Origin of the sequence: Acidaminococcus fermentans, assembly GCF_009696675.1 — a bacterium.
Lineage (GTDB): Bacteria > Bacillota > Negativicutes > Acidaminococcales > Acidaminococcaceae > Acidaminococcus.
Window position 1 is genome coordinate 114,349 of sequence record NZ_VULN01000004.1, and the last position, 57,035, is coordinate 171,383.

At 57.2% G+C, this 57,035-nt stretch carries 52 protein-coding genes, 4 tRNA genes and 1 pseudogene (2 of these 57 only partly in view); 6 read left to right on the forward strand and 51 right to left on the reverse strand.

All coding sequences use genetic code 11. From position 1 onward, the window contains the following. From glyQ to FX155_RS03975, 20 genes and pseudogenes are all read right to left on the reverse strand, one after another. A protein-coding gene (gene glyQ / locus FX155_RS03885) for a glycine--tRNA ligase subunit alpha (protein ID WP_022487639.1) crosses the window boundary here: on the reverse strand, window positions 1–728 show its 5' portion. 145 nt of this gene lie to the left of the window's left edge; the window shows 728 of its 873 coding nt (coding positions 1–728); the start codon lies at window positions 726–728; the stop codon falls past the left edge of the window. A gap of 221 nt (window positions 729–949) precedes the next feature. Further along, window positions 950–1,024, reverse strand: a tRNA-Ile gene (locus FX155_RS03890). A gap of 39 nt (window positions 1,025–1,063) precedes the next feature. Continuing rightward, on the reverse strand, window positions 1,064–2,260 hold the full coding sequence (gene rpoD, locus FX155_RS11680) for an RNA polymerase sigma factor RpoD (RefSeq protein ID WP_374047541.1): 1,197 nt from the start codon (window positions 2,258–2,260) through the stop codon (window positions 1,064–1,066). A gap of 54 nt (window positions 2,261–2,314) precedes the next feature. Then, window positions 2,315–2,839 (reverse strand): annotated as a pseudogene (locus FX155_RS11725) (RNA polymerase sigma factor region1.1 domain-containing protein); the annotation flags it as partial. Window positions 2,840–2,890: 51 nt separating this feature from the next. Then, complete coding sequence (gene dnaG / locus FX155_RS03900) at window positions 2,891–4,702, reverse strand: DNA primase (RefSeq protein WP_022487641.1); 1,812 nt, start codon at window positions 4,700–4,702, stop codon at window positions 2,891–2,893. Between the two features lie 98 nt (window positions 4,703–4,800). Next, a complete protein-coding gene (locus FX155_RS03905; protein WP_347567405.1) occupies window positions 4,801–5,622 on the reverse strand; it encodes a pyruvate, water dikinase regulatory protein in 822 nt (273 codons plus the stop codon). Further along, entirely contained in the window at window positions 5,615–6,280 is a 666-nt protein-coding gene (locus FX155_RS03910) for a helix-turn-helix transcriptional regulator (RefSeq protein ID WP_154487829.1), read from the reverse strand. Before FX155_RS03910 ends, FX155_RS03905 begins: the two co-directional genes overlap by 8 nt. Before the next feature lie 89 nt (window positions 6,281–6,369). Further along, complete coding sequence (gene ppsA, locus FX155_RS03915; protein WP_022487644.1) at window positions 6,370–8,760, reverse strand: phosphoenolpyruvate synthase; 2,391 nt, start codon at window positions 8,758–8,760, stop codon at window positions 6,370–6,372. Window positions 8,761–8,946: 186 nt separating this feature from the next. Next, window positions 8,947–9,513 carry a flavin reductase family protein gene (locus FX155_RS03920; protein ID WP_154487830.1) on the reverse strand — a complete coding sequence of 189 codons (567 nt, stop codon included), beginning with the start codon at window positions 9,511–9,513 and terminating at the stop codon, window positions 8,947–8,949. 38 nt (window positions 9,514–9,551) lie between these two features. Further along, entirely contained in the window at window positions 9,552–10,517 is a 966-nt protein-coding gene (locus tag FX155_RS03925) for a FecCD family ABC transporter permease (protein ID WP_154487831.1), read from the reverse strand. Between the two features lie 118 nt (window positions 10,518–10,635). Continuing rightward, a tRNA-Glu gene (locus FX155_RS03930) sits at window positions 10,636–10,710 on the reverse strand. 12 nt (window positions 10,711–10,722) lie between these two features. Continuing rightward, a tRNA-Gln gene (locus FX155_RS03935) sits at window positions 10,723–10,796 on the reverse strand. A gap of 112 nt (window positions 10,797–10,908) precedes the next feature. Then, window positions 10,909–10,982 (reverse strand) — tRNA-Gln (locus tag FX155_RS03940). A 174-nt stretch (window positions 10,983–11,156) separates the two neighbouring features. After that, entirely contained in the window at window positions 11,157–11,903 is a 747-nt protein-coding gene (locus tag FX155_RS03945; protein ID WP_022487648.1) for a metallophosphoesterase, read from the reverse strand. A gap of 98 nt (window positions 11,904–12,001) precedes the next feature. Continuing rightward, window positions 12,002–13,126, reverse strand: a complete 1,125-nt coding sequence (locus tag FX155_RS03950) for a DUF362 domain-containing protein (protein WP_022487649.1) — start codon at window positions 13,124–13,126, stop codon at window positions 12,002–12,004. Window positions 13,127–13,242: 116 nt separating this feature from the next. Continuing rightward, window positions 13,243–13,725, reverse strand: coding sequence for a 23S rRNA (pseudouridine(1915)-N(3))-methyltransferase RlmH (gene rlmH / locus FX155_RS03955; protein WP_022487650.1), 483 nt, complete (start codon window positions 13,723–13,725; stop codon window positions 13,243–13,245). Further along, a complete protein-coding gene (locus tag FX155_RS03960; RefSeq protein ID WP_195839606.1) occupies window positions 13,722–14,852 on the reverse strand; it encodes a S1C family serine protease in 1,131 nt (376 codons plus the stop codon). Before FX155_RS03960 ends, rlmH begins: the two co-directional genes overlap by 4 nt. Before the next feature lie 14 nt (window positions 14,853–14,866). After that, window positions 14,867–15,652 carry an MBL fold metallo-hydrolase gene (locus tag FX155_RS03965; RefSeq protein ID WP_154487833.1) on the reverse strand — a complete coding sequence of 262 codons (786 nt, stop codon included), beginning with the start codon at window positions 15,650–15,652 and terminating at the stop codon, window positions 14,867–14,869. A 136-nt stretch (window positions 15,653–15,788) separates the two neighbouring features. Then, window positions 15,789–16,232 (reverse strand): Fur family transcriptional regulator, encoded by a 444-nt coding sequence (locus tag FX155_RS03970; RefSeq protein ID WP_154487834.1) that lies wholly within the window; start codon window positions 16,230–16,232, stop codon window positions 15,789–15,791. 264 nt (window positions 16,233–16,496) lie between these two features. After that, window positions 16,497–17,222: a L,D-transpeptidase gene (locus tag FX155_RS03975; RefSeq protein ID WP_022487654.1), complete on the reverse strand. Its 726-nt coding sequence runs from the start codon at window positions 17,220–17,222 to the stop codon at window positions 16,497–16,499. Window positions 17,223–17,619: 397 nt separating this feature from the next. Between FX155_RS03975 and cysE the strand changes: the two genes are divergently transcribed. Both cysE and cysK read left to right on the forward strand, forming a co-directional pair. Further along, window positions 17,620–18,318 carry a serine O-acetyltransferase gene (gene cysE / locus FX155_RS03980; protein WP_154487835.1) on the forward strand — a complete coding sequence of 233 codons (699 nt, stop codon included), beginning with the start codon at window positions 17,620–17,622 and terminating at the stop codon, window positions 18,316–18,318. 211 nt (window positions 18,319–18,529) lie between these two features. Next, a complete protein-coding gene (gene cysK / locus FX155_RS03985; protein ID WP_154487836.1) occupies window positions 18,530–19,471 on the forward strand; it encodes a cysteine synthase A in 942 nt (313 codons plus the stop codon). A 46-nt stretch (window positions 19,472–19,517) separates the two neighbouring features. Here cysK and FX155_RS03990 read toward each other — a convergent pair whose 3' ends face one another. Together FX155_RS03990 and FX155_RS03995 are read right to left on the reverse strand one after the other, a co-directional pair. Then, window positions 19,518–20,426: a hypothetical protein gene (locus tag FX155_RS03990; protein ID WP_154487837.1), complete on the reverse strand. Its 909-nt coding sequence runs from the start codon at window positions 20,424–20,426 to the stop codon at window positions 19,518–19,520. A 35-nt stretch (window positions 20,427–20,461) separates the two neighbouring features. Beyond that, entirely contained in the window at window positions 20,462–21,229 is a 768-nt protein-coding gene (locus tag FX155_RS03995; protein WP_154487838.1) for an HAD family hydrolase, read from the reverse strand. Window positions 21,230–21,376: 147 nt separating this feature from the next. Between FX155_RS03995 and FX155_RS04000 the strand changes: the two genes are divergently transcribed. From FX155_RS04000 to FX155_RS04010, 3 genes are all read left to right on the forward strand, one after another. After that, window positions 21,377–21,784, forward strand: a complete 408-nt coding sequence (locus FX155_RS04000; RefSeq protein WP_154487839.1) for a hypothetical protein — start codon at window positions 21,377–21,379, stop codon at window positions 21,782–21,784. A 151-nt stretch (window positions 21,785–21,935) separates the two neighbouring features. Then, window positions 21,936–23,408, forward strand: a complete 1,473-nt coding sequence (locus FX155_RS04005) for a sodium-dependent transporter (RefSeq protein WP_154487840.1) — start codon at window positions 21,936–21,938, stop codon at window positions 23,406–23,408. 111 nt (window positions 23,409–23,519) lie between these two features. After that, window positions 23,520–25,001 (forward strand): sodium-dependent transporter, encoded by a 1,482-nt coding sequence (locus FX155_RS04010; protein WP_154487841.1) that lies wholly within the window; start codon window positions 23,520–23,522, stop codon window positions 24,999–25,001. A 43-nt stretch (window positions 25,002–25,044) separates the two neighbouring features. On the opposite strand, the gene FX155_RS04015 is transcribed toward FX155_RS04010, so the two are convergent. The 8 genes from FX155_RS04015 to FX155_RS04050 all read right to left on the reverse strand — a co-directional run bounded on the left by FX155_RS04015 (window position 25,045) and on the right by FX155_RS04050 (window position 34,027). Further along, a complete protein-coding gene (locus FX155_RS04015) occupies window positions 25,045–25,797 on the reverse strand; it encodes an EFR1 family ferrodoxin (RefSeq protein WP_195839607.1) in 753 nt (250 codons plus the stop codon). A 37-nt stretch (window positions 25,798–25,834) separates the two neighbouring features. Then, the gene (locus tag FX155_RS04020) at window positions 25,835–26,221 is read right to left on the reverse strand and encodes an acyl-CoA thioesterase (protein WP_154487843.1); all 387 of its coding nucleotides are present in this window, start codon (window positions 26,219–26,221) and stop codon (window positions 25,835–25,837) included. After that, window positions 26,218–26,811, reverse strand: a complete 594-nt coding sequence (locus FX155_RS04025) for an SGNH/GDSL hydrolase family protein (RefSeq protein ID WP_022487664.1) — start codon at window positions 26,809–26,811, stop codon at window positions 26,218–26,220. Before FX155_RS04025 ends, FX155_RS04020 begins: the two co-directional genes overlap by 4 nt. Before the next feature lie 13 nt (window positions 26,812–26,824). After that, the gene (locus FX155_RS04030) at window positions 26,825–28,033 is read right to left on the reverse strand and encodes a M20 metallopeptidase family protein (protein ID WP_022487665.1); all 1,209 of its coding nucleotides are present in this window, start codon (window positions 28,031–28,033) and stop codon (window positions 26,825–26,827) included. 265 nt (window positions 28,034–28,298) lie between these two features. Beyond that, window positions 28,299–28,832, reverse strand: coding sequence for an anaerobic ribonucleoside-triphosphate reductase activating protein (nrdG, locus tag FX155_RS04035; RefSeq protein ID WP_012939145.1), 534 nt, complete (start codon window positions 28,830–28,832; stop codon window positions 28,299–28,301). A gap of 12 nt (window positions 28,833–28,844) precedes the next feature. After that, window positions 28,845–30,971 carry an anaerobic ribonucleoside-triphosphate reductase gene (nrdD, locus tag FX155_RS04040; protein WP_154487844.1) on the reverse strand — a complete coding sequence of 709 codons (2,127 nt, stop codon included), beginning with the start codon at window positions 30,969–30,971 and terminating at the stop codon, window positions 28,845–28,847. A 369-nt stretch (window positions 30,972–31,340) separates the two neighbouring features. Continuing rightward, entirely contained in the window at window positions 31,341–32,531 is a 1,191-nt protein-coding gene (locus tag FX155_RS04045) for a M20 family metallopeptidase (protein ID WP_154487845.1), read from the reverse strand. 86 nt (window positions 32,532–32,617) lie between these two features. Continuing rightward, window positions 32,618–34,027 carry a YfcC family protein gene (locus tag FX155_RS04050; protein WP_154487846.1) on the reverse strand — a complete coding sequence of 470 codons (1,410 nt, stop codon included), beginning with the start codon at window positions 34,025–34,027 and terminating at the stop codon, window positions 32,618–32,620. Window positions 34,028–34,186: 159 nt separating this feature from the next. On the opposite strand from FX155_RS04050, the gene FX155_RS04055 reads away from it, so the two are divergent. Beyond that, entirely contained in the window at window positions 34,187–35,110 is a 924-nt protein-coding gene (locus tag FX155_RS04055) for a LysR family transcriptional regulator (RefSeq protein WP_154487847.1), read from the forward strand. Window positions 35,111–35,159: 49 nt separating this feature from the next. On the opposite strand, the gene FX155_RS04060 is transcribed toward FX155_RS04055, so the two are convergent. From FX155_RS04060 to FX155_RS04160, 21 genes are all read right to left on the reverse strand, one after another. Further along, window positions 35,160–36,494 (reverse strand): acetyl-CoA hydrolase/transferase family protein, encoded by a 1,335-nt coding sequence (locus tag FX155_RS04060; protein WP_154487848.1) that lies wholly within the window; start codon window positions 36,492–36,494, stop codon window positions 35,160–35,162. An 81-nt stretch (window positions 36,495–36,575) separates the two neighbouring features. After that, window positions 36,576–37,715 (reverse strand): (R)-2-hydroxyglutaryl-CoA dehydratase subunit beta, encoded by a 1,140-nt coding sequence (gene hgdB / locus FX155_RS04065; protein WP_022487672.1) that lies wholly within the window; start codon window positions 37,713–37,715, stop codon window positions 36,576–36,578. A gap of 2 nt (window positions 37,716–37,717) precedes the next feature. Further along, window positions 37,718–39,151, reverse strand: a complete 1,434-nt coding sequence (gene hgdA / locus FX155_RS04070; RefSeq protein WP_022487673.1) for a (R)-2-hydroxyglutaryl-CoA dehydratase subunit alpha — start codon at window positions 39,149–39,151, stop codon at window positions 37,718–37,720. Window positions 39,152–39,183: 32 nt separating this feature from the next. After that, complete coding sequence (hgdC, locus tag FX155_RS04075) at window positions 39,184–39,966, reverse strand: (R)-2-hydroxyglutaryl-CoA dehydratase activase HgdC (protein ID WP_022487674.1); 783 nt, start codon at window positions 39,964–39,966, stop codon at window positions 39,184–39,186. Window positions 39,967–39,988: 22 nt separating this feature from the next. Further along, a complete protein-coding gene (gene gcdA, locus FX155_RS04080) occupies window positions 39,989–41,752 on the reverse strand; it encodes a sodium ion-translocating glutaconyl-CoA decarboxylase subunit alpha (protein ID WP_022487675.1) in 1,764 nt (587 codons plus the stop codon). Between the two features lie 23 nt (window positions 41,753–41,775). Next, on the reverse strand, window positions 41,776–42,579 hold the full coding sequence (gene gctB, locus FX155_RS04085; RefSeq protein WP_022487676.1) for a glutaconate CoA-transferase subunit B: 804 nt from the start codon (window positions 42,577–42,579) through the stop codon (window positions 41,776–41,778). 2 nt (window positions 42,580–42,581) lie between these two features. Further along, window positions 42,582–43,544, reverse strand: coding sequence for a glutaconate CoA-transferase subunit A (gene gctA / locus FX155_RS04090; protein WP_022487677.1), 963 nt, complete (start codon window positions 43,542–43,544; stop codon window positions 42,582–42,584). Between the two features lie 321 nt (window positions 43,545–43,865). Continuing rightward, entirely contained in the window at window positions 43,866–45,314 is a 1,449-nt protein-coding gene (locus tag FX155_RS04095; RefSeq protein WP_154487849.1) for a CCA tRNA nucleotidyltransferase, read from the reverse strand. Next, on the reverse strand, window positions 45,311–46,741 hold the full coding sequence (locus FX155_RS04100; protein ID WP_022487679.1) for an Rne/Rng family ribonuclease: 1,431 nt from the start codon (window positions 46,739–46,741) through the stop codon (window positions 45,311–45,313). The genes FX155_RS04095 and FX155_RS04100 overlap by 4 nt, the downstream gene beginning before the upstream one ends. Window positions 46,742–46,749: 8 nt before the next feature. Further along, a complete protein-coding gene (locus tag FX155_RS04105) occupies window positions 46,750–47,442 on the reverse strand; it encodes a TIGR03936 family radical SAM-associated protein (protein WP_022487680.1) in 693 nt (230 codons plus the stop codon). After that, window positions 47,439–49,301: a TIGR03960 family B12-binding radical SAM protein gene (locus FX155_RS04110; protein WP_022487681.1), complete on the reverse strand. Its 1,863-nt coding sequence runs from the start codon at window positions 49,299–49,301 to the stop codon at window positions 47,439–47,441. Before FX155_RS04110 ends, FX155_RS04105 begins: the two co-directional genes overlap by 4 nt. 9 nt (window positions 49,302–49,310) lie before the next feature. After that, window positions 49,311–50,432 (reverse strand): rod shape-determining protein RodA, encoded by a 1,122-nt coding sequence (gene rodA, locus FX155_RS04115; RefSeq protein WP_022487682.1) that lies wholly within the window; start codon window positions 50,430–50,432, stop codon window positions 49,311–49,313. A gap of 9 nt (window positions 50,433–50,441) precedes the next feature. Then, on the reverse strand, window positions 50,442–52,229 hold the full coding sequence (mrdA, locus tag FX155_RS04120; RefSeq protein ID WP_279127964.1) for a penicillin-binding protein 2: 1,788 nt from the start codon (window positions 52,227–52,229) through the stop codon (window positions 50,442–50,444). Window positions 52,230–52,238: 9 nt separating this feature from the next. Further along, window positions 52,239–52,751: a rod shape-determining protein MreD gene (mreD, locus tag FX155_RS04125; RefSeq protein WP_022487684.1), complete on the reverse strand. Its 513-nt coding sequence runs from the start codon at window positions 52,749–52,751 to the stop codon at window positions 52,239–52,241. Next, window positions 52,751–53,635: a rod shape-determining protein MreC gene (gene mreC / locus FX155_RS04130; RefSeq protein WP_154487850.1), complete on the reverse strand. Its 885-nt coding sequence runs from the start codon at window positions 53,633–53,635 to the stop codon at window positions 52,751–52,753. The genes mreD and mreC overlap by 1 nt, the downstream gene beginning before the upstream one ends. 19 nt (window positions 53,636–53,654) lie before the next feature. After that, complete coding sequence (locus FX155_RS04135; RefSeq protein WP_022487686.1) at window positions 53,655–54,686, reverse strand: rod shape-determining protein; 1,032 nt, start codon at window positions 54,684–54,686, stop codon at window positions 53,655–53,657. Window positions 54,687–54,701: 15 nt separating this feature from the next. Continuing rightward, entirely contained in the window at window positions 54,702–55,388 is a 687-nt protein-coding gene (gene radC, locus FX155_RS04140; RefSeq protein WP_154487851.1) for a RadC family protein, read from the reverse strand. Continuing rightward, a complete protein-coding gene (locus FX155_RS04145; RefSeq protein WP_022487688.1) occupies window positions 55,315–55,950 on the reverse strand; it encodes a Maf family protein in 636 nt (211 codons plus the stop codon). The genes radC and FX155_RS04145 overlap by 74 nt, the downstream gene beginning before the upstream one ends. 13 nt (window positions 55,951–55,963) lie before the next feature. After that, window positions 55,964–56,227 carry a DUF4321 domain-containing protein gene (locus tag FX155_RS04150; protein WP_022487689.1) on the reverse strand — a complete coding sequence of 88 codons (264 nt, stop codon included), beginning with the start codon at window positions 56,225–56,227 and terminating at the stop codon, window positions 55,964–55,966. Between the two features lie 3 nt (window positions 56,228–56,230). Further along, entirely contained in the window at window positions 56,231–56,668 is a 438-nt protein-coding gene (locus tag FX155_RS04155; RefSeq protein WP_022487690.1) for a SoxR reducing system RseC family protein, read from the reverse strand. Window positions 56,669–56,683: 15 nt separating this feature from the next. Then, window positions 56,684–57,035: the 3' portion of a hypothetical protein gene (locus tag FX155_RS04160; protein ID WP_022487691.1), read on the reverse strand. Its footprint extends 146 nt past the window's final position; only the last 352 of its 498 coding nucleotides appear in the window; the start codon falls outside the window, past its right edge; it ends in the stop codon at window positions 56,684–56,686.

Below are 57,035 nucleotides of genomic sequence, written 5' to 3' on the forward strand. Positions count from 1 at the left end.
AAGGTGTGGGAGCATTTCAGCACATAGTCATAAGCCGGACGGATGTTGCCGGTGAGGATGACCCGTTTGGCTTCCTTTTCGTACTTGTCGAACAGGTCGAACAGCAGGTCGATGTCGGCGATGTCAAAGCTGTACCGGGACTGTTCCACTTCGTTGGTGTGGAACACATCCCCGTAGGTCACATCCCCCACCCACTGGAGGTCGTAGACGTTTTCCACCCCCTGGATGTACATGGCCAGCCGTTCCAGGCCATACGTGATTTCCACAGCCACCGGTTTGATGTCGATGGAACCCACCTGCTGGAAATAGGTGAACTGGGTGATTTCCATCCCGTCCAGCCAAACTTCCCAGCCCATACCCCAGGCCCCCAGGGTGGGAGATTCCCAGTTGTCTTCCACGAACCGGATATCATGTTCTTCCGGATGGATGCCCAGTTCCCGCAGGCTTTCCAAGTACAGTTCTTGGATGTTGCTGGGGGACGGCTGCATGATCACCTGGAACTGGTGATGCTGATACAGACGGTTGGGGTTGTCCCCGTACCGGCCGTCAGCAGGACGGCGGGAAGGTTCCACATAGCACACGTTCCAGGGTTCCGGCCCCAGTACCCGCAGGAAGGTGGACGGGTTCATGGTCCCGGCGCCCTTTTCCACGTCATAAGGCTGAGCCATGATGCAGCCCTGGTTGGCCCAGTACTTCTGCAGGTTCAAAATGATGGTCTGAAAATCCATTTTCTCTCCTCCTATACAAAAACTCCCGTCTCTGTAATATAGACAGGATACTCTACATTACAGGGACGGGAGGTTGTTCCGCGGTTCCACCCTGTTTGCCGCCCGAAAGCGGCCTCTCTTGTGAAGCGAACGCTCAGGGATGCCAACCCCCTCATTGCGTATTACAGAGGAACTATAACAAATCAGGCGGAACTTGTCAAGTTCCGCCTGGATTTTTCAGTTGGTGGGCCCACAAGGATTCGAACCTTGGACCAACCGGTTATGAGCCGGGGGCTCTACCGCTGAGCTATAGGCCCAATGCTAAAATTATAAACCAGAAAAGGAAATTCTGTCAATTATTCCAGGAATTCCTTCAGGGGTTTGCTCCGTTTGGGGCTCCGGAGTTTCCGCAGGGCCTTGGCTTCAATCTGCCGGATCCGTTCCCGGGTGACCCCGAAATACTGGCCCACTTCTTCCAGGGTACGGGTACGGCCGTCCATAAGGCCAAACCGCAGTTCCAGCACTCTCCGTTCCCGGGCGCTCAGGTGTTCCTGGAGCACCTTGCCCAGCTGTTCCTGGAGCAGGGTGTAGGAGGCGGCATCCGCCGGAGACGGAGCCTCCTGGTCTTCGATGAAGTCTCCCAAGTGAGAGTCTTCTTCTTCCCCGATAGGGGTTTCCAGGGAAACCGGTTCCTGGGCGATTTTCTGGATCTCCCGGACCCGTTCCACAGGCACGTCCATTTCCTTGGCGATTTCTTCCGGGGTCGGTTCCCGTCCCAGTTCCTGCAGCAGCTGCCGGGATACCCGGACCAGCTTGTTGATGGTTTCCACCATGTGCACCGGGATCCGGATGGTCCGGGCCTGGTCGGCAATGGCACGGGTAATGGCCTGCCGGATCCACCAGGTGGCGTAGGTACTGAACTTGAATCCCTTGTTGTAATCGAACTTTTCCACAGCCTTGATCAGCCCCAGGTTCCCTTCCTGGATCAGATCCAGGAACAGCATCCCACGGCCCACATACCGTTTGGCAATGCTGACCACCAGCCGGAGGTTGGCTTCGGACAGGCATTTCTTGGCGTTGTCCCCGCAGAATTCCATCCGGTGGAGGAGACGGCTGAAGCGTTTTTTGGCTTCTTCGATCTTGCTCTTGGTTTCCTCATCCACTTTCTGGTGGAGGGCTTTGTCGTCGATCACGGCAAACAGTTCCTGGAGAGTCCCCAGGGTGCTTTCCTCGGCTTCTTCCGCCGGATCGTCCGGGTGGACGGACTTCACCGTATGGGCCACCTTGTATTTGTTTTCCTGGAGCAGCCGGTTCAGCCGCTTCTTTTCGTCCATGGTGAAAGCCTTCACCAGGTTCTGGTAGTCTTCCGTATCCAGGATGTGATCCGTATTGGACAGAAGCTGGGCCTTCCGGTAGGTCAGGGAAACGCTCCGGTTGTCCACCCAGATGCCTTCTCTGGTGAGCAGTTCATTGGCCTCGTCCAGCAGCTTGCCGATGGACAGCCGTTTGTTCACCGGCGGGAATTCCCCGTCCGGCTTGTCCCCTTTCAGGATGACTTTGGCCTGGTTGCCTTTGTCGGCCCGTTTGGCCAGTTTGATTTCATCATCCCCGGCCAAAAGAGGCACCCGGCCGATTTCCTTCAGATACATGCGGACCGGGTCATCCACAATGACCCCTTCTGGAACGGACAGGTTGGCCAGTTCCGATTCGTCCACTTTCAGTTCGTCTTCATCGATGGTTTCCGGTTCCTCATCTTCGGCTCCGTCATCCACCACTTCAATGTTCTTTTCAGCCAGTTTGGAATAGATGGCATCCATCTCATCTACAGAGACGGTGTCTTCGTTCTGCAGCCGGTCCTGGATTTCCTTGTAGGTGAGAACGCCGTGATTCTTTTTGGCCAGCGCTTCGAATTCCGCCAGGTATTCCGCCGCGGTTTTGGGTTTGTCTTTCTTGCCTGCCTTGCTTCTGGTTTTCGTTCCTGAACCCGCCTTTCCCGTGGTTTTTGCCGCCTTCTTCTTTCTGGGAGCAGCCTTGGCTTTCCCCACTGCCGTGGGCTGGGCCTCACTCTGTCCTTTCTCTGCTGCCGTGGCAGTCAGCTGCGGCTCCAATTCTTTCTTTTCTTTTTCAGTCATTGGGGCGTTCCCTCCTTTCTTTCAAATGAGAAAAATCTGCATTTCCCGGCTTCATACCGGTTTTGTCAATTTTCCTATCTCCAATTTTATTCGCCGACATTCTTCTAATTCCTGCAAAAATTTTTCATTTCCCTCTTTTTCATATTTTTCCGCCAGTTGGCTGTGTTTTTCATATTCCCGGTCCAGGGCTGCAATCTGCAGCCGCCGGAGGCAGTCCTCCAGGATGGAGGGCAGGGTGCCCTTTTCCACATTGAGGCTCAGGATCCCCGTCAGTTCTGCCGCTCCCTCTTCTTCCAGATGGGGGAACAGGTCCCGGGGATCCCGGTAGGTCCCTTCCTGGACCATCCGGAGGAAGGTGGTGAAAATGGCCTGCCGGGCCGGGGTGGTGAAGGATTCCAGATGGGCGATGCCCTCCTGGCCCGGACGGGGCGGGATTCCTTCCAGGAAAGCCCGGAGCACCAGCCGTTCCGCCTGTTCCGTAGGGCTGGTCACCTTCACCTGCCGCTGGGTGAGCCATTCCGGATTGTAGCTCCGGCCCCCGAACTGACCCTGGGTCAGCTTCCGGTATTCGCTCTGGATCAGCCCTTCGTCAATGGCCAGCCGCCGGGACAGATCCCGTATCCGTTCCCCCACTTCCACGTCGCTCTGGCAGTCCCGGAACAGGGGCAGCACTTTGGCCACCGCTTCCACTTTGCCTCCCAGAGTCTCCAGATCACATTCTCCCAGCACCGTATCCATCTGGTAGTCCATGCCCGGTTTAGCATTCTTCAGCAGTTCCTCGAAGGCTTCCCTGCCTTCCTTTCGGATGAATTCGTCCGGATCCTTCCCGTCGGTCACATGCATCACCCGGCATTTGAGCCCGGCCTGGAGGGCCAGGGGAATGGCCCGCATGGCCGCCGCCCGTCCGGCCCGGTCGCTGTCGAAACAGAAGACCACTTCCGGGGTGAGCCGCTTCAACAGGGCCGCCTGATGGTCCGTAAAAGCCGTACCCATGGAGGCCACCGCCCAGTCGATGCCGGCGGCATGGAGGCTGATGGCGTCCATGTGTCCTTCCACGATCAGGGCCTGCTGCCGTTTCCGGATGGGGCCGGAAGCCCGATCCAGGCCGAACAGCAGATTTCCCTTGTGGAACCAGGGGGTTTCCGGGGTGTTCATGTACTTGGCCGGGGAGGCGTCCTTGTCCAGGATCCGGCCGGTAAAGCCTACCACCCGGCCCCGGGGATCCCGGATGGGAATCATTACCCGGGCCCGGAATTTATCGTAGACTCCGGTGCCCCGCTGCCTGGGACTGACCAGCCCCGCCTTCAGCAGCACGGCTTCCGTCACCCCCCGTTTTTCCAGGGCGGTGGAAAGAGTCTGGAAATCCGGCGGGGCCAGCCCCAGGCCGAAGGACTCGATAATGTCCTTCCCGATGCCCCGGCCGGCCAGGTACTGGATCCCCCGCTCCCCGTACCGGGTGTTCACCAGACAGGAGTGGAAGAACCGGGAAGCCAGGTCGTTGGCGGCCAGCACTTCTTTCGTTTCCTTTTCCCGGGCGATTTCCCGGGCGGATTTGGCCCGTTCCGGCACCGGGATCCCGTACTTCTCCGCCAGCTGCTTCAGGGCTTCCGGGAAGGTCAGATTGTCCCGCTTCATCACATAGGAGAACACATCTCCCCCGGCCCCGCAGCCGAAGCAGTGGAACAGCCCCCGGGCCGGATCCACCTTGAAGGAAGGAGTCTTTTCCCCATGGAAGGGACAGCAGCCCCAGTACTGGGTGCCACGGCGCTTCAGGTTCACCGTTTCGGAAACGATGGCCAGGATATCCGCGGCCTGCCGCACCTGCTCTTTGAAATTGGTCATTTTTTCTTTCAGTTCATCCATGGGATCCTTCCTTCTTCACTCCTGCAGTACTGTATGTATTCGACAAAAAAGAGGAAATTCCTGCTAATACAGAAATTTCCTCTTGACAAAATCCCTTTTCAGGATTCGTAGTCAAAACGTTTCCGGAGATATTCCAGGATCAGGCTGGCGGTTTCCTCAATGGCCCGGTTGGACACGTTGATGATCATGCAGTGGAGCTGCTGCATAATGGCCCGGGCGTATTCCAGTTCCTCCTGGATCCGGTGGATGTCCGCATAGTTGGCCCCGTCAGTGAGCCCCATGGCCTTGAGCCGGGCACAGCGGATCTCGTTGAGCTTGTAGGGGTCGATCAAAAGACCGATGATCCGGCTGGAAGGCACCTTGAACAGTTCCTCAGGAGGCGGGATCTCCGGCACCAGAGGCACGTTGGCCACCTTCAGCTGCTTGTTGGCCAGGTACATGGAAAGAGGGGTCTTGGAAGTCCGGGACACCCCGATGATCACCAGGTCCGCCTTGGCCAGTCCCCAGGGGTTCTTCCCGTCATCGTACTTGATGGCAAATTCCACCGCCGCCACCCGTTTGAAGTATTCATGGTCCAGGGCATGGATCAGGCCGGGCTGGTTCTTGGGCAGGAGCCCGGAGGTCTTCTCGATGGCCTTCAGCACAGGACCCAGGATGTCCACCACTTCCACATCCAGTTCAATGGCCTTCTGGGCCACTGCCTTCCGCATTTCCGGGGACACGATGGTGTAGCACACAATGGCATTCTGTTCCTTGGCTTCCGTGAGGATCTTGTCGATCTGCTCCACGCTCTTTACGTAGGGCACCCGGATGATATCGAATTTCTCCTGGACAAACTGGCTGGTGGTGGCTTTCACCACGGATTCCGAAGTTTCTCCGATGGAGTCAGAGATGGCATAGATGATCGGTGCTTTAGCTATGATAATTCCCTCCCTTTCCTTCCGCCAGCTCCACCAGGAGCCGGGTAAAGTTGGTCTTGGTCACCCGTCCCAGGACTTTCAGCCGCCGGGGATCCTCATCCAGAGGCCGGACCACCGGCAGGCAGTCGATTTCGTGGTCCATAAGCCGCCGGGCTGCCGAAGCCGCCGGTTCCTCCGGCTTGGCCGTGACGATTTTGCTCAGCGGTGTCATCACCATGGCCACCGGCAGCTGGTGCAGGTCGGACCCGGGGTTGAGGGCCGCCTTCAGCAGGTCCTTCCGGGACACCACCCCGTGGAGCAGTCCTTCCGGCCCTTCTACCACGAATACGGTGCCCACGTCTTCCAGGAACATGGTGATGGCGGCATCATAGGCACTTTTTTCGCTGCTCACCACAATGGGAACGGATTTGATGTCTTCCACGGTAACGGAAGACAGTTCCTCCTGGAGGAGCCCCAGGGTGTTCTTGCCAGTGTAGTAGTACCCCACCCGGGGCCGGGCATCCAGGATGCCGCTCATGGTCAGGATGGCCAGGTCGGACCGGAGGGCCGCCCGGCTGAGCCCCAGTTCCCGGGCAATGGTTTCCCCGGCCACCGGGCCCTCCTGCCGTACGATTTCCGCAATTTTCCGCTGTCTAGCACTGAGAGGAATGGGACTCATCTCCTTTCCCTTGGATTCAGTCTCATTATAGAAGAAAAAGCAACAGGGTGCAAGAAGAGGGTGTGAAAGAATTCACACCCCTCTTTTTATTACCAGGCCAGTTCTTCCTCGTGGAGGTTCCGGCCCCGTCCGGTGAGTTTGTCCAGGATCAGCCGCTGTTCCACCTGGGCCACCATCTTTTTGGTGAATTTCACCGCATCCGGGTTTACGGACATACTGTCGATGCCGCTCTGGACCAGGAAGGCGGCGAATTCCGGATAGACGCTGGCAGCCTGGCCGCACAGGGACACGGTCTTCCCATCCCGGTGGGCCACATCGATGAGATGGCGGATGGCCCGTTTCACCGCCAGATTCCGTTCATCGAACAGGTGGGAGATCACATCGTTGTCCCGGTCGCAGCCCAGGGTCAGCATGGTCAGGTCGTTGGACCCGATGGAATAGCCGTCCACGAACTGGTTGAACTGATCCGCCAGGATGATGTTGGCCGGGATCTCCGCCATGAGCCATACCTTGAAGTCCGGCCCTCTGTGGAGTCCTTCTTCCGCCATGATTTCCACCACTTTCCGGGCTTCGTCCACGGTGCGGCAGAAGGGGATCATCACGTTCAGGTTCTTCAGCCCGTATTCTTCCCGGACTTTCCGGACTGCGGCGATTTCCAGCCGGAAGGCGGCGGTGTATTTGGGATCATAGTACCGGGAGGCTCCTCTCCAGCCCAGAAGAGCGCTGGGTTCGTGGGGTTCGAAGGCTTCCCCGCCTTTCAGATCCCGGTATTCGCTGGATTTGAAATCACTGAACCGGAGAGTCACCGGCCGGGGTGCCATGGCGGCGCAGACTTTCCGGAACCCGTCAGCCAGGGCATCCACCACTTTTTCCGGATGGCCGGACTGGATCAGATACAGGGGATGTTCATGGATGTAGGTGGTCCAGATGAATTCTTCCCGCATGAGGCCGATGCCGTCACAGGGCAGGCTGCTGTATTTTTCCGCCAGGGCCGGGTCACCCAGGTTCATGTAAATCTTGGTGCCGGTGACCGGGAAGGTTTCCTGGGCCACGATCTGGGTCTGGGGTGCTGCGGCAGCTGCCGCTTTCTTCACCTGGAGGTTGCCGGCGAACACCACCCCGTTGGAGGCGTCCACGGTAATCTCATCTCCGGTGTGGAGCAGGCTGGTGGCTGCGGTGCCCCGGCTCTTGGTGCCCACGATGCAGGGGATGCCCAGTTCCCGGGAAACGATGGAAGCATGACAGGTCATGCCGCCGCTGTCGGTGACAATGGCCTGGGCCTTCTTCATGGCCGGCACCCAGTCCGGCGCGGTCATTTCCGTGACCAGGATCTCCCCGTCCTTGAATTCATCGATATCGGAGGGGTCCTTGATTACATGGACTTTGCCGTAGCCCATGCCCGGGCTGGCCGGCAGGCCTTTCACCAGTACCTTGGCGCTCTTGGTATCCTGTTCTTCCATTTTTTCCGCCGCCTTCTTTTCCTTGTTTCTCCGGGACCATACGGTTTCCGGACGGGCCTGGAGGATCCAGATCTTCCCGTCCCGTTCGTCGATGCCCCATTCCATATCCATGTAGCAGCCGTAATGGGCTTCGATTTTCTTGGCGTATCCGGCCAGTTCCAGGATCTGCTGGTTGGTCAGGGTCTGGCGTTTCCGGTCGGCTTCCGGCACCGGCACTTCTTCCGTATCCCCGCCCTTCTTCCGGACCAGCATCACATCCTGTTCGTTGACGGTAGCGGACAGGATCTTCATGTCATCCTTGGATACGATGTAGGTATCCGGGGTGACGATGCCCCCTACCACATATTCGCCCAGGCCCCAGGCTCCTTCGATCATGATGTTTTTGTCGTCCCCGTTGGCCACGTTCACCGTGAACATGACCCCGGCGGCCTTGGAGAACACCATCATCTGGATTACGGCAGAAAGGGCCAGAGACAGATGGTCATAACCCTGTTTTTCCCGGTAGTACACCGCCCGGTCCGTAAAGCAGGAAGCGTAACATTCCTTCACCTTGGCGATGACGCTGTCGGCTCCCTGGACGTTCAGATAGGTATCCTGCTGGCCGGCGAAACTGGCGTCGGGCAAGTCTTCTGCAGTGGCACTGGAGCGGACGGCCACATAGGGCTGGGCTTCCCCCACCTTGGCCGCCAGTTCCCCGTAGGCTTCCCGGATGGCATCCTGGAGATCCTGGGGCATTTCCTGTTCCATGATGGCGGCCCGGAGCTGACCGCACACGGTGCTCAGCTGTTCATTGTCCTCCACATCGGTGAGGCTGGCCAGCAGGCTGCGCATTTTTTCTTCCAGGCCGGTTGCTTTGATGAAGTACCGGTAGGCGTAGGCGGTTGTGGCAAATCCGTAGGGAACCGGCACATCAGTCTTGGAGGTCATTTCCCCCAGAGACGAAGATTTGCCCCCTACAATGTCCACATCTTTCCGTTCCAGCTGTTCGAACCACAACAGGTATGCTTTGGATTTATCCATAATATCGCTCCTTTACTCTACGCTATTGGCGGTTATATCCTCGATATAGTGTATACTATATCACTATGATGCGGCATAATCAAGAGAAAAAATAGGAGGCCTGCTGCCAATGCAGCAGACCCCGGTCAGCGGTCAGCCGTCAACAGTCAACGGCCCAAGGAAGCCAGCACCGCTGGCTTTGAAATGTTATTTTGTTTCTCCCGGCGCTTCCGTGTGGGCGAAAGCCTTGCCCACTGCGCGCTCCGCCACCAGATAGGTGTGGTTCACCGGATCCAGCACCAGGGGACGGAGTTTGGCCGGGTCGATTTTCCCGTCGGTGAGGATGCTTTCGTCAGCGCTTACGTTGAGGATCTCGCCTACCAGCCGCTCGTTTTCCTCATCAAAGCTCTTTACCCGGCATTCCAGTACCATGGGCAGTTCCGCAATGATGGGGGCATTCACCCGGCTGGATTTCTCCACATGGAATCCGGCCCGGGCCACTTTGTCCGGTACCTTGTTCCCGGAAACCAGTCCCAGGTAATCGCAGGCCGCCAGCTGGTCTTCCGTGGCCATGCTCACGGTGAAGGCTCCTGTTTTCTTCAGGTTGGCCACGGTTTTGTGGGTCCGGGCCAGGCAGAAGGAAATCTCCGTATCATTGCTGATGCCGCCCCAGGCCGCATTCATCACATCCGGCACACCCTGTTCATCATAGGTCCCGATCATGTACACCGGCTGAGGATAGGTCAGGGGCTTTGCGCCAAAATCTTTCCGCATGGATATCACACTCCTTTGGTTCCATTATACCATAACTGTCACTTTTTCCGGCACAGCAGCCAGAGGAAGTAGGGGGCCCCGAACAGAGCTGTAATGATCCCCACCCGGATCTCTCCCCCCGGCAGGAGCAGCCGGCCCAGGCTGTCGCAGAACACCAGGAACAGACCCCCGCCCAGGGCGCTGAGCGGCAGCAGGGTCCGATGGTCCGGTCCGGCCAGCAGCCGGAGGCAGTGAGGCACCAGGAGCCCCACAAAACCGATGTTCCCTCCGGCGCATACCCCAAGTCCCATCAGAAGGGCCAGCCACCCCAGCAGCAGTTTCCGCCAGAAGGGGGCATCCATTCCCAGGGACAGGGCCTGTTCCTCGCCCAGGCTCAGCACATTCAGCTGCCGGCCCCAAAGGCACAGGACGGCCAGCACCCCTACCAGCACCGGCAGCAGCAGCTTCACCTGGAGCCAGGTGCCCACTCCCAAGTTCCCCAGGGTCCAGAAAAAGTACTGGCGCATAACGGCGTCCGGGGCAAAGCTGAGAAGGCCGGCGGTCAGGGCCCCGCAGAGCAGGCTCACCGCCACCCCGGACAGGAGCAGCTTCACCCGGTCATGGCTCCGGCTGCCCAGGAGCCCCACCAGAAAGGAGGCCAGGGCCGCCCCGGCAAAGGCCCCCAGGGGCAGGAACCAGTAGCTTTTCTGGGGCAGCCCGGTGAGCAGCATCACCACCGCCCCCAGGGAAGCCCCGCCGGTGACCCCCAGGATCCCCGGATCCGCCAGGGGATTCCCGAAGATGCCCTGGAGGACCGTGCCGGAAGCCCCCAGAGCCGCTCCCGTACCCAGGCCCAGCAGCAGCCGGGGCAGCCGGAGATTCCACAGCACATTTACTTCCAAAGGGCTCCATCCTCCCTGGAACAGCCCCAGGGGAGACACGGGCACCTGGCCGCTGAACAGGGACAGGAGGCACACCGGAACCAGCAGCAGTCCCAGCAGCCTGGCCCAGGCTTTTCCTTTCATGTCTTTCTCCTTTCTCACAAACAAAAAAGACGTTCCCCAAAGGGAGCGTCTGTCTTTTATATAATGCAGTTCCATCCTCACGAGTGCATGGCCCATAGGGGATTCCCACGTATTGACCTGGTAGCGCCAACGAGAATCGAACTCGTGATTTCGCCTTGAGAGGGCGACGTCTTAGCCGCTTGACCATGGCGCCAAGATAAAAAAATGGCTCCGGGACTAGGGCTCGAACCCAGACTAGAAGATCCAGAATCTCCTGTGCTACCATTACACCATCCCGGAAGAAAGCTTACTCAATTATTATAGCATACCCAAAAGAAATTGCAAGGATTTTTTCCAAAATGCCAAAAGAAAAACCACCGCTTTCGCAGTGGCCGGTTTCTGGATAAAAAAATGGCTCCGGGACTAGGGCTCGAACCCAGACTAGAAGATCCAGAATCTCCTGTGCTACCATTACACCATCCCGGAGTAACTCTCTTTGCTCTCTCAAAGAGTACTTTCTTAGTATACGACGGAGGGCAAAAAAATGCAAGGGATTTTTTTACTTTTTCCTAAAAAAAAGTAGGAAAATCAAAAGTTTTTAACATGGAAACTAAAAACTTTTGATTTTCCCGTATTTTTTATATTCAATCTGAAAAACTTTCAGTCCAGGATCTTTTCCGGCCGGAAATCCAGGTAGTCTCCGGAGACCAGCCGGTACCGGATGCCTTTATGGAGCCCCAGGATACTGTCCTGGAACTGGGCTTCTCCGTGACAGTGGGCATAGATCACCTGTTCCGCTCCGTATTTCTCCGCCATCCGGGTAAAGATGCTCTCCTCTTCCAGGATATTGGTGGGAGGATAGTGGAGGAACACCAGGAACTTCCGGTACCCCGCGTCCTGGGCTTTCCGGAAGGAATCCTCCAGACGGATGGCTTCCCGGCGGACCAGTTTTTGAGCGTGTTTTTCCGCCTCCTGGTCCCAGCTGAGCACTTCTCCGGTAAACCGGTTGATCAGAAAGGGTCCCTCAAAGGTGAATCCCTTGGTCCCCACCAGGGCATAGTCCCGGTAGGCTGCGAAATTGTTCTGGAGGAAGAAGAGTTTTCCGGCATACTCCTGGTTCAGGGCGTCGGTTTTCTGAGCTTCCCAGAACATGTCATGGTTCCCCCGGATCAGGATCTTCCGTCCCGGCAGATTGGCAATGAAGTCCAGGTCCTCCCGGCACTGGTACAGCTTCCGTCCCCAGGAATGATCCCCTACCAGCACCAGGGTATCCCCCGGCTGCACCAGTTCCTGGCAGTTCTTCCAGATTTTTTCCTCGTGGCGGACCCAGACGGGCCCCATGGCATCCATGGATTTCTCCGGCCGCTGAAAGGCCAGATGGAGATCTCCCAAGGCATAAAGTGCCATCTGATCCACCTCCTTTTCCCCTATTGTACTCTATTTGTCCGGAGGGTTCCAGATGGATAAAAAGAGGGTACCGCCTATGGCCGCAGTACCCTCTCTGATCATTTCAGCGCAACCAGTTCATATGCTCTGGTCCCCAGTCCGATCTTTTCTCCGTGTTCCAGGGTGGTGGCCCAGTCCACCCGGGGATTGCTGTCCAGGAAGTGGTCGTGGTGGCATTCCCAGTCCTTCTGGGCCAAGTGGTCCGCCAGCTGGCTGTTGGGCAGGGGCTGGGCCTTCTGACAGGCATCGGCACAGGCCTGATCCAGGGCAATGGGGTCAAAGGACGCAAACATGCCGATATTGGGCAGGATGGGTGCGTCGTTTTCCCCGTGGCAGTCACAGTTGGGAGAAATATCCATCACCATGTTGATATAGAAGCAGGGACGGCCATGGACCACGGCCAGGGCATATTCCGCCATTTTCCGGTCCAGCAGCTCATTGGCATCCCACTGGACGCTCTGGATGGCGTCGAACCCGCAGGCCCCGATGCAGCGGCCGCATCCGGCACATTTTTCCTCATCGATGTGAGCCTTGTGATTGATATAGGAAATGGCATCGCTGCCGCATTCTTTGGCACACCGGCCGCAGCCCCGGCACAGTTCTTCATCCACCTTGGGCTTGCCGGAGGAATGCTGTTCCATTTTCCCGGCCCGGCTGCCGCAGCCCATGCCCACGTTCTTTACCGCACCGCCGAAGCCGGTGGCTTCATGGCCCTTGAAATGGGCCAGGCTGATGAATACATCCGCATCCATAATGGCCCGGCCGATTTTGGCTTTTTGGATGTATTCCCCGCCGGGAACCGGCACTTCCACTTCATCCGTGCCCCGGAGGCCATCCCCGATGATCACCTGACAGCCGGTGGTAATGGTGTTGTACCCGTTGATGGCGGCACAGTCCAGATGGTCCAGGGCATTTTTCCGGCTGCCGGGATACAGGGTGTTGCAGTCGGTGAGGAAGGGTTTGCCGCCCCATTCCTTCACCAGGTCCGCCACCGCCTTTACATACTGGGGCCGGATGGTGGCTAGGTTCCCCAGTTCCCCGAAATGCATCTTGATGGCGGTGAATTTCCCCTGGAAGTCAATGTCTCCCATATGGGCTGCCCTGCACAGCCGCTGGAGCTTCTCCAGTGCACTGGTGCCCACCGGACACCGGAAATCCGTAAAATACACTTTTGCCTTTTCCATGTTTCCACTCCCCTTGCTGGATAACCGGGAGCACTCCCGCTATCCGCTGTTTTCCAAAAAGCCGGGCTGGTCCCTCTCGGATTCCGCACAACCTGCAGGTTCCAGTCCGGTCTTTTTCAGTGATGGTATTTTTCTTTCCGCATGATCTTGAAGGCCCGGTAGATCTGCTCCAAAAGCAGGATCCGGATCATCTGATGGGTGAAGGTCAGCGGTGAGAAGCTCCACCGGAAATCCGCCCGTTTCCGCAGGGCGTCGGTGTAGCCAAACGGACCTCCGATCACAAAGGTCAGATGGCTCACCCCCTCCACCATCCACTGTTCCATTTTTTCCGCCAGCTGGGGGGAAGAGATTTCCTTCCCCGTAAGATCCAGCAGGATGACGAAACTGTGTTCCGGGATCAGCTTCAGGATCCGGTCCGTTTCCCGGGCCAGCACCTGTTCCTTCACCGCCGGGGACGGATCATCGGGCATCTTCTCTTCGTTGATGCACCGGGTTTCCAGCTGGCAGTAAGCGCCCAGCCGCTTGGTGAATTCCTGTTCCGCCTCCCGGAGGTACTTTTCCTTCAGTTTGCCTGCGCAGGCCAGGGTGATCCTGATCATTGCTGGCTGCTCTGCTGGGGCATTTCCGTAAGAGTGACGGTCTTGTTCACTTCTTCATCTCCCCGGAGGATGGTCACCGGCACCTGCTGTCCCACCTGACATTTGCCCAGGGCATCCCGGAGATCGGCTACAGAAGCCACTTTAGTACCGTTGAACTTAACGATAATATCGTTTGGACGAATGCCTCCACGGTATGCAGGACCGTCTTGAAACATCTTTACGACGAACAGCCCTCCTCTCAGGTCCAGATCGATGCCCAGCCGTTTGGCCAGGGTCTGATCCAGCAGGCTGACCCCCAGATAAGGCCGGACCACCCGTCCTTTTTCCGCCAGTTCCTTCAGGATGGGCTTGGCCTCGTTGATGGGAATGGCAAAACCAATGCCTTCCACCCCGGAAGCGGCAATCTTGGCACTGTTGATGCCGATCACCTGACCGTCCGCGTTCACCAGGGCCCCGCCGGAATTCCCCGGGTTGATGGCCGCATCGGTCTGGATCAGCCGGAACCGCCGTTCACCCATGTCCAGGGACCGGTTCAGGGCGCTGATCACCCCGGCGGTGACACTGCCCCGGAATTCCATGCCCAGGGGGTTCCCGATGGCAATGGCCGGTTCCCCCACCATCAGAGAATCAGAATCCCCGAATTCCGCCACCGGCAGTTCCTCATCTGCATCGATTTTCACTACCGCCAGATCCGTATTGGGGTCGGTGCCCAGCACTTTTCCGTTATAGGTCTTTCCGTCAGGCAGGCTCACCACGATTTCCTGGGCACCGGCCACCACATGGTTGTTGGTGGCGATGAGCCCGTCCTTGCTGTAGATCACCCCGGAACCGCTGCCCTGTTCCACCAGCTGGGTCCGGTTGAAGTAATCCCGTACCAGGGCCTTGTTGGTGATACCCACTACAGCCGGGCCCACCTTCTTGGCGGCCTGGACAATGGGGGTGTTCCGGGCGGCGCTCATATTGGCTTCCGCCTTTTTGGTCTGCTGTTCCTGGGTCAGGGCCGGCTTGTTTTCCGTTTTGGCAGCCGTCTTGTTGCTGGCCAGGCCGCAGCCGGCGGTGAGGAAGCTGGCGCTTAAGGAAAGAGCCACCAGGGTGCTCAGGGTTTTCTTGGTAATGGTATGTTTCATGGTTTTACTCCTTTTCAGCGGACATTGCTGACCATTTCCTGCTGCTGTGCCACATACAGCTGGATTTCCCGGGTCCGGGGACAGTCCTCCAGAACTTCCCGTACGGTCCGGTAGGCAACATCCGGCGTATTGTTCTTTTCACTGAGATGGGCCAGGATCACTTCCGAAGGAGGGTCTTCCAGGGAAGTGAGGAACTGGCCTGCCGTCCGGTTGGACAGATGGCCTTCCCGGCCCAGGATCCGGTTCTGGAGGGCCACCGGGTAAGGCCCGTTCCGGAGCATGGACTCATCATGGTTGGCTTCCAGGACCATGACGGAAGCCCCTTCCGCCGCCTGTTCCACTGCTTTCGTGATGATTCCGCAGTCCGTCAGGTAGGTGCATTTCTCATCTCCGTTGAAGATGGCATATCCTACCGGATCCACTGCATCGTGAGGGATCCGGAACGGTTCGATCCGCAGGTTCCCCATGGTGCAGCTCCGGGGAATCACCCGTACCTGAGGCCGGGGCAGCTGGCGCCGGACAGGCAGCTGGGCCCAGGTCCGCTCGTTGGCAAACACCGGAACGGAGCTGTAGTGCCGGGCGAATACATCCAGTCCGGCCACATGGTCCCTGTGTTCATGGGTCAGGAACACCCCGCTGAGATCTTCCGGTTCCAGTCCACAGCGCTTCAGGCCCTGGACGATCCGCCGGCAGGAAATCCCCGCATCGATCAGGATGGCCGTCTGACCGGCACGGATCAGGGTAGAATTCCCCTTGCTGCCGCTGGCCAGCACGTCCACTTCAAAATTGGTTAAGGTCATGGGATAACACCGTTCCATACAAAAATGTCGGGGCAGCTGTTCCCACCCCGCTATTATACTTATTATTATAGCAAAAACCGGGAAAGAAATGTAAAAAAACACCGAACTCTCCGAGTCCGGCATTTTTTCTTCAGGTTCAGTTTTTCTGGCTCTGACAGTCTGCGCACAGCCCGTAGAAGTAGAACTGATGGCCCTGTACCGTAAAGCCTGTTTCCTTGGCCACCTTATCTTCGATGGCTTTGGCGTCCAGATGGGGCACATCACAGACTTTGCCGCATTTCATGCAGCGGATGTGGGGATGTTCCATCACATTGGCATCGTAGCGGAAGCTGTCTTCCCCGGTGTTCAGCACCTGGATGATATGCAGCTTGCTGAAGATCTCCACGGATTTGTACACCGTGGCAAAACTCATGGTGGGGTATTTTTCCTTCACCTTGTTGTAGATCATTTCCGCTGTAGGATGTTCCGTTGTATGGGCCAGCATGTCATAAACAGCCAGTCTCTGAGGGGTCACCTTGCATCCGTTGTCCCGGAGCAGTTTGGCCAGTTCAGCAGCAGTAAGCGTAATCAACACCTCCATTCCTTCATTTTGCGTCTTGTACTTTTGGATAATGATTACTACAATTAGTATAACTTTTTGTGTCTTTTTCGTCAACTGTTTTTTGTTGATTTACACCATGTAAAATAAGGGTTTAAAGGTTTCCAATAGTTATTATTACTTTTCTTTATACTTTTTATTTTATTCTTTGTCTCGGCAGAAAAGGTAAAATTCATTCCGAGTCAATAGAACTTTTTCCTTCAAGGGTTCCCAGCATACCCTATTTCCATGAATGGGCCATGAATATCAGTCCTGGATGGTTACCGGCATCCCCACATAGGCCACTTTTTCCAGTTCCCGGAGGTTGCCGTTGTCCAGCCGGACGCAGCCTTCGGAAGCGTCGGTGCCGATGGAAGCTGGATCATGGGTACCGTGGATCCCGATACCGTCCCAGTTCCCCTGGCTCAGGTCTTCCGTATCCAGGCTCAGGAACCAGGGTCCGTAAGCTCCCTGGATCTCTCCGTTCCCGTCTCCGAAATCATGGGTCCAGCCGGAAGCGTCGTCGATTTCATCAACCCGGAAGGTCCCTACAGGGGTCATGTTGTCTCCCCGGCGTTCCTTCTGGCCCAGGCCTCCTTTGCCGATGGCACAGCCCCAGGTCCGGACTACCGTATCCCCGTCCTTCAGGTACAGTTTGTGGTCGCTTTTGTCCACCAGCACCGTGTACTTTTTCCCGGGCACCAGAGGCTGCTCCGCCGCCGGCTGGGGTTCCGCCGCTTTGGGTTCCTCCTGTTTCTTCTGGAGGCTTTCCACCGGTGTCTCCTTCTTTTCCGGCAGGGCCGGCTGTTCTTTTTTCACCGTTTCCGTCTTTTTGACCGGCACCGTAGGTCCGGGAGCTCCCACCCCCTTGTACCCCAGGGCAAAGCAGCCGGTGAGCAGCACCCCCAGGAACACCAGGGCGGATACCCCCAGCATTACGGTCTTTCCCCTATGGTTCCGGGACCCTTCCGTCCTCTTTTTCCTTCCGTCCATAAAACATCCCTCTTTCTTTATGCAAGCCTTATGATACCATCCCCCCTTTCTCCCTGCAATCCCTCCCTTTTAAAATTTTTTAAAATTCTCTTGACAAGTGTATCGAAAAAGTTTACTATACAGTCAACGTGAAAAACACAATGGCAATGACCAAAACAAGTACACTTCAAAAAGTGGCACAGAGAGCGCGAATCACCGGCTGAAAGTTTGCGCCGAAGCTTCAGAAGATGGAATGCCTTTGGGAGCTGAAGACCTGAACGTAAGTAGGGCCTTCCGGGCAGCCGCCGTTACCGGTATGAGAGGCAGCCGAAGTCTGGCTGCAATCAGAGTGGAACCGCGAGAGATCGCCTCTGGGAAGAGGCGGTCTTTTTTTGTATCCAAAGGGGAGGAGAAAGCTATGTTTGCATCCATGCGCAACGACATCCGAGTCATCAAACAACGGGATCCGGCGGTGAAGAACACCCTGGAAGTCGTGCTCTGTTACTCGGGACTCCACGCCATCTGGGCCTACCGGCTTTCCCATTTCTTCTATAAAAGATCCTGGTTCGTCACTGCCCGTTTCATTTCCACCCTGGCCCGGCTGGCCACCGGCATCGAGATCCATCCCGGGGCCCAGATCGGGGAAGGGCTGTTCATCGACCATGGATCCGGCATCGTCATCGGGGAAACCACCATTATTGGAAACAATGTTTCCCTGTACCAGGGGGTGACCCTGGGAGGCACCGGCAAGGAAAAGGGCAAACGGCATCCCACCATCGGAGATTATGTGGTGGTGGCCTGCGGAGCCAAGGTGCTGGGTTCCTTCACCGTGGGAGAAGGCGCCAAGATCGGTGCCGGCAGCGTGGTGCTGAAGGAAGTCCCTCCCTATGCCACGGTGGTGGGCATCCCCGGCCATGTGGTGGCCCGGAAGGGGGTCCGGGTGGCTCCCGCCCATTCTGAGCGGGACGTGGACCTGAACCACAACCGGCTGCCGGATCCCATTGAGGACCAGATCGCCGCCCTGGAAAAACAGGTGGCCCTGCTGAAGCGGCAGGTCAGCGATCTGAAGGCCCAGCAGGAAGGTCCGGTCCTGAAGCAGGTTGTGAACTTCCGCTGATTGTGTTGTCAACTTCCGAAAAAAAGTGCTCTGGCACTTTTTTTCGGAAGAGATATCCTAGTATTTCCCTTGGAAAAAGGAGGTTTTCCCCTTGCAGCAAAACTGGTGGAACAAGCCCCTGGGACCCCGATGTTGACGTTCCCGGGAACGCAGTCCAAATGCATTGAATGTTGAAAATTCCATTTCTGTCAGTGATAAAGGAGAGATGATTATGTCTAAAATCTATACAAGCGTACTGGATCTGATCGGCCATACCCCTCTGCTGGAACCGGTGAAGTTCGGAGCGGACAAGAACCTCCAGGCCCGGCTGCTGGTGAAGCTGGAAAGCTTCAACCCGGCTGGCTCCGCCAAGGACCGGATTGCCAAGGCCATGATTGAAGATGCGGAAAAACGGGGGGTGCTGAAAAAGGGCGGTGTGATCATTGAGCCCACCAGCGGCAACACGGGCATCGGCCTGGCGGCTGTAGCTGCCATGAAAGGCTACCGGGCCATTATGGTAATGCCGGAAACCATGTCCATTGAACGGCGGAACATGATTGCCGCCTATGGTGCCGAAGTGGTGCTGACCGAAGCCAAGAAGGGCATTGCAGGCTCTGTGGAAAAAGCCAAGGAACTGGCCGCCTCCATTCCCGGCAGCTTCATCCCGGAACAGTTCGACAACCCGGCCAACCCTGCTGCCCACAAAGCCACTACGGGCCCGGAAATCTATGAAGACACCGACGGTGCCGTGGATATTTTCGTAGCCGGTGTGGGTACCGGCGGTACCCTGACCGGTGTTGGGGAATATTTGAAGGAAAAGAAACCGTCCGTAAAAGTGGTAGCTGTGGAACCGGCGGATTCTCCCCTGCTGAGCCAGGGGAAACCCGGTCCCCACAAGATCCAGGGCATCGGCACCAACTTCCTGCCCAAGACCCTGAACACCAAGATCTACGATGAAATCCTCACGGCTTCCACGGACCAGGCCTACGAAACCGCCCGGGACTTCATCCATCATGAAGGGTTCCTGATCGGGATTTCCGGCGGGGCTGCCCTGTGCGCCGCCGTAGAAGTGGCCAAACGGCCGGAAAACAAAGGCAAGACCCTGGTGGTGCTGCTGCCGGACAACGGAGACCGGTATCTGACCACTCCCGGGTTCCTGAAGAAGGAAGACTGAGACTGAAAAAGGAGTGCTGCACGCAATGTGTGCAGCACTCCTTTTTTCACGGATTCTCTTTCAGATAATCCGTCCAGCTTTGGGTGATTTTTCCCTGTTGGAGTTCTTTTACATATGTATAGAACTGCTTCAGCCGGTAGATTTTCTGGTCGTCGATGGTCTGGCGCCACTCTTCCTTATGGGTCATGTGGAGCACATCCTGTCCCCCCAGGGCATGCTGCCGGGCGCAGATGGTTTCCAGACTGTCCTGCTGCCCGTTGAGCCAGATATCCCGCATGATCATGTAGGCGGTGGTCCGGCCTTTCCCGGCCTGGCAGTGGAAATGGAGCCAGGCATCCGCCGGCAGGTTTTTCTGCCACTGGAGGAAGGCGTCCACTTCCGCCGGTTCCGGCCAGGTATGGTCCGTACTGGCAAACCGGGCATAGCCCAGGCCGAACAGAGCCGCTGCCTGCTGTTCCGTCAGGGCCGCCTGGACTTTTTCCGTTCCCTTGTAATGGGGCTTTTTCTTTTTGTCCAGATGGTAGTAGGGTGTTTCCCGGTTTTCTTCCTTTTCCAGCCGCCGGGCTTCCTCCTTCCGGATGGCGGCATCGGATTTTCCCACATTGGCCCAGTTGTTTTCCCCGTACCAGCTTACCGCCGTGCCGTTCAGGTATCCATGGTCCTCCTGGCGCAGGTCCACCAGGATCACCTGTTTTGGCTGGATGCCCTGTTTCTGCAGTTCCTGGGTCAGCGCCGCCAGATTCAGGATGGAAGGCTGGCCGCTGCCGCTCATCCGGTTGGCAGGGTCCACCCGCCAGGACCGGGGCAGCCGGAGTTTGTTGGCCGCATCCAGACGCCACACATAGCCCTTGGAAGGTTTGACGATTTTATCAAGGGCCGGGGCCGCCGCCAGGGCCATCCCCAGAGAAATCTGGCTGAACACCAGCACCCCTGTCACGATTTTCCAAATTTTCATCTTACTCCTTTTCCCTCTTTCCTCTGCACTCTGCACTAATCTCTTATCCACCCGAACTTCCGGCAGGCATTGAGGATGCCTCCCTTGTCGTTGTCGTCGGTGATGTAGTCCGCCCGGACCTTGATCACCGGCCGGGCGTTCCCCATGGCCACCCCGAAAAAAGGCTTCCGGAACATGGTGATGTCATTGAGTCCGTCTCCGAACACCACCGCATCTTTGGGATCCGCTCCCATAAGGCCCATAAGCTTTTCGATGCCGGCCCCCTTGTCCACCGGTTCCACCAGCCAGGTGTTGTCGATGAAGGGCAGATGGGGCAGCTGCCGCCGGTCCGCCGGTTCCGTGCCCGGCTGTTCCCGGACATACATGATTTTGTACACCTGTTCCAGGCCGTCGATGTCCACCGGCTGGACTTTGGTGTTCATGTAGTTTCCCGGATCCTCCCGGGGATAATCCGGATAGGGAGTGTACCGGTCCAGGGTGTTGTCCAGCACCACGGACCAGGGCTGGTTCCGTTCCGTCAGTTCCCGGAGCAGGGCCTTGGCCGGTGCCAGGGGCAGCCCTTCCATCTCCAGGATCTTCCCGTCCACCGTAAGGCTGTTGCCCCCGTCGGCCACCATGGAACGGATGCCGTGTTTGGCCGCAAAAGCCGCCGCATCGCACTGGAGCCGTCCTGTGGCCAGGGCCACAAAATGCCCCTGCCGCTGGAGTTCATCCACACAGTACTGGGTGTCTTCCGGCACCTGCCCGGTGATTCCCAGCCCCAGGGTCCGATCGATGTCAAAGAAAAAATATTTTTTAGCCATGGATTCCTTCCTTTTCCTGCATATTGCCGCAATGATTTCTTATTATATCACACATTGTTTTTTCCCCCCAGGAAATGTACAATAGATTCTGCCGGCCGGACTGATCAGTCGGGCGGTACTTTTTTTCTATAAGAAAGGATTTTTGCCATGCTTCGCAGAATCATGAAATGGCTGACGGGCTTTCCGGAGGGAAAGCAGCCGGAGGCAGCCTCTTCTTTAAGGGAAAGACCCCGTTTCTCCCCCCAGCGTCTCCTGTCCATCATCCTGATTGCCGTACTGGCTGCCGGTCTTTTTTTCTGGCGCAGCCTGTCCACCCAGCGGGCAGAGGAAAAAGCGGCCCAGGAGCGGAACCGGATCATGGACCAGCAGAAAACCGGTCCCAAGACGGCAGCGCCGAAAAAATCTTTCCCCCAGGCCGGACAGAAACAGACCCCGGCCATGAACAAACAAACTGCCGCTCCTCTGCCCCAGCCTGCCCAGCCTCAGGGCCCCGTTCCCACCGGTCCCAAGGTCAAGGCCCAGACTCCGCCCATGATCCAGCCGAAGGCGAGATAAGCGGCGTCCACAGGGCCGCCGCTGTCAGCTGTCAACGGTCAATGGATGCCAGCTTCGCTGGCTCTGAGTAAAACAATAAGGTTGCAACTTCTTCCAGACTATAATACAATATAAATCACTGAATTGTCACATTTTGAAATGAGGTGTTTTTTTGTCTGAGAAAGGTGTATCTACAGAATCCTTCAGCTCCCGGCTGGGATTCATCCTGGTGAGCGCCGGCTGTGCCATCGGCATCGGGAATGTGTGGAAGTTCCCCTACCTGTGCGGCCAGTTCGGAGGCGCCGCCTTTATCCTGATCTATCTGGTGTTCCTGCTCATTATGGGGATCCCGGTGATGGTCTGCGAATTCGCCATCGGCCGGGGCAGCCGCTGCAGCGCCGCCAAAAGCTTCGAAGTGCTGGAACCTCCCGGCACCTGCTGGCACCGGTTCAAGGCCATCAGCATCGTGGGCTGCTATATGCTGATGATGTACTACACCACGGTTACCGGCTGGATGCTGTACTACTGCTGGCTCCACATTACCGGCACCTTTGTGGGAGCCTCGCCCCAGTTCATCACCGCCACCTTCGGAACCATGCTCAAAGATCCGTCCAACCTGCTGTTCTGGATGGTGCTCACCTGCGCCATGGGCTTCGGGGTCTGCTACCTGGGGATCCAGAACGGGGTGGAACGGATCACCAAATGGATGATGAGCGCCCTGCTGCTGCTGATGATCGTCCTGGCCGGCCACTCCCTGTTCCTGGAAGGAGCGGAAAAAGGGATCCGGTTCTACCTGGTACCCAATTTTGACACCCTGGCCCAGCTGGGCTGGGGGAATGTGATCTACGCCGCCATGAGCCAGGCCTTCTTTACCCTGTCCATCGGCATCGGAGCCATGCTGATATTCGGAGCCTACCTGCCCCACGGCCGGAGCCTGTTCGGCGAGGCCTCCACCATTACAGCGCTGGATACCTTTGTGGCTCTCATGGCCGGATTCATCATCATCCCCGCCTGCTTCGCCTTCGGGATCCAGCCGGACGCCGGTCCTTCCCTGATTTTCCTGACCATTCCCAATCTGTTCGTCCAAATGCCGGGCGGCCGGTTCTGGGGCATGTTGTTCTTTGTGTTCCTGTCCTTTGCAGCCCTGTCCACGGTGATTGCCGTATTTGAGAACATCATCGCCTTTGGCATGAACCTGTACGGCTGGAGCCGGAAAAAAAGCGTGGCCATCAACGGACTGGCCATTGTGCTCCTGAGCATCCCCTGCGTCCTGGGCTTCAATCTGTGGAGCGGATTCCAGCCCCTGGGCCCCGGGTCTTCCATCCTGGACCTGGAAGATTTCATCGTCTCCAACAACCTGCTGCCTCTGGGCAGCCTGGCCTTTGTGCTGTTCTGCACCAAAAAGAACGGCTGGGGCTGGAAAAACTTCCTGGGGGAAGCCAATGACGGAGAAGGCCGGAACCTGCCGTCGTCCCTCCGGAATTACCTTCTGTATGTGCTGCCCCTTTTGATCATCACCATCTATCTGAAAGGGTATTACGACATGTTCAGCAAACAGGGCCCGGAAGTCCTGGCCAAGTGGCTGGTCCTGGCAGCACTGTTTTTGGGATTCATATTCTACACAGCGTCAAGAAAGAAAGCATGAAAAATGGGCTGTTGCACAGGCAGCAGCCCTTATTTTTTTTTGCATTCCCCAGAGATTTATTGTAAAATTGTAACATATTAATCATTCGTAGCATAGAAGTGAGGTAGTCTTATGTCAGAACAGCAAAGCACCCGTGATTCCTTCCAATCCCGTCTGGGCTTCATCCTGGTCAGCGCCGGCTGCGCCATCGGCATCGGCAATGTGTGGAAATTCCCCTATCTGTGCGGCCAATACGGAGGGGCCGCCTTTATCCTTCTGTACCTGATTTTCCTGCTGATCCTGGGGATCCCGGTGCTCCTGTGTGAGTTCGCCCTGGGCCGCAGCAGCCGCCAGAGCGTAGCCCGCTGCTTTGACAGGCTGGCTCCCGCCGGCAGCCGCTGGCCCCGATTGAAATACATCGGCATTGCGGGGGTCATCCTGCTGATGCTGTACTACACCACGGTTACCGGGTGGATGCTGAACTACTGCTGGCTCCATCTGAAGGGAACCTTTGTGGGCCAGTCTCCGGCCTTTATCCAGACCACCTTCCAAGAGATGCTGGCCCAGCCTCTTTCCATGGGCTTCTGGACCTTCCTGTCCTGCCTCCTGGGGTTCCTGGTCTGCTATATGGGACTGGAAAAAGGCATCGAGCGGATTACCAAAGTGATGATGAGCGCCCTTCTAATCCTGATGATCATCCTGGCGGTCCATTCCCTGTTCCTGCCGGGAGCGGAAAAGGGCATTGAATTCTACCTGGTACCCAATTTCGCTTCTCTGGAAAAACTGGGCTGGGGAAATGTGATCTATGCCGCCATGAGCCAGGCCTTTTTCACCCTCAGCGCCGGCAACGGAGCCATGATGATCTTTGCTTCCTATATGGACAAAAAGCGGAGCCTGCCGGGAGAAGCCCTGACCATCACCGCTCTGGACACCTTTGTGGCTCTCATGAGCGGCTTCATCATCATCCCCGCCTGCTTCGCCTATGGGATCCAGCCGGATGCCGGCCCTTCCCTGATCTTCCTCACCATCCCCAACCTGTTCACTCTGATGCCGGGAGGCCAGATCTGGGGCAGCCTGTTCTTTGTGTTCCTGTCCTTTGCAGCCCTGTCCACGGTGATTGCGGTCATGGAAAGCATCATTGCCTGCTTCCGGGAACTGCTGGGCTGGGACCGGCCCAAAGCCGCCTGGTTCGTATTTGCCCTCATTGCCCTGGGCAGCATTCCCTGCGTCCTGGGCTTCAACCTGTGGAGCAGCTTCCAGCCTCTGGGACCGGGCACCGGTGTCCTGGATCTGGAAGATTTCATTGTATCCAACAACCTGCTGCCCCTGGGCGGTCTGACCTTTGTGCTGTTCTGCACCCGGAAAAACGGCTGGGGCTGGACCCACTTCCTGGAGGAAGTGAACCAGGGTGCCGGCCGGAACCTGGCTGACCAATGGAAACTGTATTACACCTACGGCCTGCCCCTGGTGATCCTGGCCATCTACCTGAAAGGCTACGACGACCTGTTCGCCAAACAGGGCCCCGCCGCCCTGGCCCAGTGGATGGTCATCGCCCTGGTGTTTTTGGGATGGATCGGGTATTGTGTGAAGGGACGCGGAACAAAAAAAGAATAAGAAAAACGGGGGTGCTGCACGCAACGTGCAGCACCCCCTCTGTTTACCGTTCCAACTCCTGCACCGTCACTCCCGGATGCCGGTACTGGTCTTCTTTCAATACCACCCGGCCCCGGGCGGTGATGGCCTGATGGGGACAGCCATGGAGACAGGCCAGGCAGTGGAGACAGTAATTCCCCATCACCGCCGCTTTTTCCCCCAGATGGATGTTTTCCACAGGGCACAGCCGTACGCATTCCCCGCAGCGGACACACCGGTCCGGTGCCACCTGCACAGCCAGATACCAGTTCCCGATTTTCCGTCCCAACCAGGTGTCAAAAAGCCCGGCCATCAGGGAATCCTGTTCCTGGGAATGGTCTTCCTTCCGGTTTTTCACCGCTTCCGCCCCTTCCCGGACCAGGGCCTCCTCCTTGTCCAGTTTTTTCAGGTCATACCCTATATGGGACTTCATGCAGATGGTGCTGTTGGCGATAAGCGGTACTGCCCGGCTCCAGGCAAGATGGCAGCCCTTTTCTCCCAAGAGCTGCTGAAGGGTCCGGAAGGTCCGGCCCCAGGTACTGCCGCAGGTGGCCAGAGCATACACATAGACGCCTTCCGGGAAAGCGTGGCTGCGGACAAAATCCTGCACATTGGCAGGCACATCCCCGTAGTACACCGGGAACACCAAGCCGACGGCCGGCCCTTCCAGTGTCTTTTCCCTGGTCCGGGTGACGGAACAGATCCCGTCCCCCAGGGCGGCGGCCAGTTTCCGGGCCAGAGCCAGGGAATTGCCGGTGGTGGAAAAATAATAGATCATGGTTTGCTTCCTTTCCTGATACAGAAAATCCAGCGTCTCAAAGAGACCGCTGGATTTTTTTCGGTTTCCGGTTTTCGTCCAGGGATACGTACACAAACAGGGCATCCGCCGCCCGGACGGGCTCCTGGTCTTCCTGTTCCGGTTCCAGCCAGGCCACCACTTCCACCTCCATGGAGGTGTTCCCCACCCGGATCACCCGGCCTTCCAGCTGAAGAACCGTACCGTAGGGGATGGGCACGTAAAAGTTCATGCCTTTTACAGCAGCTGTAGTCACCCGGGTCCAGACGAACCGGTGGGCAGTGATCCCGCTCAGTTCGTCCATCCAGCCCATAAGGGTGCCACCGAAAAGGTGTCCGGCGGAATTGGCCATGGACAGCATCACGGACCGGGTCATGATCACCGGCTGGTTGTGTTCCAGCTTCATGCCTGCTCCTGGAGAGCGGCTTTCAGCACTTCTTCAAAGGCTTCCGCTACCGCCTGGTACCCTTCTTTGTTGGGATGGAGGCCATCCTGGAACATGCTCCGGCCGGTTTTCTTTTCCGCTTCGCTGAGGACCTGTTCATAGTCCAGCACCGGAAGATTCCGGCGTTCTGCTTCTTCCTGGAGCCATTGACGGTATTCCCGGAGAGCCGCATTGTGCTTTTCAAATTCACTGGGCAGCTGCCAGCCCTTTTCCGTACTTTCGATCCGGGTCAAAGGTGGGATCCCCAGGATCACAATGGGCAGCCCTGCATCCCGGGCCTTGTCCAGAGTACCGGCCATGTTTTCTTCAATGGAGCTCATGGGTTCGTCCAGCAGGATGTCGTTCATGCCGCAGCACAGGAACACCCCGTCGGCCTTTTCATCCACCACATCCATTTTGAACATACCCCACATGACCAGGGTCAGTTTGCCCCCGGCAGCGTTGTTCACCACTTCAAAGCCCATCTTTTTGGAAGCGATGTCATACCAGGTGTTGGCCAGGGTTTCGTTGGTGCAGCTTACCAGGCTGTCACCGATAAAAGCCATTTTCATGAAAATTTCTCCTTCAGTCTTTTTTGCTGAAATCCACACCCTGGTTCAGAGCCTCCAGGGCGTTGATCACCACCTGGCTCATGAGCTTGGAGCCCACCACCAGGGCGTTTTCGTTGGGACAGAGTTTGGCGTTGTGGAGGCCGTGGACCGGTTCCCCTTCGGTGCCGCAGCCCAGCCACAGGAAGCAGCCAGGGATATCCTGCATGTAGAAGCCGAAGTCTTCCGCCGTCAGATCCGGCACCACATGGGACACCAGACCTTTTTCCCCCAGCACCTGCCGGGCCGTATCCTCCACCACTTTTTCCGGAACCGGCCAGTTGTCCAGTACCGGGTAGCCATAGTAATAGTTGAATTCGCAGTCCACGCCTGCAGAGGCCTTCAGGCCGTCCAGGATGCCCTGGATGAATTCCGGGATCCGTTTCCGGTTGGTTTCGTCCAGGGTCCGGATGGTCCCTTCCAGGGTCACTTCATCAGGCACCACATTATACCGGGATCCCCCGTGGATGGTACCGATGTTGATGGTGGCCGTGGCCAGAGGGCTCACCCGCCGGCTGACAATGTGGCTCACCTGCTGGAGAAAGTCCGCTGCCGCCATAATGGCATCGATGCCTTCCTGAGGATGGCCTGCATGGGAAGTCCGTCCTTTAATCACCACCTTGATCCGGTCGGAACCGGCCATCATGGCCCCAGGCTTTACCCCGATCTGGCCGCAGACAAAGTTGGGCCATACATGGAGACCGAATACCGCCTTTACGTCCTTCAGGAACCCGTCTTTGATCATGTACCGGGCGCCGCCGGTGGGAGCCAGCTCTTCCGAAGGCTGGAACAGCAGCCGGACGCTGCCCTGGATCTCGTCCTTCCGCCGGAGCAGCCGAAGAACCGTTTCCAGCAGGGTGGTCATGTGGATGTCATGGCCGCAGGCATGCATCACCCCGGGATTTTTCGAGGCATAGGGCAGTCCTGTATCTTCCCTGACGGAAAGGGCGTCCATATCCGCCCGGAGAGCCACCATGGGCCCGGGTTTGTTTCCGGTGATGGTGGCCGCCACCCCGTAGTGGCCCTGGCCCCGGACCGGATCCAGTCCCAAGTCCTTCAGGATATGGAAAATCTTCTCCGAGGTATTCTTTTCTTCCGTGCTCACTTCCGGGTGTTCGTGGAACCACCGGCGCCATTCAATACATTGCGCTTCCAAAGCATCTTCCGTCATATGCAGTACATCCATGGAAATCCCCTCCAAAATCCAATGAAAACATCAGAAAAACTTTGCAATCAACAGGGTTATTCTACCATTTTTGGGGAGATTTGGAAATGGGTCTGTTGCCTGAGCAACAGCCCCGTCAACGGTCAAAGGCCAATGGAGACTATCTGCCAAAGACAGCTGCGTTTCCATTCAAAAATTTGCCTGCAAATTTGTCAGTGGGCCAGTGACCATTGACCGCTGACAAAAAATACGGCCCCGGGAAGCTCCCGGAGCCGTATTTTTTCACTCATGCATATTCCTCTCCATCCCACAGGACGATGGTCCCGGTTTCCAGGGACTTGGGCACGTTGATGATCCGCTGGTTTTCGCTGCCTTTGAAACGCAGGTTCAGGTTCTTTTTGCTTTCCACAAATTCCCCGTCCACCAGCACATCCAGGTACCCCAGCATCTCCCGGGTAATGGCCGGGTCCCCCAGCTTTCCGGCCAGCATGTCGTGGTCGAAAAGATAGCCGCTGTAGCACCAGATGGTCTTTTTCGGATACCGCTCCCGGATGTGCCGCAGCACCCCCACCAGCACTTCCTGGTTGGCCGGTTCGAAGGGTTCCCCTCCCAGAAGGGAGAACCCCCTGATGTACTCCGGTTCCAGGTCTTCCAGGATTTCCTGCAGCTGGGCCTGGGTAAAGGGCTTGCCGAAGGCGAAATCCCAGGTTTCCTGGTTGAAACAGCCTTTGCAGTGGTGGGTGCAGCCGCTGACGTACAGGGAAACCCGTACCCCGGGGCCGTTGGCCACGTCACATTTTTTGATGGTTGCGTAATTCAACGAAAAGCCCCCTTACAGATGCAGCACTCTGGATTTGATTTCTTTGGTCTTCCCCACGTTCCAGAAGTTTTCTCCCAGATAGCCGCAGGTCCGCCGGGTCACGTTCATCTTGGACTGATCCTTGTTGTGGCACTGGGGGCATTCCCATTCCAGATTGTCGTTGATCTGGATTTCCCCGTCAAAGCCGCACACCTGGCAGTAGTCGGATTTGGTGTTGAACTCCGCGTACTGGATGTTGTCGTAGATGAACCGGACCACATCCTCGATGGCGGTGGGGTTCTTCTTCATGTTGGGAATTTCCACATAGGAAATGCAGCCGCCGGAGGAAATAGGCTGGAACTGGGCTTCGAACTTGAATTTGCTGAAGGCGTCGATAGGTTCCCGCACATCCACATGGTAGGAATTGGTGTAATATCCTTTGTCGGTAATATCCTTGATGGTTCCGAACCGTTCCTTGTCGATCCGGGCAAACCGGTAGCACAGGGATTCTGCCGGCGTGCCGTACAGGGCAAAGCCCAGGCCGGTCTGTGCCTTCCAGTCGTCGCAGGCTTTCCGCAGCCGCTTCATCACCCGCATGGCGAATTCTTCCCCTTCAGGAGTGGTGTGGCTGCAGCCTTTCATGGCCTTGGTGCATTCGTACAGGCCGATGTACCCCAGGCTCAGGGTGGAATAGCCCCCTTCCAGCAGCTTGTCGATGGTTTCCCCTTTCTTCAGACGGGCAATGGCGCCGTTCTGCCAGTGGATGGGGCTTACATCGCTGCGTATCCCCTTCAGGGCATTGTGCCGGACCATCAGAGCATCGTAGCACAGTTCCAGCCGTTCATCCAGCAGCTTCCAGAACTTTTCCTCGTCCCCTTTGGCCAGGATCCCGATCTGGGGCAGGTTCAGGGACACAACCCCCTGGTTGAACCGGCCTTCGAACTTGTAGTTGCCCTTTTCATCCTTCCAGGGAGACAGGAAGGACCGGCAGCCCATGGGGGAGAACACGTTCCCCTGGTAGATTTCCCGCATCTTCTTGGCGGAAATATAGTCCGGATACATCCGTTTGATGGAGCACTGGACCGCCAGTTTGGTCAGGTAGTCATATTTGCCGCCTTTCAGGCAGTTGAATTCATCCAGCACATAGACCAGTTTGGGGAAGGCCGGGGTCACATAGACGCCCACTTCGTTTTTGATGCCTTCCAGCCGCTGCCGGAGGATTTCCGCAATGATCTGGGCATTTTCTTCGATGTATTCGTCATTGGGGTCCAGGTGCAGGAACAGCGTCACAAAGGGAGACTGCCCATTGGTGGTCATCAGGGTGTTGATCTGGTACTGGATGGTCTGGACGCCGCTGGCCAGTTCGTCCTTCATCCGGCTGTCCAGGATGGCTTCCATTTCTTCTTCCGGCAGCTGGCCATGGGTAGTTTCAATCAGGCGCTTGCGGAATTTTTCCCGGCTCCGGCGCAGATATTTGCCCAGGTGGGACACGTCCACGGACTGGCCGCCATACTGGGCGGACGCCACGGAAGCGATGATCTGGGTCATAACGGTGCAGGCCACCTGGAAGCTCTTGGGGCTTTCGATCAGTTTGCCGTGCATCACCGTGCCGTTGTCCAGCATATCCCCCAGATTCACCAGGCAGCAGTTGAACATGGGCTGGATGAAGTAATCCGCATCATGGAAGTGGATTTCCCCCAGGTCATGGGCCTTGGAGATCTTCTCCGGCAGCACTACCCGGCGGGTCAGGTCACGGGATACTTCCCCGGCGATCAGGTCACGCTGGGTGGATACCATCACTGCATTCTTGTTGGAGTTCTCCTCCATTACGTCCTTGTTCTTGTTGCTGATCAGGCTCAGGATGGAATCATCGGTGGTGTTGGCCTTCCGGACCAGGGCCCGGTTATACCGGTAGATGATATAAGCCTTGGCCAGTTCATAATGGCCCCGGACCATGATCTGTTTTTCCACCATGTCCTGGATGTCTTCCACCAGCAGTCTCTTTTTATTTTTATGCTCTACGAAGGAAGCTATCTCTTCGATGTCTTCCTGTCCCAGCCGTTCTTTTTCTTCCACTGCCTTGTTGGCTTTGGATATGGCAGTGACGATCTTGTTCCGGTCAAAAGAAACCGTGGATCCGTCCCGTTTGATAACCTTCATGGCCGCTCCCCCTTAGAATATTTGTTGATAATTTACCGTATTTAAGAATAACTATCCTTATTATACATGAAAAACTGCAACTGTACAAATCCTTTTTCCAGTTCCGCACTTGTCGCTGATAGATATGATACACCAAAACTCCCGTTTCAGCAACTATATCTTGTGGCAAAAATCGTTTTATACCCCAAAAGAACACTATAGATAGTGTGTTTCCTTGGAAAGCACGGCTGTTACGTTTTTTCGCGCTCCAAGCTCTTTCCGTACCGGGACAGTCCAGGACCCACCCAAAGAAAAAGAGGACGGAATGGGCTTCTCCGTCCTCTGTTACAGATTTTCAAGTTTACAGTGAAACCAGGTGACACTCTCCGGTCACTTGTCTTCGGCAGCCAGCCGTTCCTGGAATTCCTGCCGGATGGCGGCCAGTTCTTCCGGATTCTCCACCAGTTCCAGAACCGTATCCGCCAGGATCTTGGCCCCAAAGGCCACGGCCTTGTGGGCGGCTTCACTTTTCCCGGCAGCAATGAATTCCGGGGAATGGGAACTGGTGCCGTCTGGCACAAAGGCCACCCGGATGCAGGACCCGGGGACCCGGTGCATTACATTGGCAAAATCCGTGGATCCGGTGCGCTGCCGGGGAGGCTGACAGTTGGGGGCCTGAAGTGCCCGGGCATGCTTCATCAGAATGTCGTTGAGCTGAAGGTTGGGGATCTTGTTATCCAGGATTTTTCCCACTTTGGCCTCCACTTCCGTTTCCGTCATCAGAGCCGCCCCCTGGAAGATCTTTTCCAGCCGGACCATCAGTTCCTTCACCGCTTTTACAGTATTGGCCCGTACCATCACCTGGGCTTTGGTGAGACTGGGCACCACATTGGCGGCGGTGCCGCCTCCGTCGGTAATGTTGTAATGGAGCCGCACATCGTCAGTCACATGCTCCCGGAGACATTCCATGCCGTGGAAGGCCAGGCACATGGCATCCAGACTGCTCCGGCCCGCTTCCGGTTTCAGGGCCGCATGGGCGGCTTTTCCATGGTAGGTCAGGTCATATTCTGCATTGGCCAGGCATTTGATGTCCGTCTGGGTGGCCGGCCCCCCGTGCATCATCAGGGCCACATCCAGCTCTTCAAAGGTACAGCCGTTCCGGATCATAATGTATTTGCCGCTGATGTTTTCTTCTCCGGGAGTCCCGTACACCGTCAGGGTAAAAGGATTGTCCCCGGCTGCCTGCCGGATGGCCTCTGCCGCCCCCAGGATCGCCGGTCCCTGCATCTGATGGCCGCAGCCATGGCCCATGCCCGGCAGGGCGTCGTATTCGCACAGGAGCCCCAGATTGGGTCCCCCTTCTCCGTTTTTCCACACAGCCCGGAAGGCGGTCTCCAGGCCCCCGATGCCCCGGGTCACGGCAAAACCGTGGGCTTCCAGCCAGTCCGTCAGCAGTTTGCTGGCAAACACCTCATGAGGTCCGATTTCCGGATGGTCAAAAATGGCATCTGCCATGTCCGTCAGTTCTTTTGCATGTCCGTCCACCCAGTTATTGGCCCGGGCAATCATTTCATCCAGCATCTTTTTCTCCTTCCGCAGGTCCCTGACCGATTTTCTCTCCGGTCACCCACTCTGCACTCTTCACTCTTCACTCTTCACTCAAAGTATCACATAGGTCCCAGATGGATGAACTGGGCGATAGAGGCCAGGATACAGCCTACAATCAGCCAGATCAGGAACAGTTTCCACATGAACCGCATCCACCGGTCATAAGGGATATTGGTAACACTCAGGGTCCCCATGAGGGCGGTGGAGGTGGGCAGCACATAGTTGCAGAATCCGTCCCCGAAGTTGAAGGCCAGCACCGTGGTCTGCCGGGTCACCCCCAGCACATCCGCCAGAGGGGTCAGGATGGGCATCACTGCCACCGCCTGGCCGCTGCCGCTGGTGAGGAAAATGTTGATGACGGTGTTGGCCAGGACCATCCCCGGTGCGATTACCACCGCCGGCAGCCCTTCCAGCAGGGAGGACAGACTGTGGACGATGGTGTAGGTAATCTTCCCGTCATTCATAATGGTGCTGATGGCAGTGGCCATGCCGATGATGTAGGCGGCTCCCAGCATCTGTTTGCTGCCGTCGATGAGATCTTTGCACATTTCATTGGCACTGGCGCCGCTGACCAGGTCCGCCACCACCGCGTACACCAGGAACAGGGCGGACATTTCGCTCATACCCCATTTCAGGGCAATGGCTCCGTAAATGATCACCACAAAAGTAATGACAAGGAGCACCAGGGGCAGTACTTTGTTCCGGTCCAGGATGCCGGTCTTTTCCAGATCCATGGCATCTCCGGAAGCCTTTGCCTCCTGATCCAGATCGTACATGGGGCTCAGTTCCGGACGGGCCTTCACCTTTTTGGCATACCGGATCAGGAAAATATTGGTGACGATATAATAGACCACAAAGCAGAAGGCCCGGTATCCCAGCCCGGAATAAGGGGGCAGTTCCGCAATGTTCTGGGCCACCACCGTGGTGTACATGTTCAGGGTGCCGGTGGAAAACCCGATGGCCCCGCCCAGGAGCATAATGGCCGCCCCGGTGAGAGAATCCAGCCCCATGGCCATGGCCAGCATCACCATGACCGGCGCAAAAGGAATGAAGGTGTTGGCTCCCTGGGTGGTGCAGATCAGCCCGAAAATCAGGGTGAGCACCGGGATGAACACATCCAGCCGGTCAGAGAACTTCCGGGCTCCCAGGGCCAGGATGGCCTGAAGGGAACCGGTTTTGGTCACCACATGGAAGGCGGACCCGGCCATAAGGATCACCATCACCAGGTCGATCCTTTTGCTGAAAGCCTGGATAATGTACAGGGGAATCTTCAGAGGATTGACCCCGGAACTTTTCACATAGTGGAAGGTAGCCGGATCCACCACCTTTTTCCCGCTGGCATTCTTCACAAAATCATACATCCCTGCGGGAATGATCCAGGTCAGGATCACCGCAGCTACAATCAGGGCAAAAATAATGATAAAGGTGTGAGGCACCTTCATCTTCTTCACCGTTTTCCCATTGGCCATACCAGTCACTTCCCTTTCCCCGGGCAATGCCCGGTCTGTTGTTGTTCTGATACCTGTATTGTACGGGGCATTGTGCGAAAATTCAAATTGTGGTATTTTATTAAGTGATAAATTTTTTCAATCGTTTTTTCAAACCCCTCTGCTGAAAGGAGTCCGGCCATGGTCCTGAATCTCCGCCAGCTGCAGTATCTCTGTACCCTGGCTGAAACCGGCAGCTACCATACGGCTGCCCGTAAACTGTACATTACCCAGCCTACCCTGAGCATTGCTGTGAAAAAGCTGGAAGAACGGCTCCATCAGACGCTGTTCACCCGCCAAAGCAAGCAGGTGGTGCCCACCGAAGCCGGAGAACTGGTGCTGGCAGCCGCCCGGGAGATGCTGGCCCTGGACCGGGAGCTGGAAGGAAGGCTCCAGGCCCTCCAGGAAAACCGAAAAGACCGGCTGCGGATCGGTACCTATCTGATTTTTTCGGCCCTGCTGATGCCCACTTTAATGACTCAGTTCCACAAAAGCCATCCCCAGGTGGAACTCCGGCTCCAGCACAGGCACTATCAGGAACTGATCCAGGATCTGGCCCGGGACCAGTTCGATCTGATCCTTTGCTTCCAGGATGCTCCAAATCCCGATTTTGTCTGCCGCAGGCTCCGGCAGGAAGGATTCCTGGTGGTATTGCCGGCGGACCATCCTCTCTGCCAAAAGGCCCGTCCCCTGCCCGACAGCCGTTTCCCCTATCTGCCTGGAGAACTGCTGAAAGAAGAAACGTTCCTCCTCCAAAGCCACAGCCAGCAGATCCGGCTCCAGGAAGACAAACTGCTGGCAGATCTGGGAAAAATTCCCCGTACCAGGGAAATCGAAAACATTGAAACAGCCGTCCGCCTGGCTGCCGGAGGAATGGGCATCGCTTTCTGTATGGAATCCTACACCCAGGCCTTCCACACCTCCAAACCGGTCCGGTATTTCCGTACCGGGGACCCGGCCCGGTACCCCTGGCTTACCATCTGCTACAAAAAAGAAAAAGCCAAAAGCAAAAACCTCCAGGCCTTTGTGGACCTGATCCAAAAGACCGTGGAGGAGATATTGTAAAAGGGGGTGTTGCCTGCATAAGTAACACCCCTGTCAACGGTCAACTCCTTTACACCAGCCCCTTCTCCTTTGCCGCTGCCAGGAGTTTTTCCCGGAAGGCGGGATGGGCCACGCTGACCAGTTCTTTCACCCGTTCCTTTACCGAGGCCCCCCGCAGCCAGGCCACTCCATACTCAGTGACCACATAGTCTATGTCGTTCCGGGAGGTGGACACCACAGTTCCAGGACGGAAACAGGGGACGATTTTGGATTTCAGCACCTTTTCCCCCTTTGCATTCCGGACGGCATACACGGACCGGAGAGCCAGGATGGATTTCCCTCCGGGAGACAGCTGGGCCCCCTGGATGGTTTCCGTCTGGGCCCCGGTGGCGGAAAACTGGGCAAACCCCATGGATTCTGCGGCAATCTGCCCGGTAAGGTCGATTTCCAGCCCGGTGTTCAGGGACACCATGTTCCGATTCCGGGCGATGATCCTGGGTTCATTGGCAAAGGTCCCTCTGCGGAATATCACCCCCGGATTCCCGTCCAGAAAGTCATAGAGCTTCTGGGACCCGTTGGCAAAGGCGCAGAGGGAGACTCCCTCCTGGAACCCTTTCCGGCTGTTGTCCACGGCTCCGCACCGGATCAGGTCCATCAGGCTGTCACTGAACAGCCCGGAATGGATTCCCAAATGATGCCGGACCTTCAGTTCTTCTGCCACAGCGCTGGGAATGTGCCCCACCCCCAGCTGGAGGGTGGATCCGTCCGGGATCAGTTCCGCCACCTGGGCGGCAATCTTCCGGTCCAGGTCCCCCAGACCGGGCACCGGGGATACGGGAGGCTTCCGGTCCGTTTCCACAAAGGCTGTGACCTGGGAAATGGGCAGCAGGGTATCCCCCCAGGTCCGGGGAAAATGGGGGCTTACTTCCAGGAGCACCACCGCTCCCCGGTCGATGATGTCCCGTTCGAACAGGGCGGACAGGGACAGGGAAAAATACCCGTGGGCATCCATGGGAGAAGCCGTAGCCAGGAGTACCGGCCGCCGGTTCCGGGCCTCCACCCGCTGGAGAGTCTTCCGGACAAGGCTGGTGGATCCGGCGGGAAGGAAGCTGCACAGACCTTCTGTATGAGCCTTCCGGGTGGGGGCACTGAAGAACCAGGACACATGGTCCAGGGTTCCGGCCATGGAGGGATCATGGTACCAGGGCAGATCCGCCATGGGCATACAGGAGTTGTAGGTAATGCCTTTCCGGCCCCGTTTTTTCAAGAGGGGCATGGCTTCCAGCAAAGTCACCGGCTCCGCCATGGCCTGGGCGGACAGCACATAGTCCCCGTCCCGGAGTTCCTCCAGCACTTCCCCTGCACTGTTTTTCCGTTTGCGATTGTATTCCTCTGAAAGGCTCATGGATGGTTTCTCCTTTGTTTTTTCTCCATTATACCAAAAAAAGAGGCTGTTGCCTAAGCAACAGCCTCTTTTAGAATTCTCTTACAGGCTTTCTGCGAAAGCTTCCAGAGCGGTCTGAGCCTGACCAAAGTCGCGTGTCATCTGGTCCACACCAATCTTCACATGAGGAATGTGATGTGCATCCAGAGCCTTCTTCAGATCAGGATATTCCATTTCTTCCGGATCGCAGAACTGCATCATGAATACCACAACGCCTTCGGCGCCGCTGTCTTTCACCAGCTGGCACACATGTTCAGCACGGGCGTTCTTGGCGAATTCCGGATCGTACAGCAGAACATCGTTCTTCTGTTTGGAGAAGTGTACGGCCAGAGCCTGGAGACCATTGTCCAGATCTTCCGGAGCGTCTACAGCGAAGCTGCGGCTTTCGTAAGCGCAGTCGTCAGCAGCCACGGCCAGTTTGTTGTCGTCCATGGCCTTCAGGATACCGGGCATGTTGTAGATGATGCCGGAAACAACCACTTTGTGGCCGTCGAACTTGCCGGCAGGAGCAGCTGCCAGTTCCTTGTTCAGTTCTTCCAGCTTTGCGGTGTATTCATCCTTCAGCATGAAGTAAGCGGCACGGAGGATGGCGGCACGGGTGGAAGCAGGGATCAGATCAGGATGTTCGTTGGCCAGTTTGCAGAATTCACGGCGGGCAGCACGGCTCTTGTTGTACACTTTGATGGCATTCAGGATGGCATCATTGGTGATTTCATGGCCGCAGATTTCTTCCAGATGGCCTTTCACTTCGTTGTAGGCATCATAGGTGAACTGCTTGCCGGCTGCAGTCTGACGAACCTGGGGATGAGCCAGGAAAATAACGGGCATCTTGTCCTTCATGGCCACTTTGATGTTCTGGCTCATGGGACGCAGGGTGTCGCACAGAACCGGGGTGATGATCCCGGACAGGCCGTCCAGGGTCCCGTCCAGCAGCATTTCCAGGGACTGCTGAGCCAGGGTGCAGTAGAAGGAAGCACAGTATTCCTTGGAACGGATTTCCTGCTTGCCGTTGCAGCCCCATACGCCCATGGGAACCATGCCTGCAGCATAGACCAGTTCTTCAGGCACATAGTAAGGCATGCAGCCAATGGCTTTTTTGCCCTGGGCTTTATAGTTGGCCAGCATGGTCTTCGGGCTGGCAGATACTTTTTTGAACTCTTCAATAAGTGCACTGATAGCCATTGTTATTTCCCCTTCTTTTCATCATTTGCTTCCATGGCTTCGACCAAGCCCTGAACACGGGTCTCATACTGAGCCGCGTTGAAGTTTCTCGGGTCAGCCTGGTCACCGTCGAATCCAGCAGTGGGGATACCCATGTCTTTGGTGAAACGACGCTGCATTTCAGGCATGTAGCCGCTCCAGGGTTTGCAGGACCGGTTGTAATGAACCAGTACCCCATCAACCTTGTTGTCCCGGATCAGGCCTTCACGCCAGGCAACACCCTGTTCAATGCTGACAGAGTTCGGAGCCTTGCAGTAGGCTTTGACCAGTTCGTCCAAGTTGTTGTACACGAACCCGAAAGCAGGGGCATACACAACGCCGGTGATGTTCAGGCCGTTGGCTTTCAGCGGTTTGAACAGGTTCGGCAGTTTCGGCCAGCAGGGGATCCCTTCGAACATGATACGATGCTGTTCTTTGAAGGGAGCGGTGGAAGTGCCTTCCTTCACATGCTGTTCCAGTTCCTTGGCCAGCAGTTCGAAAGCTTCAGCAGCTTCCACACGGCCACGGGCGGTTACCACGTCAGCCATATGGTTGAACAGGTCGAACCCGTTGAACGGAGCCGGTTTGTACTGCAGATAGTCGCAAACCTTCAACCAAGCTTTGGCGGTACGGTTGGCGTTCTGGCAGCACTGTTCGAATTTGTCTTCATCGAACTTCTTGCCGGTGATTTCTTCCATTTGACGGATGGCCGTATCCAGCTGGGACCGGATGTATTTTACGTTGGCTTCGTTTACATGGTCGAATTCGTTGTAAGGAACGTCGATCATGATCAAAGGAATGTTGTGCCGACGGGCAATGTCTTCATACCATTTGGTCATGCAGTTGCAGATGTTGTTGCAGCACAGCAGGAAATCCGGCTGAGGCATGGTCATCTGACGGTATTTGTGCAGTGCGTTCTGACGGCGGGTCTTTTCTTCCCCTTCCGGCAGGGCAGCGATTTCATAGATGTTGTCTACCGTAGCATAGGGTTTCAGGGTCTTGGGATCGATCACGGGTTTGCCGTTTTCGTCGAAGACTTTCTTCCCATCGGCATCTTTCATCTGTTTCCCGCTGTTGGGGTTGATGACATAGTTGCCGTCTTTGTCCATCTTATTGGCACCGCGGAAACCTGCGGAATAAGCCAGGGAAATACGGGCATAGCCGCAGATATCGTTGTCGTACCCCATATCTTCAGCAGCCTGGCACATCACTTCGCCGTCACGGTTGGCAGCGATGCCGGCAGCCTGGTTTTCAGGATACCCTACATGCAGACCGAAAGATTCTGCCAGTTCGCAGGGGAACTTGGAAGAGGACCAGCCTACTTTTTCTCCTCTTTCTTTGGCTTCCCGCAGTTCTCTGTAAACCTTTTCAACAACATCTCTCAATGCCTGAACGCCAGGGCTTACTTTCTTTGGCATAATGATCCTTCCTTCTTTACATGGTATGCAGCTTATTTGGCTGCTTTTTTATACGCGTACAAAGCGGCACCCAGGGCGCCGTTGTACTGAGCCAGGGGAGAAGTCTTGATTTCCACACCAAGGCCTTCTTCCAGAGCCTCTCTCACGCCATAGTTCTGGGCCACACCGCCGGTCATCACAACATCCTTCACAACCCCCACCCGGTTGGCAAGGCCAATGACACGGCTGGCCACGGAACGATGGATCCCGGCAATGATGTCGTCCTTGTCGGTTCCTTTGGACAGCTGGCTGATGACTTCACTTTCAGCAAATACGGTGCAGGTGGAGCTGATGGCCACCCGTTTGGTGGATTTGGCTCCCAGTGCAGCCAGGTCAGAAACCTTCACTTCCAGGATATTGGCCATAACATCCAGGAAACGGCCAGTACCGGCAGCGCATTTATCATTCATCTGGAAATTGGTCATGGTCCCGTTTTCCACATGGATGACTTTCACGTCCTGACCACCGATATCGATGACCGTATGGACGTTGGGCCAGATAAAGCTGGCGCCCATGGCATGACAGCTCAGTTCGCTCATCTGCTTGTCGGCAATGCCTTCCAGCGAATTGCGCCCGTAACCGGTAGCCAGGGTAAAGGCCATGTCTTCTTTTTTCATGTGGGCATTTTCCAGGACTTCCGCAATAGAACGTGCGGGACCGGAAGTTCCGGTCCCCACGTCTACCAGGGATTTTGCCACGATCTCTTTTCCGTCTTTCAGGATAATGCACTTGGATGCAGTAGATCCAACATCGATTCCCAAGGTATAGATACTCATTAAAACAGTTCCTCCGTAAGGATTATTTCTTTACGAAAGTCTCGAACTCTCTGATGGCACGAGGCAGCAGCATCTGATGGAACGGGCAGATGCTTTCCGGATTCTGATAAGCAGCTTCCGTGAAGGCTTCCACATACCCGCGGATTTTGTTCATGTCTACGATTTCGTCTACCAGACCCAGTTCGGCGCAGACTTTCGGACGAGATTTGGTGTAGAAAGCCTGGATCAGGTTGTTCATCTTGTCGATGGTCGGCTGCAGATCCTTGCCGGCTTTCCGGTCTTTGGCCAGTCTCCGGGAGTACATGGCGGTAGCGGCGGTTTCACCGTTCATAACGGCGATTTCTGTAGCGGCCGTACCGATGGAGAAGGCGTTGGTATCGTTGCCCTGAGGCCCGCCCAGTACATAGTGTGCAGCAGCGGTGCCCTTTCTCAGGGTGATTTCGAATTGAGGGATGTGGGAAGTCTGGATGGAGTAGATCAGGGACTGGCCCAGACCCAGCAGTTCAGCCTTTTCCGCATCGTTGCCCACATCGATCCCGGTGGTGTCCTGGATCCAGACAATGGGCAGACGGTCTCTGGCGCAGAGAGTGACGAATTCATTCATCTTCACCAGACCCTGACGGTACAGCTTGCCGCCGATACCCACAGAGCCGGCAGCCTTGTATTCAGGGTAGTTCATCAACAGGCCCTGGACGTTGGCCACAACGCCCACCAGCAGGCCGTTGACTTTGGCCAGGCCGGTAACCATTTCAGGACCGTAGCCTTTCTTGTATTCCCGCATTTCGCTGTTGTCGAACAGACGGCCGATAACATTGTAGATGTCATAAGCCCGTTTGTCGTTCAGGGGAACCATGGTGTACAGATCGTCAGCCGGGAATGCCGGTGCTTTCGGATCGTCCACCCGGAAGAATTCAGGATCGTATTTGGGCAGCATGCCTACATACTTCTTGATCCCTTCCAGAACGCCTTCTTCGGAAGCATAGACTTCCCGGATGAAACCGGTTTCGGTGTAGTGGATGTCGACAGCTCCCGGAGGTTCGGTCTTGCCGGTACGGTCCACCATGTCAGCGATTTCGTTGGCATATTCCAGGTCCACATGGCCTTTGGGGTTCATGCCGCCCATAATGCCGGCGCCGCCTACAGCCATGTTGGCTTTTTCATGGGCAATGATCACCGTGGGGCTGATGGAATGATAGCCGCCGCCGGCAGGGTTGGTGCCGTAGATGCCCACGATGACGGGAATGCCCAGCTGGTTCAGTTCAGCGTTCCGGAAGAAGGGAGTACCGCCGCCACGACGGTTGGGGTATACCTTTTCCTGTTCGTCGAACTTAACGCCGGAGCAGTTCAGCACATACACCAGAGGCACGTGCAGGGTCTTGGCAGTGTCGGAAGCCCGCAGCAGGCATTCAGCCTGGCCAGGGACCCAGGCGCCGGCCAGCTTCTTGTTGTCGGAAGCCACCACTACGCACCATTTGCCGTTTACACGGCCCAGGCCCTTGACGATGGCCACGGAGCCGTTCTTGTTGCCCTGAGGATTGAACAGGGTGTTCAGGGGTCTCCAGGAGCCCGGTTCCACCAGTTTTTCAATTCTCTGGAGAGCGGTCAGTTCCCCTCTCTTGTTTACATCAGCATCTGCCTTGCCGGCTTCCTGAGCGGCTTTGATCAGCTGATGGATCTCTTCTTCGATCTTTTTCAGCTGTTCTTCATTGGCGGCATCCACCTTTTTCAGGGGTTTGCCCACCTGAGGCATTTGTTGGAAATATCTAGGCATAGAGTAAAAACCCATTTAACTTCTTCCTCCCGAATGTCTTATTTTGCTTCCGGAGCAGGGACTTTGATGAAAGCCTGGCCCGGGTCGATTTCTTCACGGATCAGTTTGATAACTGCCGGATCCGGAGCTTCCAGTTCCACAGCCTTGGATACATCCAGGTCGAACCCGGTGTTTTCCAGGACGTCTTCCGGAGAAGAAGTGGGATAGTAGGCAGCCAGATACATCCGTTTGGTCTTTTCGTCGAATTTCAGGATCCCTTTGTCGGTTACTACCAGCTGAGGTCCAACATCGCCGGGCAGACCCAGTCTTTCACGTCCGCCAGGGCCGTCGATCCAGCCCGGGCTGGTCACATAGTCGATTTTCTGCATGAATCTGCGTTTTTCATGCTGCATCATAATGATGGTGTTGGAATAGGTGGCAATGCCGTTAGCGCCGCCGGACCCGGTGAAACGGGTTTTCGGATGATGGTAGTCGCCGATGGAGGTGGAGTTCACGTTGCCGTAGGGGTCGATCTGAGCGCCGCCGATGAAGGCGATCAGACGGTTGGCCTTGTGCAGGTATTCGTTGATTTCGAAGCCGACGAACCGGACATTCGGCCAGATGCAGCCGCAGTGAGCCATGAACCGCAGGTCACCAACGGAACGGGGAACTTCCACAGGGGAGCAGTCCATCAGACCGCTTTCCACGATGATGTGGCAGTCAGGAGCATAAACTCTCTTGGCCACGCTGGCGCCGATCAGAGGCAGACCGGTACCAACCGTTACAACCTGACCATTTTTGATCTGTTTGGCAATGGTCACAGCCTGCATTTCCTTATTGGTATAATTCGTGTAATCAGCCATTGTTATTTGTCCTCCTTCGTCATGTCAATGTGATAGCCCAGACCGGGAACAACCTTCAGGTTGATCAGACGAGTGGCACCCAGTTTGTTCAGGTATTCGTCATGATCCTTCAGGTCGAACACCCATTCTTTGCAGAAAGCATCGAAGTCTTCCTGGGTCTTGGAGACCTGGTCATAGACTTTCAGGAACGGGTTGTCGTAGTCATACAGGCCATAGCACTGAGACGGATGAGCACCGTAAGGAGCCAGGACAACGGCATCTACGCACATGCCGGGAATGTCGTTCTTGGTGGGATCTCTTCTGATTTCTTCATTGGAGATGATCTCTTCGCAGGTAACGATGGTGTATTTGGCTGCTTCCGCAATATCCACATCCTGGAATTTGCCGCCCCAGATGCGTACGGTGCCATCAGGAGAAGCCTGCTGAGCGTGGATGATGGCCACATCGATCTGAGGAACAGGAACAGCCACCACTTTTTCACCCGGTTTGAAGGGGTTGTCGATGTATTTGAACTTGTCATCAGGAACTTTGTCCAGGGTCTTCCGGACTTCCTTGCTGATGCCCCATTCATCGGTGAGGCCGGAGCCCTGCATCAGGGTTACAGGCAGGAAGGGCAGGCCCAGAGCAGCGGCATGCCACATCATGTAGATAACATCCTGGGAATAGTCTTCCATGGTCAGCTTGCCGGCTTCGAACCATTTTCTGAACCGTCTGGAAACGTTGGTTACACCGGAGTTGGCGGTATAGCAGTTGATGTAGGCTTTCACACGGCCGTTGCCGATCAGCATATCCCAGTCGCCGCCGGCAGCACCGCCCAGACCGGTCAGGTCCGTGATGCCCTGTCTCAGGATTTCAAACACAGCCGCATAGGGTTTACGGTCAGTCGTAAAGCCACCCAGAGCAATGTGATCACCACTGTGCACATACTTGGCGATTGCGTCTTTTAACGTCATTACTTTACTCAAAGCAAAAACCTCCTTAAAATCCTTCCTAGTTTGTGAAACTGCCGGAATCCTCCTCTAAGAAATAACCATCCCCCTTTGTGAATATTTTTTACATTCGCATTCCGGCTGAACCTACTGTATTCAGTGTACGGAATGATTATAACACAAATAATTTTTTTTTTAAATCTCCCGGGAGATTATTTGTAGATTTTTTTGCAAATATATAAAAATTCTAATAACTTATGAGAAAATTTCTCTTTTTGCACCTTTTTTATTGCAAAAGTTACACAAAAAAGAAGGTGTTTTCTCTAAAACACCTTCTTTTTCTTCAACCATGCATTGTCAATACAGTTTTTTTTGCCGTTCCAGCCACTTTTGAGCCGCCTGGGCCAGCTGTTCCGGATTATTTTCCAGCATCCGGTCCTGGACCCGCCGGAGGAGCACCGGCATCAGCTCCTTCAACTGGTCCGGGCGGGCCCCCAGGGTCAGAGCGTCCTTCCCGGAAAAGTCCAGATCGGAGGTGTGGACGGGCATGAGATAGGCCATCTTCACCAACCGTTTTCCGTACATCTGGGCATGGATCACGTCATTCTGGGCCGCATTGGTGGCGGCCACATCCGCCACGCACACGGCGGTCAGCTGTTTGAAGGCTTCCGCCATCTCCTTGTTTACCCGGAAATGGCCGCTGCGGGCCTCCTTCCGGAGCCAGTGCCAGGTCTTGCTGTCCTCCTGGGCGCTGATGAACCCGAAGTGCATGTGGTTCTTCACCAGCCAGGCCACCCGGTCCACCACCTCCCGGGGCAGCTGGAGCCGTTCCAGGATCTGCCGGGCCAGGGCGGCGCCCACCACTTCATGGCCGTGGTCGCAGGGCTGTCCTTCTTTGTTGATGCCCCGGACCCCTTCCAGGCCCTTGGCCACGTCATGGAGCAGGATTCCCCATCCCACTTCCAGGCTCCGGTCCCCTTTGTCCAGGGCCACTGCCGTGTGCTTCCACACATCATAGGGATGGAACTGGGGGTTCTGGCCTAATCCCACCAGATGGATCAGTTCCGGCAGGATGGGCACCGTTTCATACTGGCCTTTCCGCCGGACCCGGCAGCTCTCCGCCGCCAGTCCGCTTTTCACCATCAGGTCCATGCCTTCTCCCGCATAGGTCCCCATGAGCAGCTTGTTCAATTCTGTCCGCACCCGCTCCAGAGACAGTCCCGGCACCTTCTTCAGGTTCCGGCCCATGGCAGGCAGGATGGAAGGATCCGGAGCAAAGCCCAGCTGTCCCACGAACCGGCAGGCCCGGAACATCCGCAGGGCATCTTCCGAGAACCGCCGGTCCGGATCCCCCACAGTGCGGAGAACCCGGCCCCGCAGATCATCCAGCCCCTGGAAGCAGTCGGTGATGTGTCCGTTCTGGTCCACCGCCAGGGCATTGATGGTGAAATCCCGCCGGCTCAGATCCTCTTCCAGAGTCCTGCAGTACCAGACTTCCGCCGGCCGGTGGGCGTCAGCGCTGCCGTAGGTTTCATTCCGGTAGGCGGCCACTTCCACCCCGTGGCGCTCCACCCGGAGGATCACCACCCCGAAGTTCTGTCCCAGCTCACTGACCACCGGGATCCCCGCGTCTTCCGCGGTCCGGAGGATCTGTTCCGGCCGGGCGTTGGTGACCACGTCATAATCGTCCGGGACCCGGCCCAGGAGCATGTCCCGGACAGCGCCTCCCACCACATGGGCTTCGAACCCATGGGACTGGAGCACATCCATAACGGTTTTCACATAGGATGGAATCGTCAGTTTCATTCCCGGTCACCCTCTCTTCCTGTCCCTTCCTGGTCTGCGGTCAGAAGGGTAAACACCCCGATTTCCAGGGATGGGTCGCTGGCCAGCTTCAGGGTGCAGTGGAATTCCCGTTCCATGTCCCCCAACCCCTGCTGGCGCAGCCAGCCGTATACCACAGGATGGACGGTAAGCAGCAGGCTGTGGCTCATCTTTCCCTGGAGGAACAGGCTCCGGAGCCGCCGGCGGATCTCCACATAGACGGTTTCCGGAGCTTCCACCCGGCCGCTGCCTCCGCACATGGGGCAGGTGGTGTACAGGATGCTGGACAGATTCTTCCGGGCCTTCATCCGGGTCATTTCCACCAGGTTCAGATGGGTCAGGTCGATGACCTTTGGCTTCATTTTGTCCCAGGCGAATTCTTTCTTCAGGATCTGGAGGATCTCCCCCTGTTCCTCTTCCCGGTCCATGTCGATGAAATCCGCCACGATGATGCCTCCGATGTCCCGGAGCCGGAGCTGCCGGGCGATTTCCCGGGCTGCTTCCCGGTTGGTGGCCATACTGGTGGCATCCCGGTCCGCTCCCGTGGAGAATTTCCCGCTGTTCACGTCGATGACGGTCATGGCTTCCGTATAGTCGAAGACCAGGTAGCCGCCCCCCGGCAGCCACACCACCCGGTCGGAAAGGCTTTCGATATCCTCATCCAGCCGGTAGAAGGTGAACAGGTCTTCTTTCCCCTTGTACAGCTTCACCTGGATCTGGGGCAGCCCCATGTCCCGGAGCATTTCCTGGAGCCGCTGACAGGTCTTCTCATCGTCCACGATGATCCGTTCCACCCGGTCCGTCACATAATCCCGGACCAGCCGGATGGCCAGGTCCAGTTCCCGGTACAGCAGCTGGGGTCCCCGGCCCACTTTGCTCCGGCGGACCAGCACCTCCCAGTTCCGGAGCAGCTGTTCCAGATCGGCCCGGATCTCGCTTTCCTCTGCATGGGCTGCTGCCGTCCGGAGCACCAGTCCCATATTTTCCGGCAGCAGCTCCCGGGCCCATTCCCGGAGCTCCTTCCGCTTGGTTTTGCAGCTGATCTTCCGGGACAGGCTCACCCGGCTGCCGTAGGGTTCCAGCACCACATACCGGCCGGGAAGGGTGATCTCCCGGGTCACCGCCGGACCCTTGTTCCCCCTGGCGTCCTTCACCACCTGGACCAAAAGCATCTGGCCTTCGGAGAGCTTTTCTCCCTTTTTCAGGGTCAGGAACCCGTTCTTCCCGGTGTTCAGGTCCACAAAGGCTGCCTGGATCCCGGGCACCACATTGCACACCCGGGCCCGGTACACATTGCCCACCAGGTTGTCGTTACTGCTCCGCTCCACCGCATAATCCCGGAGCCGGTCCTCTTCCACGGTGCCCATCCTGGTTTCTTCCGGACGGACACTGACAAAGATCGTATTCATGGCAGCCCTCAGCCTTCCCCGATCAGGGGAACCTTCCGGCCGGCTTCATCCCGGCTGTAAAGATCCACCCGGCGGATATCCGCCTGGACCACGGTGAGAGGGACCTGGAACTGGTCCTCCAGCACCTGGAGGAATTCCGACGCCTTCATGCTGCCGGTGGGGGTGATCCGGATATCAAAGGACAGGTCCAGGATTCCCTCCTGCCACCGGGCCTCCACCTGGGGAATGAAGTATTTCACATCGATGGTCTTGGGTTTCCCCTTGCCTTTTTTGTGGGTCTTGGTGTAGGGAACTTCCGGCGCAGCGGCAAAGGCGGCCAGCTGGGCAGAAGGATCGGCGGCACAGGGGACCTTCACCTGGTAGGAGGCACCCTGGGCCCGGGCCATGAGCTTGGGAGCCTTGTCATCGGTCAGGTCCCCCCGGACAATGTGGATGCCCATGGGCAGGGCCCGGGCGATCTTGTCCAGCAGCTCCTCCAGGGGCCGTTCTTCCGCCAGGCGGATTTCCGCAAACTCGCAGGAGCTGGTGACTCCCACGCTGAGGGCGGAGGCCAGGGAAAACTTCATATGGGGGTTGAACCCTTCCGAATAGGCCACCGGGATCCCGGACCGACGGAGGGCCTTTTCGATGCTCCTCTGGTATTCCAGATGGGAGATGAACCGGATCCCCGGTTCCTTGGTGATCTGCAGCCGCAGTTTCATACTTCTCCCTCCTTCCAGTCGATGATCTTCACGCCCAGTTTCTGGCAGACCCCGCAGCCGGTGCAGGTATCCCGGCGGCAGTCATGAGTCAGGGCCGCCTCCTGGGCTTTTTCGTATTCACTCCACAGGAACTGTCGGCTCACCCCGCAGCTGGTGTGTTCCCAGGGGAAGATTTCCTCTTTCCCCCGGGGCCGGCTGTTGTAGAAATCCGGGGTCAGGCCTGCATCGGCAATGGCCTGGGCCCACCGGTCATAATCGAAGAATTCCGTCCAGCTGTCGAATTTGGCGCCCCTCTGCCAGGCCAGGTAAATGGCCTTTCCCAGCCGCCGGTCTCCCCGGGCCAGGACCCCTTCCATCAGGCTGGTCCGGGAATCATGGTACTGAAAGTGGATGTTCTTCAGATTGGCAAAGGCGTTCTTCAGCAGCATGTGCTTCCGGTCAAATTCCCCCTTGGTGTTCTGGCCCACCCACTGGAAGGGGGTGTAGGGCTTGGGCACGAAGTTGGACACGCTGACAGTGACTTTGGCCCCCATGTGGCCGGTAACTTCCTTGTACTTCCACTGGACCTTCTGGGCCAGTTTGGCAATGGCCAGCACGTCTTCGTCCGTTTCCGTAGGCAGACCGATCATGAAGTACAGCTTCACCTGGGACCAGCCGTTTTCAAAGGCGGCCCCCACCGCGTTCATGAGATTTTCTTCCGTGACCCCTTTGTTGATCACATCCCGCATCCGCTGGCTCCCGGCTTCCGGAGCAAAGGTCAGGCCGCTTTTCCGCACCGCCTGGACTTCCTGGGCCAGCTTCACGGAGAAGCTGTCGATCCGCAGGGAAGGCAGGGACACGCTGACCCGGTCCTTCCGGAAATCTCCCAGCAGTTCCCGGATGAGAGGTTCCAGATGGGAATAATCCGCGGTGCTCAGGGAGAACAGGGAGATTTCGTTGTAGCCGGTGGCAGGTACCAGCTGTTTGGCCAGCTCCATCACCGTTTCCGGTTTCCGTTCCCGGACCGGCCGATAGATGATCCCGGCGTTGCAGAACCGGCAGCCCCGGCTGCAGCCCCGGAACAGTTCCAGCATGATCCGGTCGTGGACCGTGTCACTGTAGGGCACAATGGGATGGGTGGGGAAATCCAGCCCGTCCAGGTCCTGTTCCACCCGTTTGTACACCACTTCCGGCGCCGTGGGCTCCAGAGGCTTTTTCCCGGTAATAGTGCCGTCGGGACCGTAGGTGATTTCATAGAAAGAAGGTACGTAGACCCCCTGGATCCGGGACACCCGGCGCAGGAAGCCAAGCCGGCCCCCGGGTTTGCCTTCCCGCTTCCAGTCCCGGTACAGCAGGGTCACTTCCTGGATGATCTTTTCCCCGTCTCCCAGCATGCAGAAGTCCAGGAAATCCGCCAGGGGTTCACTGTTGAACACGCAGCAGCCCCCGGCACATACAAAGGGATCCTCCAGGGTCCGGTCTTTGGCCAGGATGGGCACCCCGCCCAGGTCCAGCATGTTCAGGATGTTGGAATAGGACATTTCATACAGAAGGGTGAACCCCAGCAGGTCGAAATCCTTCAAAGGCCGGGTGTTTTCCAGGCTGGAGAGCACCAGCCCCCGTTCCCGCATTTTGGCTTCCATGTCCACCCAGGGGGCAAAGGCCCGCTCTGCCGCCACTTTGGGCAGCTTGTTGAGGATTTCGTAGAGGATCTTGTAGCCCAGATAGCTCATGCCGATTTCGTAGGTATCCGGGAAGGCCAGACAGAAGGAAACCTCCGTTTCCTCTTCCGGCTTTACGATGCTGCCGAATTCCATGCCGGTGTACCGGGCGGGTTTTTCCACAGCACTGAGTATGTCGATGGGTAAGTCTTTTCGCATAATATCTCCTTAATGAAAACGCAGGGTCTGGTGATGGGCATTGATGTTCAGCAGCAGGGTCACCATGAGCATATTGGTGGTAAGAGAGCTGACCCCGTAGCTCATGAAAGGCAGGGGCACCCCCGTGACCGGCATAATGCCGCTGGTCATCCCCACATTGACCAGGATGTGGAACAGGAACATAGAGACCACTCCCACGGCCAGCAGGGTTCCAAAATCATCGGACGCATGGAGGGCAATGGAAAGGCCCCGGTAGATCACCACCCCGTAGAGCAGCAGGATAATGGTAGTGCCGATGAAGCCGAATTCCTCCCCGGCCACTGCGAAGATAAAGTCCGTATGGTTTTCCGGCAGGAAGTTCAGCTGGCTCTGGGTACCGGCAAAAAGCCCCTTGCCGGCAAAAAGCCCGGAACCGATGGCAATCATGGACTGGATCACGTGATAGCCGCTGCCGTAGGGTTCCAGTCCCGGGTTCAGGAACACCCGGATCCGGTTCCGCTGGTACTCGTGGAGCATTTTCCACACCAGAGGCGCCGAAGCCAGTCCCAGGCCTCCCATGATCAGGAAATACCGGATCCGGAAGCCGCAGACGATCATGGTGCCCAGGAGGATGGCCAGAAACACCAGGGAAGTCCCCAGGTCCGGCTGCTTCATAACGAACAGGAAGGGCAGCAGCACATAGCCGAACACCGGCAGCCAGCTTCGGAAATCCGTCAAAAGGGGCAGCCGGTCGTCCACAAAGGAGGACAGGCTGATGATCATAATGGCTTTGGCAAACTCACTGGGCTGGATGCTGATGGGCCCCAGCTGGAGCCAGCGCTGGGCTCCCAGGGCGCTTTTCCCCACCAGCATCACCGCCAGCAGCATGAGGATGTTGAAGATGTACAGAGGCCGGGCCAGGCTCTTCAGGATCCGGTAGTCGAACCGCATGAGGAAGACCCCCAGCACCAGGTTGATGGCCGCAAAGCTCAGCTGGCGCAGGACGAAGCTGTACCGTCTGGGCCCGGGGATGTTGGCATGGGTGGCACTGCCGATGAGCACCACCCCGATGGCGATCAGCAGCAGGACGCTGATCAGCAGGGGTTTGTCGATATTCCGAAAATATTTTTTCAACGAAAAATGCCAGCGCATGGTTTCTCCTTATTTCTTGCTGCCCTGCCGCCGCACCCGGGGATCGGTGAACACGTATTCCAGGATGCTCTTGACAATGGGGGCTGCGGAAATGGTGCCGTAGCTGCCCTGTTCCACAATGCACACCACCACCAGCTGGGGCTTCTTGGCCGGGGCATAGGCGATGAACCAGCCGTGTTCCAGTCCGTGGGGGTTTTCGGCGGTACCGGTTTTCCCGGCCACCGGCACCGGCAGGTTCTTCAGGAAGGCGGCAGTGCCCCCTTCTTCCGTTACGGCTTCCAGGCCGTCCTGGATCAGCTTCAGGGTGGATTCAGAAATGGGCAGTTTCCCCTCTTCCTCCGGCTCGAAGGTCTTGGCCACGCTGCCGTCGTCATTGAGGATCTTGCTTACCAGATGGGGCTTGTACCGTTTCCCGTCGGTGGCCACGGCACTGAGCATTTCCGCCACCTGGATGGGGGTGGCCAGGGTGAAGCCCTGACCGATGGCAGTGTTGAAGGTATCCCCCAGGTACCATTCGTCATCAAAGACCTTCTTCTTGTATTCCGGGGTGGCGATGAGTCCCTGGGCCTCCCCGTGGAGGTCGATGCCCGTGGTCTGGCCGAAGCCGAATTCCCGGGCGTATTTGTCCAGCAGGTCGATGCCCACCCGGTTCCCCATTTCGTAGAAGTACACGTTGTCGGAAGCGGCCAGGGCCCGTTTGAAGTTGATGTACCCCAGGGCTTCCCCTCCGGCGTTCCGCATGTCGATGAGCCAGTGGCGGCCGGAGTCGTAGATCAGTTCATCCGGGGTCACTTTCTTTTCTTCCAGGGCCGCGGACCCGGTGACGATCTTGAAGGTGGATCCGGGAGGATATTCCCCGGCGATGACCTTGTCGGTCATGGGATGGAAGGGATCCGTATTCAGGTATTTCCAGTTCTTTTCGCTGATCCCGTTGACAAACCAGTTGGGATCGAATCCGGGACGGGACACCAGGGCCTTCACTTCCCCGTTGTTGGGATCCAGGGCCACCACGGCGCAGCCCCGGGCCCCGATGGCCTTCAGCTGCCGGTCCACCGCCTCTTCGGCGATCCGCTGGAGCTTGGCGTCGAGGGTGAGCACCAGCCCCTGGCCCGGTTTGGGATCCACTTTGTCCATGATCTGGACCACCCGGCCTGCCACGTCCACTTCTTCCCGGTAGCTGCCGTCTTCTCCCCGGAGATAGGAATCGTAGTAGTTTTCCAGGCCGAATTTCCCGATGATGTCCCCGGCCTTCAGTTCACTGTAGGCTCCCTGGGAGATCTCATAATCACTGATTTCTCCCACATAGCCCAGGGCATGGACTGCCAGTCCCTTGTTGGGATAATTCCGCACCGGCTGGACTTCCAGCATCACCCCGGGCAGATAGCGAAGGTTTTCCTCCACCTTGTCCACCACTTCCGGAGAGGCGTTCCGGACCAGACGGATGGGTTCCGAACTGCCTCCGGAGAGACGGATGGTCTCCTTGATGTCTTCCAGAGGCAGGTTCAGCAGCTGGCTCAGCCGTTCCAGGGTCTCTTCCCGGTACCCGTCGGTCCGGCGCACCAGGGACACCATGACCCCGGGCTTGTTGTTGGCCAGTTCTTCCCCGTTGCAGTCATAGATGATGCCCCGGGGGGCCAGGATCCGGGTATAGCGGGTCCGGTTCCCTTCCGCCTGCCGGCGGTAAGTGGATCCCTTGACGATTTGCAGATAGAACATCCGTCCGATGAGGATCAGGATCACCAGGATGCCGGTGACCATCATGAACTCCAGACGGTAAGCATATTTTTTATTCAGCACGGCAGACTCCTACAGATGATAGTAATAATCCATACGGCTGCGGACCCGTTTCTTCAGTCTGTGGTACAGGAACCACATGACAGGGGCCAGGACCAGGTTCCACCCCATAAGCTTCAGGGTCTGGAGGGCCAGGGGCAGGATCGGCAGCCAACGGCCCAGCATCACGCACAGGAACAGTCCCCGGGCCACCTGGAGCAGCAGGGTCACCAGAGCGGTGAGGATCAGATAGGTGGGCAGCCGGTCCACGAACATGTTCACCCGGTTCTTTCCGATCAGGTACCCCAGGGCCGCCCGGGTCACCATGTGCCAGCCGAAATAGCTGAAGGTGACAACGTCCAATAAAGCACCAATACCCAGTCCATACACTGCGCCGTTCCGTTTCCCCTGGTCCATGGCATAGAGCAGGAGAAACAACAGCAGCAAGTCCGGGGACTGGGTGGTGTTGAAAAAGAGGAACCAGTGATTTTCCAGAGTGAACAGAAACAGGGTGAAAAACAGCCAGGCAAGGGCAACGATCACCATTATTTCCCTCCTTTGCCGGACTGGGCATCCGGATCTTTCCCCTCGTTACGGAGGAAATCCGCAAACCCCTGGAAGTTGGTGATGACCCGGGCTTCTTCCAGATGGCTGTAATCCACGGAAGGAGCGATGGTGGCCATTTTGGTAAGGCCGCCGGTATCCATCTGGACATCTTCCACGGTACCGATCACCAGCCCTTCCGGATGGTAGCCGCTGTAGCCGCTGGTCACAATGGTGTCTCCGGGCAGGATGTCCGCATTCCGGCTGAGATTCCGCATTTCCAGCAGCAGATCCGGTCCGGCCACCCCGTTGACGATTCCCGCCGCCCGGGAATCCCCCCGGAGGTTCAGGCCCCCGATCCGGCTCCGGGGACTGGAAATCAGCAGCACCTTGGCCATGTGGGGATAGACTCCGTCCACAATGCCGATGAGCCCGGAGGCATTCACCACCGGCATGTTCACCTGGAGCCCGTCATCTTTTCCCCGGTCGATGAGGATCACATCCTTGAAATCTCCCAGATCCCGGCTGATCACCTTGGCGGACACCATGTTCCACTGGGGATGGAGGCTGCTGAACTTCAGCAGTTTCCCCAGCCGCTGGTTCTCCGCCTTCATGCCGATCAGTTCCGCATTGTTCTGGCGCAGCTCTTCATTTTCCTTTTTCAGGGCGGCATTTTCCTTTTCCAGGGCCGTCTTGGAGGCAAAATAATTCCCGGTGCCTTTGAAACCGCCGCCGATGCCTCCCACCACAAAGCTGATGGGCCGGGTCAGGGTGGTCAGCACCGTATTCACGGCAGGGAACCGGTGGAAAGCATCCCATACCAGCCCCACCACCAGCAGGATGGCCGCCGCCAATACCCCCAGTCTGACTTTCTGTTCCTTCCTCATTCGCACTGCTTCTCTCCATTTACACGTTCCGGCGGGGACGGGGTCCCTTCCGGAACAGATTCATATTCCCGGCGGCAATGCCGGTTCCCTTGGCTCCGCAGGTCAGGGCGTTTTCCGCCACCCACACTTTCAGGCCGGTTTCCCGGGCCAGGAGCCAGTCAAAATTCCGCAGCAGGGCTCCGCCCCCTGTAAGGACGATGCCCCGTTCCGCCACATCCCGGGCCAGCAGGTCTGGCAGCTGTTCCAGGAGGGCCAGGACACAGTTCACCATCTTGTGGACCGGTTCCCACAGGGCCTCCCGGAGCTGGTTCTGATCGATGGTCACCCGCCGGGGGAGCCCGGTGATCAGGTCCCGGCCCCGAAGGTCCATATAGGCCGGAGGCGCAGTCTCCCGGACCGTGCCGATCTCGATCTTCACCTGCTCCGCCTGGAGGGTCCCGATAAGAAGATTATACTTTTTCCGGCTGTACTGGACAAGGGCCTGGTCCAGGCTCCGTCCTCCCTGGCGGAGGAGCCGGCTGAGAGCAATCTTTCCCTGGGTGAGCACCGCCGCTTCCGTGGCCCCTGCCCCCATATCCACCACCAGGCAGCTTTTGGTCTCCCGGACCGGGATCCCGGCTCCCAGGGCTGCCGCCAGAGGGGCTTCCAACAGGTAAGCCTCCCCGGCTCCCGCTTCCATGGCCGCATCCAGCACCGCCCGGCGCTCCACGCTGTTCACCCCGCAGGGCACCGTAAGCACCAGCCGGGGCCGGAACAAAGGCCGTTTCCCCAGGGCCTGGCGGAGGAATCCCCTGAGCATCTGCCGGGTCAGGTCGAAGTCGGCGATGACCCCGTCCTGGAGCGGCCGGACCACCTGGATTCCCTCCGGGGTCCGTCCCAGCATCTGCCGGGCCTCCTGACCCAGGGCCAGGATCTTTCTCCGGCCCCGGTCCAGGGCCACGGCGGTGGGTTGGTCCAGTACGATACCCTCGTCCCGGAGACAGATCCGGGTATGGTCCGTGCCCAGATCCACTCCCAGATCCGTGGAAAAAGATCCCATTAGATCCAGCATGCCATGTTCCTCCTTTTACAACAATCCGTGTTCCTTGAAACTGTAATAGACCCCGTCTCCAATGATCAGATGATCCACCAGAGGGATCCCCATCACCTTCCCCGTATCCCACAGGGTCCGGGTCAGGCTCCTGTCCTCCCGGCTGGGGGTGGGGTCCCCGGAAGGATGGTTGTGGACCGCCAGGATGGCGGCTGCATGGTGGAGCAGCGCCGGGGCAAAAGCCTCCCGGGGATGGACCACTGAGGCATTGAGAGACCCCTCAGAAATGGGTTCGATGCCAGTGACCTTCCCCTTGCTGTTCAGCAGCACCACCAGAAAATGTTCATGATTCTCATACCGGAGCCGGGGCATCACCAGCATGGCTCCGTCTTCCGGACAGTGGATGGTCTGGAAGGGTTGGGTTTCCGCCCCTGCCAGCCGCCGTCCCAGTTCCAGGGCCGCCAGGATCACCGCAGCCTTGGCAGGCCCGATGCCGGCAATCCGGGTCAGTTCCCGGGGGTCCTGGGTCCGGGCCAGCCGGGCATCCTTCAGCAGATCCCCCGTCAGTTCCCGGGCAATATCCAGGGCCGAATGTTCCTTTCTCCCGGTGCCGATCAGGATGGCCAGCAGTTCCGTAATGGCAAGGGCTTCAGGTCCCTTGGCCAGGAGCCGTTCCCGGGGCCGTTCCTCCGGAAGCATCTCCCGGATCAGATAGTGTGTCATGTCTTGTCACGTCCAATTCTGCAAATAATTTCTTCAAAGGGGCAAGAGGGAGTCCCACCACATTGGTGTAGGACCCCTGGATGGAAGGAATGAACAAGGCGGCTTTCCCCTGGATGCCGTAGGCTCCGGCCTTGTCCAGGGGTTCCCCGGTAGCAATGTACCAGGCAATGTCTTTTTCAGAAAGAGGAGAAAACTCCACCTTCGTGGTCTCCACATGGGTCCGGACCTGTCCTTGGAAGAACAGGGCCATCCCTGTCAGTACCCGGTGGGTCCGGCCGCTGAGTTTCCGGAGCATGCGGGCTGCTTCCGCCCTGTCCCGGGGTTTTCCCAGGATCTCCCCGTCCAGGGCCACCACCGTGTCCGCCGCCAGGATGGGCACCCGGTCCCCCAGCCGGTCCCGGACTTCCCGGCCTTTGGCCAGCGCGTTGGCCAGCACCAGCTGTTCCGGGGTGGCATCGTTTTTTTCTTCTTCTCCCCGGCTCACCACCACCCGGGGCTCCAGGCCGATCTGCCGGAGCAGTTCCAGGCGCCGGGGTGAACCGGAGGCCAGTATCAGTTCCATAACGAGCATTCTCCTATAACTTGTGAAACAGAATCCCTGCCAGGATCATGCCCAGGATGGCTGCCAGATTGGGAGAAAATTCCACACCGGCGGTCACCTTGGCCACATAAAGGTCCATGGTGGAAGGGGGAATGGTCAGCACCTGATATTTCCGCACCAGGAAATCGGTGGCTCCGCCCAGAGGCTGGGAAGCCTGGAGACTGTCCCCCAGAAGGCCTCCCATGACGGCACCGGCTGCCAGGACCAGCAGCAGGGTCAGATGGTTTTTCCCCAACATGGTTTAAACCTCCACTTTTTTCCCTTTGGCGTCGTAAATCTCCCCATCGCTGAAATAGCCGGTGATGGTCCACTGTTCCACCTTGGTCCGGACACTCTTCTTGAAGTTCCGGGCATAGACCAGCCCCAGGGCCAGCCACACCAGAGTGCTGAGCACCACGATCTGCCACACGGGAGCAGAGAAAAAATGGGCTATGGCCCGGCCGAAAGCCGCACCGGCCAGGGCGGTGAGCACCGGGATCCCGTACACGATCATCTGGGCCTTCTTTTCATCCAGGGACTGTTTCCCCACGATCACCCGGGTGCCCCGTTTGGCTTCGCAGGCATTCCAGCAGTCCAGCATCTTGGGCCGCTGTTCCCCCGGTCTCTGTTCGATTTTCACCTTGGCCCGCTGTTTGTTGACTGCGATGACCTTTCCCACATACACATTGTTGTTGCTCATACTATGACTCCTTTGTTATTCTGGAAATTCCAGGTACTGTTTGGGGAACCGCCGGGCCAGCCGGTCCATCAGCTCATCGCTGGATTTGAACAGCAGGCCGCAGAGTTTTCCATTCTCCCGGTACACCAGGATCCGCTGGGGATTGGGATCCACGGAAGAATACCGGTGGACATATTTTTTAATGGAGGTCTTCCGGAAAAAGCTCCGTTTGTAATGGTTGGAAAAACTTTCCAGGTCCTTCAGGTAAACGGTCATCCGCCGTTCCAGCCCCAGGCCGTACATGACCACGATCAGCTTGTCGCTGGTGAGCTGGATGCTGTACTGGAACAGGCAGCGCCAGCACCAGAGGATCACAAACAGCAGGTTG

Excerpts from the sequence above, each read along its gene's own strand:
- dnaG (WP_022487641.1), bottom strand. The coding sequence starts at position 4,702 with ATGGATGAACTGAAAGAAAAAATGACCAATTTCAAAGAGCAGGTGCGG.
- FX155_RS03910 (WP_154487829.1), bottom strand. The coding sequence starts at position 6,280 with ATGAGTCCCATTCCTCTCAGTGCTAGACAGCGGAAAATTGCGGAAATC.
- ppsA (WP_022487644.1), bottom strand. The coding sequence starts at position 8,760 with ATGGATAAATCCAAAGCATACCTGTTGTGGTTCGAACAGCTGGAACGG.
- FX155_RS03920 (WP_154487830.1), bottom strand. The coding sequence starts at position 9,513 with ATGCGGAAAGATTTTGGCGCAAAGCCCCTGACCTATCCTCAGCCGGTG.
- FX155_RS03925 (WP_154487831.1), bottom strand. The coding sequence starts at position 10,517 with ATGAAAGGAAAAGCCTGGGCCAGGCTGCTGGGACTGCTGCTGGTTCCG.
- FX155_RS03945 (WP_022487648.1), bottom strand. The coding sequence starts at position 11,903 with ATGGCACTTTATGCCTTGGGAGATCTCCATCTGGCCTTTCAGCGGCCG.
- FX155_RS03950 (WP_022487649.1), bottom strand. The coding sequence starts at position 13,126 with ATGGAAAAGGCAAAAGTGTATTTTACGGATTTCCGGTGTCCGGTGGGC.
- rlmH (WP_022487650.1), bottom strand. The coding sequence starts at position 13,725 with ATGATCAGGATCACCCTGGCCTGCGCAGGCAAACTGAAGGAAAAGTAC.
- FX155_RS03960 (WP_195839606.1), bottom strand. The coding sequence starts at position 14,852 with ATGAAACATACCATTACCAAGAAAACCCTGAGCACCCTGGTGGCTCTT.
- FX155_RS03965 (WP_154487833.1), bottom strand. The coding sequence starts at position 15,652 with ATGACCTTAACCAATTTTGAAGTGGACGTGCTGGCCAGCGGCAGCAAG.
- FX155_RS03970 (WP_154487834.1), bottom strand. The coding sequence starts at position 16,232 with ATGGAGGTGTTGATTACGCTTACTGCTGCTGAACTGGCCAAACTGCTC.
- FX155_RS03975 (WP_022487654.1), bottom strand. The coding sequence starts at position 17,222 with ATGGACGGAAGGAAAAAGAGGACGGAAGGGTCCCGGAACCATAGGGGA.
- cysE (WP_154487835.1), top strand. The coding sequence starts at position 17,620 with ATGTTTGCATCCATGCGCAACGACATCCGAGTCATCAAACAACGGGAT.
- cysK (WP_154487836.1), top strand. The coding sequence starts at position 18,530 with ATGTCTAAAATCTATACAAGCGTACTGGATCTGATCGGCCATACCCCT.
- FX155_RS03990 (WP_154487837.1), bottom strand. The coding sequence starts at position 20,426 with ATGAAAATTTGGAAAATCGTGACAGGGGTGCTGGTGTTCAGCCAGATT.
- FX155_RS03995 (WP_154487838.1), bottom strand. The coding sequence starts at position 21,229 with ATGGCTAAAAAATATTTTTTCTTTGACATCGATCGGACCCTGGGGCTG.
- FX155_RS04000 (WP_154487839.1), top strand. The coding sequence starts at position 21,377 with ATGCTTCGCAGAATCATGAAATGGCTGACGGGCTTTCCGGAGGGAAAG.
- FX155_RS04010 (WP_154487841.1), top strand. The coding sequence starts at position 23,520 with ATGTCAGAACAGCAAAGCACCCGTGATTCCTTCCAATCCCGTCTGGGC.
- FX155_RS04015 (WP_195839607.1), bottom strand. The coding sequence starts at position 25,797 with ATGATCTATTATTTTTCCACCACCGGCAATTCCCTGGCTCTGGCCCGG.
- FX155_RS04020 (WP_154487843.1), bottom strand. The coding sequence starts at position 26,221 with ATGAAGCTGGAACACAACCAGCCGGTGATCATGACCCGGTCCGTGATG.
- FX155_RS04025 (WP_022487664.1), bottom strand. The coding sequence starts at position 26,811 with ATGAAAATGGCTTTTATCGGTGACAGCCTGGTAAGCTGCACCAACGAA.
- FX155_RS04030 (WP_022487665.1), bottom strand. The coding sequence starts at position 28,033 with ATGGATGTACTGCATATGACGGAAGATGCTTTGGAAGCGCAATGTATT.
- nrdD (WP_154487844.1), bottom strand. The coding sequence starts at position 30,971 with ATGAAGGTTATCAAACGGGACGGATCCACGGTTTCTTTTGACCGGAAC.
- FX155_RS04045 (WP_154487845.1), bottom strand. The coding sequence starts at position 32,531 with ATGCTGGATGAAATGATTGCCCGGGCCAATAACTGGGTGGACGGACAT.
- FX155_RS04050 (WP_154487846.1), bottom strand. The coding sequence starts at position 34,027 with ATGGCCAATGGGAAAACGGTGAAGAAGATGAAGGTGCCTCACACCTTT.
- FX155_RS04055 (WP_154487847.1), top strand. The coding sequence starts at position 34,187 with ATGGTCCTGAATCTCCGCCAGCTGCAGTATCTCTGTACCCTGGCTGAA.
- FX155_RS04060 (WP_154487848.1), bottom strand. The coding sequence starts at position 36,494 with ATGAGCCTTTCAGAGGAATACAATCGCAAACGGAAAAACAGTGCAGGG.
- hgdB (WP_022487672.1), bottom strand. The coding sequence starts at position 37,715 with ATGGCTATCAGTGCACTTATTGAAGAGTTCAAAAAAGTATCTGCCAGC.
- hgdA (WP_022487673.1), bottom strand. The coding sequence starts at position 39,151 with ATGCCAAAGAAAGTAAGCCCTGGCGTTCAGGCATTGAGAGATGTTGTT.
- hgdC (WP_022487674.1), bottom strand. The coding sequence starts at position 39,966 with ATGAGTATCTATACCTTGGGAATCGATGTTGGATCTACTGCATCCAAG.
- gcdA (WP_022487675.1), bottom strand. The coding sequence starts at position 41,752 with ATGGGTTTTTACTCTATGCCTAGATATTTCCAACAAATGCCTCAGGTG.
- gctB (WP_022487676.1), bottom strand. The coding sequence starts at position 42,579 with ATGGCTGATTACACGAATTATACCAATAAGGAAATGCAGGCTGTGACC.
- FX155_RS04095 (WP_154487849.1), bottom strand. The coding sequence starts at position 45,314 with ATGAAACTGACGATTCCATCCTATGTGAAAACCGTTATGGATGTGCTC.
- FX155_RS04100 (WP_022487679.1), bottom strand. The coding sequence starts at position 46,741 with ATGAATACGATCTTTGTCAGTGTCCGTCCGGAAGAAACCAGGATGGGC.
- FX155_RS04105 (WP_022487680.1), bottom strand. The coding sequence starts at position 47,442 with ATGAAACTGCGGCTGCAGATCACCAAGGAACCGGGGATCCGGTTCATC.
- FX155_RS04110 (WP_022487681.1), bottom strand. The coding sequence starts at position 49,301 with ATGCGAAAAGACTTACCCATCGACATACTCAGTGCTGTGGAAAAACCC.
- rodA (WP_022487682.1), bottom strand. The coding sequence starts at position 50,432 with ATGCGCTGGCATTTTTCGTTGAAAAAATATTTTCGGAATATCGACAAA.
- mreD (WP_022487684.1), bottom strand. The coding sequence starts at position 52,751 with ATGGTGATCGTTGCCCTTGCCTGGCTGTTTTTCACCCTGTTTCTGTTC.
- mreC (WP_154487850.1), bottom strand. The coding sequence starts at position 53,635 with ATGAGGAAGGAACAGAAAGTCAGACTGGGGGTATTGGCGGCGGCCATC.
- FX155_RS04135 (WP_022487686.1), bottom strand. The coding sequence starts at position 54,686 with ATGCTGGATCTAATGGGATCTTTTTCCACGGATCTGGGAGTGGATCTG.
- radC (WP_154487851.1), bottom strand. The coding sequence starts at position 55,388 with ATGACACACTATCTGATCCGGGAGATGCTTCCGGAGGAACGGCCCCGG.
- FX155_RS04145 (WP_022487688.1), bottom strand. The coding sequence starts at position 55,950 with ATGGAACTGATACTGGCCTCCGGTTCACCCCGGCGCCTGGAACTGCTC.
- FX155_RS04150 (WP_022487689.1), bottom strand. The coding sequence starts at position 56,227 with ATGTTGGGGAAAAACCATCTGACCCTGCTGCTGGTCCTGGCAGCCGGT.
- FX155_RS04155 (WP_022487690.1), bottom strand. The coding sequence starts at position 56,668 with ATGAGCAACAACAATGTGTATGTGGGAAAGGTCATCGCAGTCAACAAA.